Origin of the sequence: Leucobacter luti (genome assembly GCF_004217175.1) — a bacterium.
GTDB lineage: Bacteria > Actinomycetota > Actinomycetes > Actinomycetales > Microbacteriaceae > Leucobacter > Leucobacter luti.
The window spans coordinates 112,847-169,583 of the sequence record NZ_SHKI01000002.1 but is presented as its reverse complement, the minus strand read 5'-3'; the positions used below and the strand labels follow the sequence as shown (position 1 = coordinate 169,583).

Here is a 56,737-nt window from a genome sequence, read left to right as displayed (position 1 = left end):
CTTCAGCCCGCGTGGCGGTGCGCGCCCAGACCACGAGGAAGCCGGTCGCGAACGCGTCGGCGGTGCCGAGCGCGAAGCGCGCGTCCGCGGCGGGGAGCCCGGCCCGTTCAACCTCGGCCACCACGTGCGCGAGGTGCGAGGCCACCGGGTCTTCGTCGTAGGGCGCGAGGGCGAGCAGCTCGAACGAGCGCGGGAAGCGCGTGGCAAGCTGCCGGTACCCGTCGAGCGTCGCGCGCACCACGGCCTGCCAGCTCCCCGCCGCGCGCGCGACGGCGCCGGCGATGTCCATCTCGGCGATGAGCCGCTGCACCACGGCCGCGAGCAGGTCATCTCGACTGCGCACGTGCGTGTAGAGCGTCATCGTGCCGCTGCCGAGCTCGGCGGCGAGCGCGCGCATCGTGAGCTGCTCGATTCCGCGCGCCTCAATGAGCTCGATCGCCGCTTCGGCGATGGTTTCGCGCCGCAGCGCGCCGCGCGGTTTCGCGCTCCCTGCGTCGGGGTGGTTTCGAGCGTCCATACCGAGTAGGGTAACGTACCGTACAACGTACCGTACGCCGTACGGCGCACGATCCGCAATGAAGCCGATCCGATAGGAGCACCGTGGACCTCCACTACCTCACCGCAAGCGAAGCGATCCGTCGCTTTACCACCCGCGAACTCTCCCCCGTCGAGCTGCTCGACGCGGTCGTGTCGCGCACCGCCCACACCGAGCCGCGCGTCGGCGCCGTGACCGAGGAGATGCTCGAGATCGCTCGCGCGGCCGCCCGGGATTCAGAGGCCCGCTACCGCGACGGCACCGCGCGCCCGCTCGAGGGCGTCCCCATCATGCTGAAAGAGGAGCAGCCAATCGCCGGGATGACCGCCGAAGACGGCTCGCTGCTCGAACAAGGGGCGATCGCCACCGTGACGCACCCGATCGTCGACCGCATCCGCGACTCCGGCGCCGTGATCCACGGCCGCACCACCACCCCCGAGTTCTGCTGCGCGCCCGTGACACATTCCACGCTGTGGGGCGTCACGCGCAACCCGCATAACCTCGACATGACCCCCGGCGGCTCGTCCGGCGGCGCCGGCGCTGTGCTCGCGGCCGGCTCCACGATCCTCGCCACCGGCTCAGACATCGGCGGCTCGATCCGAATCCCGTCCTCGTACTGCGGCGTCGTGGGCTTCAAGCCCCCGTTCGGCCGCGTCCCGGGGCTCGCGCCATTCAACAGCGACACGTACTGCGCAGACGGCCCGATGGGACGCAGCGTCGCCGACGTTGCCGCACTGCAGAACGTCATCGTGGGTCCCTGGGCCGGCGACCCGGCCTCGCTGCGCCCGGCCCTGCGCGTCTCGGGGGCGGCCGCCCCGCTCACTGGGACCAGGATCGCGCTGAGCGTCACCCTCGGCGGCTACGCCCCAGACCCCGCCGTCGTCGCGAACACGCGCGCCGCAGCGGACGCGCTGCGCGCGGCGGGCGCCACCGTCGACGAGGTCGATCTCCCCTGGACCCCGGACGAGGTGCTCAGCATCGCCTGGGCGCACTTCGGGCAGGTCATGGGGCCGTTCATCGAGAGCGTCGGCAGCGGTGATCCGGCACTCACCGACAAGCTCATGCCCTACACGCAGGCGTTCATCGCGAGTGCCGCTGGCGCGGGGGGCTACGTCGAGGGACTCGAGGCGGAGGCCGCCTTTTACCAACCGCTGGGCGAGCTCCTCGAACGATACGACGCGCTCCTGTGCCCCACGATCGCCAACACCGGAATGCCCGCCGACGCCGCCTGCACCGACAGCGCCGCCGTGTTCTCCGAGCTCATGACGCTGCCTTTTAACGTGGTGGGCCGGGTGCCCGTGCTCGCGGTCCCGTCGGGGCGCGCCCCCAACGGCGTGCCCACCGGCGTGCAGATCGTGGGGCGCACGTACGACGACGCAACCGTGTTCCGCGTGGGCGCCGCGCTCGAGGCGGAGCTCGCGCTGTGGACCTCGCCCGAGTGGTGGCCCGCACTGTGAGCGGGGGTTCTTCGCGGGGCCCCGCAGCGCGGTCGGCCGGATCAGCGAGTGCGGGCGGGGGCAGCGACTCCGACGCCACCGCAGACTCCCCCGCCGCGGGCCTGCAGCGCGGCTCGCTCGGCACCCTCGACATCGTGTTTTTCGTGGTCGCGGCGGCGGCCCCGCTCGCCGTGGTCGCCGGCGCCGCGCCACTCGCGTTCCGCCTCGGCGGGGTCGGCGCACCGGGCGCGTACCTGTTCTCAGGGCTCGTCTATATCCTGTGCGCCGCCGGCCTCACCGCGTTCGCGAGTCACGTGCGCAACGCTGGCGCGTTCTACGCGTTCGTGGGGCACGGCCTCGGCCGCCCGGCCGCCGCGGGCACGGCGGTCGTGGCGCTCCTGTCGTACGCACTGATCTGCTTCGGGTTCTACGGCTTCTTCGGGTTCTACGCGGCATCTTCGATGCGAGACCTCTTCGGGATCGAGCTGCACTGGTCGATCTACGCCGCCCTGGCGCTCGCCGTGATCGCGGTGCTCGGCTACCGCCAGATCACCGTGGGAGCGCGGATCCTCGGCGTGCTCATGGCCGCGGAGGTCGCGATCCTCGTGGTCATCGCAGTCGCCGTGCTCGCCACAGAGGGCACCAGCAATTTCACGCTCGAACCGTTCGCGCCGAGCCGGGTATTCGACGCGGGCAGCGGCAGCATGTTCGTGCTCGCGCTCGGCGCCTTCCTCGGCTTCGAGAGCACCGCGATCTACTCGGAGGAGGCGAAGAACCCGAAGCGCACGATCCCGCGCGCCACCTATCTCGCGGTGGGGTTCCTCGCCGTGTTCTACGGGTTCATCACTTGGATCGCGGTCGCCGCGCTCGGCCTCGACGGACTCGTCGAAACATCGCTGTCAGACACGTTCCAGGGCATGTACTTCATGCTCGCGGATTCGTATCTGGGCCCGTGGGCGAAGATCGCCATGGACGTGCTCATGGTGACAAGCCTGTTCGCGGCAACGCTCGCGTTCCACAACGCGACCTCGCGCTACCTCTTCGCGCTCGGCCGCGACGGGATCGTGTCGCGGCGCTTCGGGGCCACGCACCCGCGCTTCGCGTCCCCGTTCCGGGCGAGCATCGCGGTGAGCCTCGCGGCGATCGTGCCGATCCTCGTGACGGTGACGCTCTCGGGCGACCCGTACCTGCATTTGCTGCTGTGGACGAACGGCGTGGGCATCGTGGGCATCGTGTTCCTCCAACTGCTGTGCATGATCGCGGTGCTGCGCTACTTCTGGCGGGACCGACGGGGCCACGGTGCCTTCCGCGTGGTGATCGCGCCGGGGCTCGGCGCGATCGGCCTCACTCTCGGGCTGTGGCTCATGCTCAGCAACTTCGATCTGCTCACCGATCTGCAGGGCTGGGCGAACGCGGCGCTCGTGGCTCCCGTGCTGCTGCTCGGTATTGCGGGCGTGGTCTGGGCGGTGTGGCTGCGCCGCCGGCGGCCGGAGGTCTACGCCGGGATCGGCCAGGGCACCCGCACCATCGACGTGGCTACCGCCGCGGGCGAGGCGGCGGCGCACCCCGAGTAGCGCGCGGCGGGGCCCGGAACCGCCGGTCCCCGCCGCGGTTCCCACCCCATCCCCGCTCCCTGGGATTCTCCCCGTTCACCGGCCAACTTCAGGAGTAGGCTCGGGGGTGACATTGGGTACGGCCGCCCGCACTCTGGTCACGATCACAAGTCGCCTCCACGATTCATGCAGCCGCCCCACGGTCGAGCAGTGCTTCAATCCACAAGAATCAGGGAGACACCGTGAAGATCAACGCAGCCGTGGCGACCGCCCCGCAGACCGATCTCGACATTCGCGAGCTCACGCTCGATGCGCCCCGCGCGGACGAGGTCACCGTCCGCATGGTCGCGTCGGGCGTGTGCCACACCGACGCCATCGTGCGCGACCAGTGGTACCCCACCCCGCTCCCCGCGGTGCTCGGGCACGAGGGATCCGGCATCGTTGAGGCGGTGGGCGCCGACGTCACCGACCTCAAGGTGGGCGACAAGGTCGTCCTCGCTCCCGCGTCCTGCGGGGTCTGCGAGAACTGCATCAGCGGCCACCCGCAGTACTGCACCGACTTTTACGCGCTCAACTTCGGCGGCAGCCGCGCCGACGGTAGCAAGATGTTCGACGACAACGGCGCCCCGATCTCGTCGAACTTCTTCGGCCAGTCGTCGTTCGCGTCCGCCACGAACGTGCGAGCCCGCAACGCGGTGAAGGTCTCCGACGACGCACCCCTCGAGCTGCTCGGGCCGCTCGGCTGCGGGATCATGACCGGCTCCGGCTCCGTGCTCAACGTGCTCAAGCCGAGCCCCGGCGAGTCAATCGCCGTGTTCGGCACCGGTGCGGTGGGCCTCGCCGGCATGCTCGGCGCGGTCGCGAGCGGGGCGACCACCATCATCATGGTCGACATCGTGCCGTCGCGCCTCGAGTTCGCGAAGGAGCTCGGCGCTACCCACGTGGTCAACTCGAAGGAGGTCGACGCGGTCGAGGCGATCCGCGAGATCACGGGCGGCGCCGGCGTCAACTACGCGCTCGACACGACCGGGGTGCCCGCCGTGTTCAGCCAGATGACCAAGTCGCTCGCGCTGCGCGGCCACGGCGTGCTCGTGGGCGCTGCGAAGCTCGGCACGGAGGCCCCCTTCGACATCGGCACGCTGCTCACCAGCGGCATCACGATCTCCATGGTCGTCGAGGGCGACGCCGTGCCGCGCGAGTTCATCCCCAAGCTCATCTCGCTGCACGAGCGCGGGCTTTTCCCGTTCGACAAGCTCGTGAAGACGTACGAGTTCGCCGACATCAACCAGGCATTCGCCGACAGCGAGTCCGGGGCCACGATCAAGCCCGTCGTGCTCTACTAGGCGCAGCGGCACCTGCGTGGCGCAGCCCACTCCCGCGCTCACGCGGGAGTGGGCCGCGTTGCCCGCGCTAGACGGCCCGCCACCCGGTCGGTGTCGTGACGAGCACCCGCTCCCCGGCATACCCGGGCTGGGTGGCGATCTCGACCAGGGCCGCCGCGGCGTTTCCGTACGGCAGCGTGGGCAGGCCGGGCACCCGGTCCACGTCGCGCAGCAGCGCGATCCCGGTCTCGGGGAGCGGCTCCGCCTGCTTCAGATTGACCGGGTACGCGATCGCATAGTTCAACCCGGAGGCGATGAGCTGCGCGTCCGCGGCAGCTTTATCCGCGAGGAATCGGCGCAGCGCCAGGCGGTACACCAGGCGGGCGAACCCGGACGCCTTCGCTGCGGTGTCCCCCGCACCAAACACTGAGACCAGCACGAGCCGCCCGGCCCCCGCGGCGCGCGCGGCATCGATCACGGACGGCAGGGTGCGCTGCATGAACGTGGCGTCCTTCGTGGACCCGGTGATTGAGACGACGACCGCATCGGCCCCCGTGGCGGCGGCCGTGAGCGCCACCGTGTCTGTCGCGTCTCCCGCGACGACGGTGAGGCCCGGGCGGGGTGCCACGCGTTCCGGCCGCCGCACGTAGGCGGTCACCTCGTGCCCGGCGCGCAGCGCTTCCGTGACGGTGTGCGAGCCAACGTTGCCCGCGGCTCCCACGATGACGATCTTCATGACGGTGTCCTTTGTTCGATGAGTGTCGGTCTGTTGTGAGTCTGATGAGCCGTTCGACGGCCGGGCGACACCGGGGCCGCTGCCGGTTCAGGCCTCGACGTGCACCGGGGCCGGCCGGCCCTCAGACTCCGGTCGGCGCGGGAGCGCCCTGCGGGTTCACCTCGCCCGGGCGATCCGCCGCCGCGTTGCCTCTCGGCGTACGCGTCGAGCTCACCACGAGCACGGTACCCACCGCGGCGGTGATGGCAAGGCCCAGCGTGCCAGCGTTGAGCCAGCCGGCCCCCTGGAACAGAAGTGCGCGGGCGCCGGTGGCCAGGAACTGCAGCGGATTCCACGGATAGACCCAGTCCTGCCAGAACGCGGGGAGGAACTCGTACGGCAGGTCGGCGGGCCCCAGCCCGAGCAGCAGGGTGAGCACTGGCACCGCCATCCCGATCATGCCGACCCAGTTGATTGCGCCGATCACCACGGTCATCAACGCGAAGGAGGCGATCGTGAGGAAGGCGCCTGCCCCAGCCACGGAGAACGACAGCTCCGGGACGAACCCGGCGAGGATCAGCGCCGCACCGAAGCCCGTGAGCGCGGCCGCGATGGCGGCGACCACGAGCTGAGTGGCGACCGTTCGCCCACGACCCTGCCGACCCAGTGAGAAGGTCGAGCGGATCACGATTCCGCCGGCATAGCTCGCGATGTACACGAGGATCATCATCACCATCGGCAGGAACGTGGCGACGGTGCCAAGCGCGGTGGGGATCTCATTGACCACCGTGGTTTCGATCTCAAACTCTGCGCCGCTCGTCAGAGCTGCCACCGAGCTCCCGAGCTGTGCGGCCACCATCGGGTTCTTGCCCTCGTTGATGATGAGTTGCAGTGGCGGCGGGGTCCCCGCCACCGTTTCGGCCGAGAACTGCTCGGGGATCACGAGCGCCGCGTAGAGCTCCGTGGCGTCCATCGCCTCGTCGAGCTGGTGCTGTGTGTCGAGGGTGCGCCACGCGAGCAGTCCCTCGGCGTCGGCTGACTGCACGGCCTCGGCAACCGCGGTCCCCGCCGCAATTGCGCCGGCTGGCGTATCGACGGCCTGATCGAGGTTGACGATCGCGACCGGGATATCCCGCGGTTCCATGCCGATCATGGGGGCCATGAGGAGCGCGCCGGCGGCGAGCGCGGCGGCGATAGCGATGAACGGGGTGAGCCAGCGCGCGCGAGCTCTGGGTGGGCTGATGGGTGGCGCGGTGTCGCTCATGCGGGGCTCCCTGAGGGTGAGTGTCGGGCTGTGGGCGGGGCGGGGGTGTCCGCGACCGGTGAGTCGGGCGAGTGATCGGTCACCACCCAAGAAGGTACGGCACGTTCCGTATCTTATATGATGATGAGTGTAGGCTCGGCTGTGAACGAGGCGAGGATTCGCGAGAGGAGTCGAGTGGCGAGCACGGCGAGCACCGGCGGTACCGCGGGCGCGGGAGGTGCTGCGCACAGACCCGCGCGCCGGTACGGGGCCGAGCTTGACGAGGCGATCCGTGCGGCCGTGCGCGACGAACTCGCGGCCGGCAACTACGCGGGCGTGACGTTCGAGGGGGTCGCAAAGCGCGCAAAGACCTCAAAGCATGTGATTTACCGCCGCTATCCGTCGCGGGCGCACATGGTCATTGACGCGTGGATCCAACGCCCGCCCGCCGCAGACTCACCCGCCACGAGCAGCGGTGATCTCCGCACCGATCTACTCCGGCTCGGCCGCTCGTTCTCCGACCAGTTCGAGCGGGCGGGCGTTGACACGCTGCGCGGCCTCCTCGGCGAGATCCCCGGCGACCAGGTGCACAGACTCGCCACCGAAACACAGTCGTGGGTCATTGATTCGGTGACCGCGATCCTCGACGCCGCCCGCGAGCGCGGCGACATCGCGCAGGACCCGCTGCCCCCGCACGTGGTGTCTCTCCCCGTCGTACTCGTGCGGCACGAGCTCCTGTTCTCCGGCGGACTCGACAGCCGCACGCTGACAGAGCTCATTGACACTGTGCTGCTCCCCCTCCTCACCGCCGGCACGCGCTAGCCCGCGTGGGGGCGGCCCGCCCGGCAGCCACCCCGCAGCGACGCTGCGCAGCACCACACCCGAATGTGTGGCGCGTCTCACTCTGAGGTGTGCGTAGACACACCCGCTGATCGGACGGGAAGGTGATGGATGCGGGCGCGAGATCCACTCAGCACTGCCCGCGCGAGGAGATCACATGCAAGCCGCACTACTCCGACGCGTGTCCACGAGCCTGCTCGTGGCCGCCCCCGGCATCGTGCTCAGGATCACCGGCGTCGAGCTGCACCCGGTCGCCGAGATGCTCGTCTACGGCGCGGCCGTGGTCGCCGCCGCGTTCCTGCTCGCCTGGGCCGCAGAGGCCGCGCAGAAAGATATCTCGGGGGCGCTCGCGATCGCGTTGCTGGCGCTCATCGCAATCCTGCCCGAGTACGCCGTGGACCTGTACTACGCGTTCAGGTCGGGCTCGGATCCGGAGTACCTGCACTACGCGGCCGCCAACATGACGGGCTCAAACCGGCTGCTGCTCGGCTTCGGCTGGCCGCTCGTGGTGCTCGTTTCGCTCGTGGTCGCGCGCCGCGCACTTCGCCGCGGTGCCAGCGCAAGCGCAGCGGCAGCAACAGGCGCCACGGGCCCCACGAAACCGTCTGCCGGGGCCACGGGCTCGGGCACCCCGCGCGCACCCCGCGCGCTGCGCCTCCCCAAGGAGCACCGGCTCGACATCGGGTTCCTCGCGATCCTCGCACTGCTCGCATTCGCGATCCCGCTCATCGGGAGCATTCCCCTCTGGTTCGGCGCGATCCTGATCCTCGTGTTCGGGCTCTACCTCTGGCGCGCCGGGCTCACCCACGGCGACGAGGAGCCAGATTTCGTGGGTCCGGCCGCGCTCATCGCGGGGATGGATCGGCGCCCCCGCCGCGCCACCATTGTGGCCCTGTTCGTCGTGTCGGCCACCATCATCCTGATGTCGGCGGAGCCGTTCGCGGAGGCGCTCGTGGCGTCCGGGGCGAGCCTCGGGATCGACAGCTACTTCCTTGTGCAGTGGCTCGCGCCGCTCGCGTCCGAGTCCCCCGAGTTCATCATTGCCGTGATGTTCGCGCTGCGCGGCATGGGCCCCGCCGCCATCGGCACGCTCATCGCGTCGAAGGTGAATCAGTGGAGCCTGCTCGTCGGCTCGCTCCCCGTGGCGCACTCGATCGGCGGCGGCCCCACCGCGCTCGCGCTCGACGCCCGGCAGATCGAGGAGTTCACGCTCACCGCCACGCAGACGCTGCTCGGCGTCGCTATGATCCTGGCCCTGCGCTTCAGCTGGTCCTCCGCGATCGGGCTGGCGGCCCTGTTCGCGGTGCAGTTCGTGGTGACCGACACCTCCGGGCGCTACGTGCTGAGCGCGATCCAGGCGGCGCTCGCAATCGCGTTCATCGTGGCCCACCGCCGCGAGCTCCGCGCGACGCTGAGCGCCCCGTTCAGGCGCACGCAGGCGGTCGGGACGCCGGTACCTGAGCCGGCCCGCGGCTCGCGCGGCTAGCATGGGGCAGATGCGCAGCCCCGCCGTGACCCGAATGGTCGAGGACCACCTGATGCTCATTTGGAAGGCGTACGAGTGGCCGGGCGGCGAGCCGTCCACCACCGAGCTCGCCGCCAGACTCCGCGTGACCCCCTCCACCGTGTCCGCGAACCTCAAGAAACTCGCCCGCGACGGGTTCATCGAGTACGAGCCCTACGGCAGCATCGTGCTCACCGATGAGGGGCACCGGATCGCGGTGGCGACCGTGCGGCGGCACCGAATCATCGAGACGTTTCTCGCACAGCAGCTCGGACTGAGCTGGGACCTGGTGCACGACGAGGCGGATCGGCTCGAGCACGCGGTGTCGGATCTGGTACTCGACCGCATGAACGACGCGATTGGCGCGCCAACGGTCGACCCGCACGGAGACCCGATCCCGGCAGCCGACGGCACGATGCCGCCCGACCTGAGCCGCGCGATCACCGAGCTCCCGGTGGGGGCGTCGTGCACCGTCACGCGGGTCTCCGACCGCTCCCCCGAGGTGCTGCGGTTACTCACCGAGCGCGGGGTGACCGTGGGCGCCACGGTCGAGGTGCGGGCGGTCAACCTGCCCGCCGAGATGATCGAGCTGAGCTTCGGAGCGCGCCGGATCGAGCTCAGCCTCGCAGCGGCCGCGGCGATCCGCGTGAGCCCCGGGCCGCCAGAGCCCGCGGCGTCCCCGCCGCCGAGTTCGGATCCGGCTTGGGCCCCAGAGCCTGGTCCGGAGCCTGGTCCGGAGCCTCATCCTGGCTCTGATCCTGATCCTGATCCCGGCCCGGCCTAGTCGAGCGCCGGGTGCGGTGTCCCCGTGCCGGGCCCGCGCGCGGGGAGCACCCGGGGTACCAGTCGCACCAGCGCCACGAGCGTCACCAGCTCGACGAGCGTCTGCGTGACCACCGCGAGCGGCGCGAGCGCGAACGCCGGCGGCAGCGCCAGCGCGAGCGGCAGCACCACCAGCGAGTTGCGGGTCACGCCAGAGAACACGATGGCCCGCGCCCCGGGCACATCAAGCCGCGCCGCGCGAGCCGCGAGCACCCCGACACCCACCATCACGGCAGCGAACGCGATGTAGAGCGGGACCAGCGGGAGCAGGCGCGCCAGGTGACCACCGACGGCGTCGATCTGCGAGCCGACCACCACCGCCAGCGTGACCACCATGAGCGGCACCATCGCGCCGGCCGTCGCTCGCTCAACACCCTGCCCGATCGGCGACGCCCGGCTCCACCACTGCACGAGCGCCGCGGCGCACAGCGGGACCAGGATCAGCCAGATGAACGCCTCGGCGAACGGCCACACCTCGATCCGCCCGGTGGCCTCGGGCCCGGCGAACAGCCACAGGAAGCCGGGCAGGAGCGCGAGCTGCAACAGCATGAGGAGCGGGGTGGCGGCGAGCAGACGGTCGCGCGAGCCGCCAGCCAGGCCGGTGAAGGCGATCACGTAGTCAACGCAGGGCGTGAGCAGCACCAGCAGCACCCCGAGCAGCAGCGCCGCATCCTCGGCGACGAACCGAGAGAGCGCGAACGCGACGAGCGGGGCCGCCACGAAGTTGACGCCGAGCACGGCGGCCATGAACCGGGTGTCGCGGATCGCGCGCCCCAGCCGGGCGAGCGGCACCCCCAAGAACGTGGCGAACAGCAGCAGCGCCAGCACGGGCGTGATGCTCGCGGTGAGGACGGGAGCGAGCTGCGGGGCGCCGAGCCCGGTCACTGCACCCAGCGCGATCCCGGCGAGCGAGAGGCCGAGCTGGTGGCGCTCAAGCCAGGCGGCGCGCGCAGCCCACGAGGATCGGTGTGCCCCCACGCCGCCCCCCTTCCTTCTCCCCTGATCGGGGCGTGCTCCGCCACGGTGCGCTGCGCGCCGGGCCTCCCCCGTGCTGCGCGCTGGCTCGCTCCCGCGCGCTGCGCCCGGGTCTCCCCGCGCGCTGCGCCCGGGTCTCCCCTGCGCGCTGCGCCGAGGCTCCCTGCGCGCTGCGCGCTGACTCTCTCCTTCGAGCGTAGGCAAAAGTCCCCTTCCGCGAGGCGGAAGGGGACTTTTGTGCACACTCGGCGCGGGGCACGCCCTGCGCGGCGCGGGGCGCGGGCCACGCGGCTCGGGGCACGCCCCGCGCGGCGCGGGGCGCGGGCCACGCGGCTCGGGGCACGCCCCGCGCGGCGCGGGGCACGCGCGGGCCACGCGCGGGCGCCTCAGAGCACGCTGTGGAGGAAGCCTTGCGTGCGCTCGTGCTGCGGGTTGTCGATGAGCTCGGCGGGCGGCCCGCTCTCGACCACGACCCCGCCGTCCATGAACACGACCTGATCCGCCACCTCGCGGGCGAAGCCGATCTCGTGGGTCACCACGATCATCGTCATCCCCTCGTTGGCGAGCTCCTTCATCACGTCGAGCACCTCACCCACGAGCTCCGGGTCGAGCGCCGAGGTCGGCTCGTCGAACAGCATGAGCTTCGGCTTCATCGCGAGCGCGCGGGCAATCGCGATGCGCTGCTGCTGGCCGCCCGAGAGCTGCGACGGGTAGTGATCGGCCCAGGCGTCGAGCCCCACCCGACGCAGCAGGGTGTGCGCCTCGGCGATCGCGTCGGCCTTACTGCGCCGCGACACGACCATGGGCGCCTCGATGATGTTCTCGATCGCGGTCTTGTGCGGGAACAGGTTGAAGCGCTGGAACACCATGCCGATCGAGCGGCGCTGCTTCGCGACCTCGCGCGGGTGCATCTCGCGCAGCCGATCGCCGTGGTCCCGGTAGCCGACGACCTCACCGTCGACCGTGATCCGGCCACCGTCGATCGTCTCAAGGTGGTTGATGCAGCGCAGCAGGGTCGACTTGCCGGATCCGGACGGGCCGAGCAGCACCGACACCTGGCCGGCGTGCACGTCCATCGAGATTCCCTTGAGCACCTCAAGGCTGCCGAAGTGCTTGCGCACCCCGCGGAGCTGCACGAGCGCGGTATCGCTGAGCTCAGTCATTGCGCGATCCCTTCTTGTTCTTGCCCTGGAACTGGACGGCGATCGTCCCGGTCATCTCGCGCGCCTTCTGCAGCGGGGAGACGGGCGCGTTGCGCTCGACGCCGCGGCCGAAGTACCGCTCAAGGTAGTACTGCGGGATTGAGAGCAGCGACACGATCACGAGGTACCAGATGCTCACCACGATCAGCAGTTCGACCTGCTTGAGGTTCTGCGCGGAGATCTGCGTGGCGCGCGTGTACACCTCCATCACAGCGATGAGCGAGAGCAGCGAGGTGTTCTTGATCATCGAGATCAGCTCGTTGCCGAGCGGCGGGATGATGACGCGCATCGCCTGCGGCAGCAGGATCCGCACGAACGTGGCGAGCGGGCTCATGCCGAGCGACGCGGCCGCCTCCTTCTGACCGGAGTCGACCGAGAGCATGCCCGAGCGGACGATCTCGGCGGAGTATGCGGCCTCGTTGAGCGTCAGCGCGATGATGCCGGCCACGAACGCCGTGAGCAGCACGTTCGTGTCGACCTCCCAGAACACCACGTCGGTGAACGGGATCCCGAGCGTGATCTTCTCGAAGATGAGGCCGAAGTAGCCCCAGATCACGATCTGCACGAGCAGCGGCGTGCCGCGGAACAGCCAGACGTAGAACGACGCGAACACCACTGCGACGGGGTTTCCGGAGAGGCGCATCGCCGCGAGGATCACCGCGAGCACCGTGGAGATGATCATCGCGATCGCGGTGATCAACAGCGTGGTGCCCACACCCGACACGATCTCGGGGTTGAACAGGTACTCGCCCACGACCGCGTAGTCGATGTTCTTGTTCGTCCAGAGCGCCTGCACGAACCAGGCGGCGAAGAGGAGCAGGGCGATCGCCCAGATCCACCGCCCCGGCCGCCGGAGCGGAAGAGCCTCGATGTCGAAGCTCCGATCCTGCTCCGGCGCCGTCACAGTTGAGTGAGTCATGAGTGTGGCTTAGCCTTCCGTCGACGCGCCGTTGACGATTGCCTCGTCGGTGGCGTAGTTGCCGAGGTTATGGGTATCGAGGATGTCCTGGTAGACGCCCTCTTCGATGAGTGCCTGCAGCGCGAGGCGCAGCGCCTCGGTGAGCTCAGTGTTCTCCTTGAGCGTGCCGATCCCCGTGTAGACGGGGTTGATGCCGGCGGGGAACTCGGGATCGTTCACGACCTCGAAGTCCTTGCCGTCGCCCGCCGTGGCGACCGTGTACGCGGCGACCGGGGCGTCAACTGGATACGCGACCACGCGGCCGGCCTTCAGCGCGGTCTGGGGATCCTGCGCGGTGGGGAGCTGCTGGATCGTCAGCTCACCCTTGCCGTCCGCCTCGCAGGTCTTGGCGAGATCCTCGAGCAGGCCGAGCTGCGCGCTCGCCTTCTGCACGGCGACGGGGTGGCCGCAGAGATCGTCCAGGCCGGTGATGCCCTCGGGGTTGCCGGCCTTGACCACGATCGTGAAGCCCGCGTAGATCTCCTCGATGAAGTTGAGGGTCTCCTCGCGCTCCACGGTGTCGTTCATGCCCGACATGATGATGTCGAATTTCTTCGCCTGCAGCGACGGGATCACGGTCTCGAACGCCTGGTGGGAGATCTCGATGTCGACGCCGAGCTTCTCCCCCAGGGCCTGCGCCAGATCGGGATCGAGCCCGGTCTGCTTCTCGCCCTCGAGGAGGATGAACGGCGGGTACGGGATGCCGGCGGCGGCGCGGATCACGCCGGAGTCGCGGATCGCCTCGGGGAGCGCGGCGGCCGCGGCCTCGTCGACGCCGGAGGTGACCGCCGCGGCGGGCGCGTCATCGGTCTTCGCTTCGGTCTCGCCGCCGCCGCTGGAGCAGGCGGTGAGGCCGAGCATTGCGGCGAGCGCCGCCGCGGTCGAGATCTGCACGAGCTTCTTCATGGTGGTTCCTCTTCCTTGGGGAATAGTGAGTGGTGGTGTGGGTGAACTGATGGGTCAGCGGCGTCGGATCACGACGACCACGATTCCTCGCTCGGGCCGACGTGGTGCCCGAGGAACTCGGCGTAGGTCTGGCGGCGCACGGCGAGGCGACTCTCGCCGTTGCGGCAGAACACCACCGCGGGCTTGAGCGCTCCGTTGTAGTTGTTCGAGAGCGTGTAGCCGTAGGCTCCGGTGGCGGCGAGGACGATGGTATCGCCCGTGGCGGGCGCGGCGAGCTCCGCCCGGTCAACGAGCAGGTCGCCTGACTCGCACTGGCGCCCCACGAGCTGGGCCACGGTGTCTGGCTGCGCGCTCGCGCGGTCCGCCACGATGGGCGTGAACTCCATGTTCATGAGCGCCACGTTGAGCTGGTCGGCGAGGCCGCCGTCGACGGCGACGAACGTGGCGCCCGTGCGCTTCACGTTGTTGACGCGGTACGCGGTCATGCCCGCTCGGGCGACCAGCGAGCGGCCCGGCTCGATGATGAGGCGGCTGCCCGCGGGGAGCACGCGCTTCGCGGCCGCGGTGATGCCGTCGAGGTACTCGTCGAGGGTGGGCGCGTTGTGCCGCACGTTGTAGTTGACGCCGAGTCCGCCGCCGATGTTGTAGACGGGGAACTCGCCGAGCTCGCGCACCGCCTCGACCGCCCGCTCGAACGGCTCAACCTCGAGCACCTGCGAGCCGATGTGGAGGTGGAGCCCCACCACATTGATGAACGGGTGCTCGGCCAGCCGCGCGATCAGCGCCTTCGCCTGCGGGATCGGCAGCCCAAACTTTGACGTGGCCCCGCCGGTGGAGATCGCCTTCGGAACGCGCGGGTCCACGCCCGGGATGATCCGGATCAGCACGTCCTGCGGGCGGGTGAGCAGCGCGTCGAGGCGCTCAACGTCGGCCTCGCCGTCGAGCACGATCGCTCCGATCCCCGCGTCGACCGCGAGCACGAGCTCCTCGTGGCTCTTCGCGTTGCCGTGCAGGTGGATGAGCTCGGGCGGTGCGCCCGACTCGAGCGCGAGCAGCAGTTCGCCTGCGCCGGCGACGTCGATCGCGAGTCCCTCGGAGGCGGCGATCGCGTAGGCGGCGAGCACGGGGAACGACTTTGAGGCGAACGCGACCTGGCTGTTGGGCCAGCGCGCGGCGAGGCCCTCGCGGTAGGCGCGCATCCGATCGCGCAGACCCTGCTCGTCGACGACGTACAGCGGGGTGCCGAATTCCTCCGTGAGGGCCGGGAGCGAGCAGCCGCCGACCTCGAGGACGCCGTCAGCGCGCACCGCCGCGTTCGGTGGGAAGATCCGCTCAAACCGGGGATCGTAGAACCCGCTTGCTGCCACGTCGTAACTCCTTCGTTGTTGTCCCTACCGACTGTAGAAAGCGAACGACCCCGATCACTTGTCGAACTCGCTAATCTTTAGTGGTGTCATCATCGATTCCGCGCACGGGTGCGTTGCTCCCCATCTCAAACGGGCTCCCGATCCAGAACCTCATCGAGCAGATGGGGCGGGGAGTGCTCACCGTGCTCCACGCCGCGCCGCGGCCGACGTCGCTGCTCGGGGTGACCTACTACGACACCGACATCGGCGAACAGCAGCTCGCGGGGCAACTCGTGATGCTCACCGCGCACGCCGAGCTGGGACCCGACCGGCTCGACGCGCTGTGCGCACAGCTGCGGACGGCGCAGGCAAGCGGGATCGTGGCGCGGGCGGCGCAGGGCCCCGAGGGCGCAGGCCTCGTCGCCGCGTGCGCGCAGCACGATCTGCAGCTCCTCGGGCTTACCTCCGCGGTGGGGTGGCGCGAGTTCGACGCGCTCGTGAGCCGGCTCCTCGGCGAGCACGGCGCCGGGTTGCAGCTCGGCACCAACTCCGGCGACCGACTGTTCTCGCTCGCGAACTCGGTGGCGCAGGCGTTCGGCGGATCCGTCGCGATCGAGGATCACCGCCGCAACATCCTCGCGTACTCGGCGCTGCCCGGGCAGGCGATCGACAGCCTGCGCGCAAACGGGATCCTCACCCGCCGCACCCCCGACGGGCCGCTCAACGAGGTGCGCTACCGGCAGGTGTTCGCCGCCGACGGGATCTCGCGCTTCCCCACCGAGAACCAGTTCGCGCCGCGCGCCGCCCTCCCCCTGCGCGCCGGCAGCATCCCGCTCGGATCCATCTGGGTGATCGACCCGAACGGCGACGACCTCGACACCCCACTTTCCCCCGAGAAGCGGGAGGTGCTGCAGAGCGCGGCGGAGCTCGCATCCGGCTACATCGTGGACGCGTGGCGCTTCGACCACGGCGACGAGCGCTCGAAGGAGACCGCGCTGCGGCGCCTGTTCTCTGGCACCCCGCACGAGAACGACGCCACCGTGCTGGGCATGCGCCCCGACAAGAACTACCTGGTGCTGGCGATCGACAGCGGCGCGGTGCTCGAGGGCGACCTCAGCGAGATCCGCACCGCCGCCTCACGACACCTGTCCGTCTACTTCCCGGGCAGCGTGTGCAGCGTCATGGAGGGAAAGGTCGTCGCGCTCGTCCCCAGCGCTGCGACCGAGCCAGTGGCGCGCTCGCTGGAGCGGCTCCTCCCCGAGCTCGTGCGCCTCACCGGCAGCGCGTGCAACTGTGGGCTGAGCGCGCCGCGCCGGCCCAGCCCGTCGCTCTCGGAGGACTACGAGCGCGCGGTGCGCGTCGCCGAGTGCGCGCGCGAGATGCGGATCGCGGTCGCGACGCCCGACGCGGTGCAGCCGCAGCTCATCCTCCGGGAGTGCGCCGACGCGCTCCGCGGCAGCGACCTCCAGCTTCCCGAGGCGGCGAGCCTGCTCGCCGAGGGCGAGGAGGAGACCCGGGTCACGCTGCTCGCCTGGCTGGAGGAGCGCGGTAGTGCGCCCCGCGTCGCCGAGCGCCTGAACGTGCACGAGCAGACCGTGCGCTACCGGGTGCGGCAGGCCACGAGCCGGCTCGGACTCGACCTCGACGACCCGGACCGCCGCCTCGCCCTTTGGCTGCAGCTGCGCCTCGCTGACGCCCCGTGAGGGTTGGGGCGGGTTTGGTGCGCGGGCTTGGCGCGCGGGTTCGTCGCGCGGGCGTGGTGCGCCCTGCTCCCCCTCGCCGAGTGGAGGTAAAAGCCCCCTTCCCTGACCGCGAAGGGGGCTCTTGCCTCCACTCGAAGGGCTCAGGCCCAGGGGTTCAGAGCTCAGAGCTCAGTGGTTCCAGAAGCCCTCGTGGTCGATCGCGGCTTCGTCTTCGATGAGGGGGCCCACCACCTGAATCTCTCGTTGTCCGCGTGCGACCACCTCGCGGCACGGCAGCGCGAACGTCGGGTTTTCCGGGTCGTCGCCGGTGAGGGACAGCAGCCGCTCCTCGCTGAGCGCGTAGACGATCTTGTCGATCCCCGTCCAGTACGCGGCCCCGGTGCACATGGCGCACGGCTCTGCGCTCGTGAACAGGGTGGAGCCGATCATCCCCTCAGCACCGAGCTCTCGGAAGGCCGCCGCAGCCGCTGCGAGCTCCGCGTGCTGGGTGGGATCCCCCTCCGGCGGGACGGAGTTGTTGCCGCGCTCCGCGACGATGTTCCCCGCGGCGTCCGTCACCAGCGCCCCAAAGGGATGCCTGCCGGCCTGACGAGCCTCGTGCCCGATCTCAATCGCGCGGCGCAGCAACCGCAATTCGTCCCCGCTCAGGGGCTGGGCCAGTGCGTTGGTCATGACGAACTCCTTACGCTCGAGGCACGACCATCGTACCCGCGGCGGCCGCACCGTGCGGGGTGCCCCGCCCGGTCTCGCCCCTGCTTCGCCCCGCCTGCCCGGTCTCGCCCCTGCCCCGCCCCGCCCCGCCCCGCCAGTCTTCCCCTCGCCTCACCTCCCCGCCACGCCCCGCCCCGCCCGCCAGTCTTCCCCTCGCCTCACCTCCCCGCCCCGCCCCGCCCCGCCCCGAGTGGAGCCAAAAGTCCCCTTCGGACCACGCGAGAAGGAGGTTTTCCTACACTCGGCTGGGGCTGGTGCGGGGCAACGGGCGAGGCCGACGCAGGGCAGGGCAGGACAGGACAGGACAGGACAGGACAGGACCGACGCAGGGACGAGCAAGGGGCGGGTGCGGGCGGGCCGCAGCGGCTACACCGCGGGAGGCCGGGCGCCACGCCCCCCCCCCGCCCGGCCTCGCTCCTGCGTCGCCTCGCCCCGCCCGCCTTCGCCCCGCCGCACCTCACCTCCCCCGAGTGGAGCCAAATGTCCCCTTCAGGCCAGGCGAAGGGGAGTTTTCTCTACATTCGGCAGGGGTTGGTGCGGGGCAAAGCAAGGCAACGCAGGGGCAGGGCAGGGGCAGGGCGGGCAAGGCGCAGTCGCGCGAGGCACCGGGCGCCGCGTGGGCGGCGCCACCCCAGGCACGCCGAGTGGAGCCAAACACCCACTTCAGCCCCCGCGAAGGGGGCTTTTGTGAACACTCGGCGGGGCGCAGGGGCGGGAGTGAGTGGGCGCGAGGCACGGCGCAGGCAGCGCCTGCGGTGCGCGCAGCACGCGCGACACGGGCACGGGCGCACGCGCAGCGCGCCCGCGCGCCCGCGCGCCCGCGCGGGGCCTCACACGGCGCGGTCGTACTCCTCGCGCGCGGCGATCACGCCCGACATGTGCGTGCGCGCCCAGGCGTCGAGCGCGCCCAGCGGCTCGCGAAGCGTGCGGCCCGCGTGCGTGAGCTCGTACTCGACCCGCGGCGGGACCTGCGGATACAGCGTGCGGTCAACGAGGCCGTCGCGCTCGAGCCCGCGCAGCGTCTGCGTGAGCATCTTCTGCGACACCCCGTCAACGCGGCGCGCGAGCTCGCCGAAGCGCAGCGGCCCCTCGGCGAGCGCCCCGATCACGAGCACCGTCCAGCGATCCCCGATTCGGTCGAGCAGCCGCCGCGTGGGGCAGTCGCGGTTGAACGGATCCCAGTGCGGCTCGGTCATGCGGCGCACCCTCCTCGGCACCTCGGCGAACGTTAGTTACCGAAAAGTGCCTACTTTCGGAAACATACTTACTCTCCTATCGTAAGTATTGGGGGCGCCAAACGGAAGCCCCGCAGATGAGAGGACAGAACACATGGCACGCATCACCGTCGTTGGCGGCACCGGATACGCCGGCGAGAACATCGTGCGCGAGGCGGCCGCCCGCGGACACCAGGTCACTGCTGTGGCCCGCTCGGTGCCGGAGGCGCCCGTCGACGGAGTGACCTACGTGGCCGCCGACGTGCTCGATGCTGCGGCGCTGGCCGGGCTGACCGGGGACGCCGAGGTCGTGGTGGGCGCGCTCTCCCCGCGCGGCGCGCTCGAGGGCAACGTGATCGGCGTGATGCGGACGCTCGCCGCCGCAGCGCAGCGTGCCGGGGCGCGGATCGGCGTGGTCGGCGGTGCCGGATCGCTGCGCGTCTCGCCCGACGGCCCCACCGTCGCGTCGACCGCCGAGTTCCCGGACGCGTTCAAGGCCGAGGCGGCCGAGATGGCGGAGGTACTGGCGGAGCTGCGCGCAGCCGACGCCGAGCTCGACTGGTTCTACGTGAGCCCCGCGGGCGGATTCGGCGCGTGGGCCCCGGGCGAGCACACCGGCACGTTCCGCATCGGCGGCGACGTGCTCCTCACCGACGAGGCGGGCAACTCCGAGATCTCGGGCGCCGACCTGGCGCACGCGATCGTCGACGAAATCGAGCGGCCGGCGCACCGGCGCCAGCGCTTCACCGTCGCGTACTGATCCGGCGCGGCTCCGGATCGCACCGATCCGGAGCCGGCCCAGCGCGCCACCGCTCGGGGCTGCCCCGAGCACGCCACGTGTGGCCGCGCTACGCGCCGGGGGCGACCAGCCGGATCCGGTTGCCCCACGGGTCGGCGGCGACGATCCCCTGCGCCACCGTCTCCGTGGTGACGCCCGCTGCGGCGAGGCGATCCGCCACAGCCGCGACACTCGCCTCGTCCGGGAGCGAGATCGTTACCGAGCCGAGCCCCACCTCGGTACTCCGGGGCCCCGCGCCGGCGCTCATCCAGGTGTTCGTGGCGAGGTGGTGGTGGTAGCCGCCCGCCGAGTAGAACAGCGCGCCGTCGGCCTCCGACACCACGCCGAAGCCCAGGGTGTCCGCGTAGAACTCGCGCGCCTCGTCGAGGTCGCCCACCTTCAAGTGCACGTGCCCCACGGTCGCGGTGCCGCGCGCCTCGTCGCCCAGGTGGTCGTCGATGAACTGATTCGGGTCGAGCGCCTCGCTCCCCATGGTCACCTTGCCGTCGACCCACACCCACTCCGAGCTCGGTCGGTCGACATACAGCTCGACGCCGTTGTTCTCCGGGTCACCGAAGTAGAAGGCCTGGCTCACCGCGTGATCCGCCGCATCCTGATAGCTGTTGGGCGCCGACTGGGCGACGCGCAGCAGAGTCTGAGCGAGCGTGGCTTCATCGGGGAACAGGATCGCCGTGTGGTACAGCCCGGCGTCTTCCGGCTGCGGCAGCGGCTCCTCGGAGCGCACGAGGCGGATCAGGGCTTCGTCACCGAACCCGAGCAGCACCTCGCCGTCGCTTTCGTCGAGCACCGACATGCCGACGCCGTCCTCGTAGAACCCCCGCACACCCGGTAGATCGCGCACCCGCAGCTCGTTCACGCCCATGGTGGTTTCCGCGGGGAGCCCGTCGGCGCGCTCGGTGGGTGCGCCCTCGGGGCCGCGGATCTCCCCCGCGACCGCCCCGCTCGCCGCCTCCGTGGAGTTTGCGCGGCTGGCGAACCACCAGATCGCACCGACCGCGAGGACGACGATAACCGCCCCGCCGATGATCGCCGCGCGCATGCGCGAGCGGCGCCGGGTTGTCTGAGTTCCTGATGGCATTCTGCTGGTTCCTTCGTGGGTGACGTGGGTGGGTGCGTTCGTGCGTGCGAGCGGCCAGCGCGGGCCACATGAGGCCCGCGGCGGGGATGCCCGGGTTAGGGCACTCGGCCCGCGAGCGCATCGCGCTCGGGCGTCTCGCCGCCGCGTTCGGCGAGGAGATCCTGCATCAGCTGAATCTCGCTGCGCTGGGCGGCAATCATGCTGCTGGCGAGATCGGTGACGACCCGCAGGTCACTGCGCGCGACGACCGCCTCGGCCATCTCGACGCCGCCCTCGTGGTGGGCGATCATCAGTTCAAGGAACCGGCGCTCGGCCGCCTCCCCGGTGAGCGAGCGCAGCTCCTCAAGCTGCTCGCGCGTCGCCATCCCCGGCATCGTGGTCGGAACCTCGGCCGGATCAACATCGGCCTCGTGGGCGGCGTGCGTGCCGCCTTCGCCCGGCACTGGCCGGTGCATCCAGGTCATCGCCGGCTCGGGTGACGCCTGCGGCAGGCCCCACACGGCGAGCCAGCCAAACATCTGGCCGGACTGCCGCGCCTGCGAGGTCAGGATGTCGTACGCGAGCAGCCGGATCGCCGGATCGTCGGTCTGATCTCGCACGATCAGGGACATCTCGACCGCCTGGTCGTGGTGCGTCTGCATGTCGCGCGCGAAGCCGGCCTCGGCGCTCCGGGTGCTCGGCACGGTCTCGGGCGTCGCGGTGACGCGACCGATCATGAGCGATCCCGCCACGAGCACGAGCGCGAGCATCGTCGCGACGAAGACGGTGAGGCCGATGCCACGCCCGCCGCGCGCCTCAGCCACTAGGCGACTCTGCCGATGCCCTCGACCGCGCCGGAGCACGAGGCGCCGGGCTCGGGGGCGTCGGCCGACTTCCAGTAGCGGTCGATGAACTGGCCCAGGCGCGGATCGCTCGGCGAGTCGAGCTCGATCTGCGCACCCCACGCGGAGGCGACGAACGGCGCCGGCAGGTCGGGGTACGGGGAGACGATCGTGTAGAGCTCCGGGATGCTGCGGCGCAGCTCGGCGATGTCCTCCTCGGAGGCGGTCTCCGGGTTGTAGGTCACCCAGACCGCGCCGTGCTCAAGCGAGTGCACGGCGTTCTCGTTCGGCTGCGGCTCGGAGTAGACGCCGCAGTTGAGCCAGGCCTGGAAGTGGTTGCCGCCCGCGGGCGGGTTCATGTCGTACTCGGCCTCGTAGTCGACCGGGGCCGGGCCCACGTGGGTGGCCGGCAGGTTCGGGTACTCCTGCAGATCGGCGATCGCGATATCTTGCGGGCGCTCCTGCGGGGTCGCCGTCGTCGCCACGAACGTGATGACGAGCGCGAGCACCGCCGCCCCGCCGACCGCGCCGCTAATGATCCCGATCCGGCGCCGGCGCTGCTTCGCGGCTTGCTCGCGCTGGTACGCCTGGACCTTCTCCGCGCGCCGGTCTGCGCGCTCCTGCTTGACTGTCTTTCGCCCAGTGGGTTCCACCACGATACGTCCCCGCCCTAGAATTGATTGTTGCGACAATCATTTCGGACGTCCCTGGGAGTTTCTTGACCCGGCCCCGGGTCAGAGGCCCGTTCGAGCCGAGCAGCATGCGGCTCGCGGGACGCGGGGGCGGCAGCGCGAGCGGACGCGCCGGGGGCACACCGGGGCAGGCAGAGGCGCGGGCGCGGGCGGCAGCCGCGAGCGCGGGCGCACGAGCGCACGCGGCGGCCCCGAGCGCGGGCCGGCGCACACCGGCGCGCGGAATCAGGCCTGGCGCTCGGAGAGCCGCTCGCCGATTTTCGCCGAGATCGCGCCCAGCGCATCGAGCTCGTCCGGGGTGAGCGCGTCGATCACGAGGCTGCGCACCAGCTCGATGTGCTTCGGGATCGCGCGAATAAACTGCCGCCGCCCCAGCGAGGTGAGGTGGGCGTTCGTCGCCCGTCGATCCTCGGCGCAGGGCAGCCGCTCGATCAGCCCGCGCTTCTCCATCCGGGTGCACACGTGCGAGAGGCGCGGCAGCGTCGCCGCGGTCTGCTCGGCGAGCTGCGACATCCGCAGCGTCGAGTCCGGGGCGACGTACAGCGAGGACAGCACCGTGAACTCAAAGTGCGTGAGCTGCGAATCGCGCAGCAGCTGCGCGTCGAGCACGTGCGGGAGCAACTGCGAGACCGTCACCAGGCCAAGCCAGGCCTGCGACTCCTGCTCGGTCATTCGCGGAGCGGTGTATGTCATTCCCCCATTTCATCACCTTTGCCGGGAAACGCGAGCATGCGCGACGCCCGGGAGCGGGCGGGGCGCCGGCCACCCGCCCGGAAGCCGCGGGCGGGTGGCCCGCGGCCGCGGCACCCTCTCCGCAGCCCAACCCTGGCCCGCAGCCCGCCCACGCGCCACCCGACTAGCGCGCCAGGAGCTCCTCACCGCTGGCGGCCGGGAGCGAGAGCGACACGGAAGTGCCCCACGGATCGTCGACGGCGATCGTGTTCCCGTCGTCGGCGAAGGCGATCCCCCGCCCCCGCAGCCGCGCGGCGACCGCGTCGAGGTCCTCGCGGCCCGGCAGCGTGATCGCCACATTGCCGAGCCCCAGCCCCGCCGCGCGCGGGCCGGCGCCCCGGCTGTTCCAGGTGTTCATCGCGACGTGGTGGTGGTACCCGCCCGCCGAGGCGAAGAGGGCGCCCGGGTGAGCGCTCGCGGTGGCCTCGAAGCCGAGCGCATCGACGTAGAAGTCGCGCGCGCGGGCCACGTCGCCCACCTGCAGGTGCACGTGACCGATCCCGCCCGACTGCCGCTCCACCGCCGCGAGCACACCCTCGTCGAGGTGCTCCGAGAGGTAGCCATTTGGATCGAGATAGAGGGTATCCATGAGGATCTGCCCGTTCTCGTAGCGCCAAGTGTCGCGGGGCCGGTCCGTGTAGAGCTCGATACCGTTGCCCTCGGGATCGGTGAAGTAGAACGCCTCGCTGACCAGGTGATCGCTCGACCCGGCGAAGCGGCTGCGCTGATCCTGCGCCGTGCGGTACACGGTGGCGGCGAGGCTCGCGGCATCGTCAAACAGGAAGGCGGTGTGGAAGAGGCCCGCGTCGCGCGGGTTCACCTCGGGGAGCCCCGGGGTGTGGATGAGGCGCACCATCGGGGTGTCACCGCGGCCGAGCACGCGGTGCACCTCGGTGCGATCGGCGCGCTCGGCGATGGGGACGAGCGCGAGCGCGTTCTCGTAGTAGCTGCTCATCTGATCGAGATCGCCAACCCGGAGCGTCACCGCGTCCATCGCAAGATCTGCGGAGAGCACGCGATCGTCGACCGTCCCCGTTTGCTGCTGTGTGTCCATCCCGCCACCGGGCCTTTCTTAGAGTGTGTGTAGGTGGCGGCCGCACGGTGCGGCCGCCACCTGGTGTACTGCGATGCCCGCGCTGCCGGATCGGCGCCGGGCTCGCACGGGGCCCTAGTTGGCGACGGCGAAGCCACCCGTCCAGGAGATCTTCTCGGCCGCGGCGAGCGTAAGCTGCAGGAAGCCGAGCGCCTCGAGCTCGTGAGCCCGCTTCAGCGAGCCGGCATCGATCGCGCGCAGCCCGCCCGCGATCACCGCGGCGGCCAGCGCGGCCTTCGCATCGCCGTCGTCGCCGGCAATGAGCACGGTGGTGCCCGAGCCGCCGACCGTGCCGGACGCGAGGGTCGCCGCAAAGTTGGTGTTGAATGCCTTCAGCACGATCGAGTCCGGCAGCGCGCGCTGGATCTCGTACGCCGCGGAGCTCCCCTCGGGGACCACGAGCGAGTCGAAGGTCTCAAAGTTGAGCGGGTTCGTGATGTCGACGACGGTCTTGCCGGCGAGCTGGTCGGCGTACGCGCCGAGGATCTCGGCGACCGCGGGGTACGGCACCGCGAGCACCACGACGTCGCCGGTGATTGTGGCGCCGGCGCCCTGCTCGTGGGAGATGTGATCGACCGCGGCACCACCCGCGGCGAGTACGCCGCCGATCGCGTTCGCCATGTTGCCGGTCCCGAAAATCGTGTACGTAGCCATGATCCTGATCTCCATTCTCGCCCAGCGTTGGGGCATTGGTTGTAGCGTTAACTAAATCATAGACCCACTTTGGTTGTAGCTGCAACTAATTTGCTAGAATTGCCGCATGACCACTCCGCTGACCCACCCCGAGCGCGTGGCGGTGGCGCGCCTGCACGCGCTCCTTGAGCTCCTCCCCACCGCACTCGACCAGCGGCTCGCCCCGCTCGGAGTCACCTCGTTCGAGCACACCGTGCTCGAGACGCTCGCTGAAAGCCCGGAGCAGCGCGCCCGCATGAGCCTGCTCGCGCGGCGCACCAACGCCACCCGGCCGCGCCTGTCTCGGGTCGCGGCGTCGCTTGAGCGACGCGGCCTCATTGAGCGCGCTCCGTGCGAGCTCGACGGCCGGGCCACCAACGCGATCCTTACCGCGCGCGGCGGCGAGACGCTGGCCCGCTCGCGCGACGCGTACGCGGCGGCGGTGCGCGAGCTGGTCCTCACCGGCCTCACCGGGCTTCCCGGCGACGGCGTCGCGCAGCTGGCAACCACCAGCTACGCGATCCTCACCAGCCTCGACGAGCGCGCGGCGGCGGATGCGGGCGCAGCGGCGGGCACCGGCCAGGGGGCCTGCGCCGCCGATCCCGCACCCGCGGCCTGCGCGGCGGACCCCGCCCCTACCCCCAAAGCGGTGCCCGGGACCTCCCCCGCCGCGGCCTGCGCGGCGGACCCAGTCGCGGTGCCCGCGGCCCCTACAGTTCGGTGACCACGCCGCCCGCCACGTGCCAGCGGCGGTCGAGCCGCACGGTGCTCAGCATGCGGCGATCGTGGGTGACGAGCAGCAGCGCGCCCTCGTAGCTTTCGAGGGCCTGCTCAAGCTGCTCGATCGCGGGCAGGTCGAGGTGGTTGGTGGGCTCGTCGAGCACGAGCACGTTGACGCCGCGGGCCTGCAGCAGGGCGAGGCCCGCGCGGGTGCGCTCCCCCGGCGACAGCTCGCCGCACGGGCGCAGCACGTGATCCGCCCTGAGCCCAAACTTTGCGAGCAGCGTGCGCACCTCGCCCGACGCGAGCTCGGGCACGAGCACCTCGAACGCGGCGGCGAGCGGCTCCGAGCCCCCGAACAGGGAACGCGCCTGGTCGATCTCGCCGATCGACACCGAGGAGCCGAGCGCGGCGGATCCGGAATCCGGCGCCTGACGCCCCAGCAGCGTGCGCAGCAACGTCGACTTCCCGGCCCCGTTGGGCCCGGTGATCCCCACTCGCTCACCGGCGTTCAGCTGCAGGGAGACCGGCCCGAGCGTGAAGTCGCCCTGCCGCACCACCGCGGCGTTGAGCGTCGCAACGACGGCGCTCGACCGCGGCGCCGCCCCGATCGTGAACTCGAGCTGCCACTCCTTGCGCGGCTCGTCAACCTCGTCGAGCCGCTTGATCCGGCTCTCCATCTGCCGCACCTTCTGCGCCTGCTTTTCGCTCGACTCGGAGGCGGCCCGGCGACGGATCTTGTCGTTGTCCGGGGCCTTCTTGAGCGCGTTGCGCGTCCCCTGGCTCGACCACTCGCGCTGCGTGCGGGCACGGGCCACCAGATCGGCCTTCTTGCTCGCGAACTCCTCGTAGTCGTCGCGCTTGTGCTGGCGCACGATCGCGCGCTCCTCCAGGTACGCGTCGTAGCCGCCACCGAAGACACGGTTGCTGTGCTGAGCCAGGTCGAGCTCGAGCACGCGGGTGACGCAGCGGGCGAGGAACTCGCGGTCGTGACTCACGAGGACCACGCCGCCGCGCAGCCCCTGAACGAAGCGCTCGAGACGCTCAAGGCCGTCGAGATCGAGGTCGTTGGTCGGCTCGTCGAGCAGCACCGTGTCGAAGCGCGAGAGCAGCAGGGCGGCGAGGCCGACGCGAGCGGCCTGCCCGCCAGACAGGGCGGTCATCAGCGAATCCTCGGTGACACCGGCGGCGGCCTCCGGGGTCGCTCCAGCGCCGCGCGCTGCGCCGGCCGCCGCGGGGCCGACGGCGTCGGTCGCGGCGGCCGTTCCCAGGCCCAGCTCGGCGAGCACCGCGGGGAGGCGCTCCTCGAGGTCGGCCGCGCCGCTCGCGAGCCAGCGGTCGAGTGCGGCGGAGTACACGTCGGCGGGATCCGGATCCCCCGGCCCGGCCGCCGCCGGATCGCCGAGCGCCGCGGCCGCGGCGTCCATCTCGGCCGTGGCCCGCGCGCAGCCGGTGCGCCGGGCGACGTACCCGGCGACCGTCTCGCCCTCGATCCGCTCGTGCTCCTGGGGCAGCCAGCCGACGAACGCGTCACTGGGCGCGAGATGGATCGCGCCCGCCTGGGGCTGGAGCTCGCCGGCGAGGATGCGCAGGAACGTGGATTTTCCCGCTCCGTTCACGCCCACCACGCCCACCACATCGCCGGGCGCGACGGTGAGATCGAGGTCTTCGAAGAGCGTGCGGTGCGCGTACCCGCCCGCGATCGCCTGGGCGACGAGGGTTGCAGTCATGCCTTAAGCGTAGGGCGCGCGGGGCGCCGCCGCGCACGCGAGGCCCAGCCGCCGCGCACGCGAGGCCCAGCCGCCGCGCACCTCAGACCCCGCGCTCCTCCGCGATCGAGTTGCCGCCATCGACCACCAGCAGCTGCCCGGTCACGTACGAGGCGCCCGGGCTCGCGAGGAACGCGACCGCTTCGGCCACCTCGGCCGCGGTCCCCGAGCGGCCCGCCGGCGTGGCCTGCCCCATCGCGTTCTCGTGCGCTGTGGCGGAGCCGGTGGCGATCCACCCCGGCGCGACCGCGTTGACGGTGATCCCGTGCCCGGCGGTCTCCACCGCGACCGCCCGCGTGAGCCCCACGAGGCCGGCCTTCGCCGCGTGGTACCCCACATCGCCGCGGTACGCCTGCACCGGCCCGGACAGTGACGCGACGGTGACGATCCGCCCGCCGCCGAGCTCGCGCATCCCGGGAATCGCGCGCTGCACCATGCGGAAGGCGCTCGTGAGATTGCGGTCGAGCGCGTCGGCCCACTGCGACGCGGTGATCTCGTCGATCGGCGCCGGCTGCTCGGGATCGCTCACCGAGGTCATGCCCGCGTTGTTGACGAGCACCCCGACCGCGCCAAACTCACGCTCGGCCACGGCGAAGATCTCCTCGGCCCCGGAGTCGAGTGTGAGATCGGCGACCACGCCGCGGGCCTCAACCCCCAGCTCGGCGAGCTCGCGCACCCGGTCGTGGATGCGGTCGCTCGTGGCTGAAACCACGATGCGCAGGCCGCGCCCGCCGAGCAGTCGCGCGGTCGCGAAGCCGATCCCGGTCGCGCTCCCCGCGCCCGTGATGATCGCCGTGTGAGTGTGTGCCATCGCTGCGTATCCTTCGGTGGGGAACGGTTCCTGGGCCTACCGTAGCGCGCCGCTACTCCGCCGGTGGGCGGCGGCGCTGCTGCTTAGTCTGCGAGCGCTGCCCCTTCGCGGCGAGGCGCCGCTGGTTCGAACCGCGCGTGGGCTTCGTCGCGCGGCGGCGCGGGCCGTCTGGGGCGAGCGCCGAGCGCAGCACGTTGCCGAGCTTCTCAAGCGCGATCTCGCGGTTGCGCAGCTGCGAGCGCATCTCGGAGGCGGACACCACCACCGAACCGCCCACCAGTCGCCCGGCGAGGCGCTCGGTGAGTCGCGCGCGCTGCGCGTCGCTGAGCACGGCGGAGTCGGCGAGGTTCCAGCTGAGTTCGACCCGGCTGTCTGAGGTGTTGACGTGCTGCCCGCCGGGGCCGGAGGAACGCGAGAACCGCCACCCCAGCTCCGCGGCGGGGATGGTCAGCGCGCGGCTCACCTCCAGATCCATGCGACAAGCCTCCCACAGTCGGGGCGCTCCGGGACGGCGGGGTGGACGGGTGGGGGCGGGACGGGTGAGACGGGCGGGTGAGCACCGCGGCCGGGCCGAGCGTCCGCCCGGCCACTCGCGCGCCAGGCCGAGCGGTTGCCCGTGCACACGGCCGCCCGTGCACACGGCAGCCCGGCAGCCCTGCCGCCCGCGCGGTCCCGCTCAGACGGCGACGGGCTCGCGCTGCGGCATTGCCGCCCGCGGGATGCGCGCGGTGACCGCAATCATCAGCGCGCTCGCGAGCACGCCGAGCACCCCCATCACGGCGGCGAGCGCGGGTGTGCCGCCGAGGTCGAAGACCTGCGCGGCGACGGTGGGGCCGAGCGCGACGCCGAGCACGTAGACGGCGTTGACGGCCACGCTTGCGGACCCGTCCGCGCGCATCGCCGCCGCAATCCCGAAGATGACCGGCAGACAGAGCCCGAAGGCGAAGCCCCACACGATGTAGCCGCCGGAGAACGCTGCAACGTTTGGCAGCACCAGGATCAGGATCTTCCCGAGCAGGCTGAGCGCCAGCGCGAGGGTGAGCGCGCCAACGCGACCGAGCCAGCGAGACACGGCGGGGGCCACGAGCGCGCCGACGAGCCCGGCGAGGATCGCGATCGCGTACAGGTTGAGCACGAGTGCGGATCCGGACTCGCCGAAGAAGCCGATGCCGATCACCTCAGAGATCCCGATCACCCCGTCGTCGGTGACCGCGAGGATGCCCATGCCCGCGGCGAGCAGCCACGCCTGGCGGCCGGCACGGGCGGCGCTCACTGGCTGACCGTCCGTGTCGGCCACGCGCGGCGCGCTGGGGAGCCACCGTGCGGTGAGGAGCACGACGACGCCCGGGAGGCCGATCAGCAGCAGGATCGTCTCGATCGAGGTGCCGATGATGGGCACGAGGAAGTAGGCGACGGCCACGATGAGCCGGTTGAAGATCATGGCGATGTTGGTGGAGCGCTCGGGCTGCGGGGTGGCGGAGATCGACGCGGACGCCGCGGCGAGCGCCAGGCCCGAGCCGACGCCGGCGACGAGCAGCAGCGCCCCGATCACGGCGGGCGTGGGGAACGCGATCCCGATCCCGCACACGACGATCAGGAGGATCGCCCCGAGCATCGCGAGCGGCACGCGGAAGCCGCGCCGCACGAACGGGCGAACCGCGAGCACGGTTGCCGAGTTGAGGAGCGTCATCCCGGTTGCGAGCAGCCCGGCGAGGGTGACGTCCATGCCGAAGTCGTTGACCAGGCGCCCGATCACGCCGGGGATCAGGTTGGCGGGGAGAAATGCATAGACCCAGACGATGATGATGCTCGAGAGCGGCTTTGTGCCCGCGGCGGGCCTGAATTTCGGGGTGGTCATCGATACTCCTCGGTGAGTCGGTGGCGGTGGTGGGTGTGTTGCGGGAGCGGGGATCAGACTCGCGGGGCCCGCAGGATTCGATCCGCGGCGTCGGTGCCGGTGCGGATCGCCCCCTCGAGCGTCCCGGGGAAGTCGACGCTGACGTCTCCCCCGACGATCTGCAGCGCGGGGGTGGCCGCGGCGAGCGCGGCGGGCAGCGCCGCGTTGCGGGCTGGGTCCCCCGGGCGGGGAACGAACCAGGTGCCCCGCGCCCACGGTTCGGCAATCCAGTCGTGGCGCACGTGCTCGCGCACGGTCGCGCCCGGGAGGTACGCCTGGACTGCATCGTGCAGTTCGGCCGGCGTGGGGAGCCCCTTGGCGCTCGGCGCGAGGGCGACGGCGAGCATTCCGCCGTCGGGAAGGCGAGCCTCCGAGCGGAAGTAGCCGAAGCTCCCCTCCGACGCGAAGACGCGGAAATGCTCGGCGACGCCGTCGAGCACGAACCAGTCCTTTCGCGACGCACCGGGGTGCGGCGCGGCGGCGAGCTCGGTGAACGCGGCCGGCAGCGGGAGGTCGATCCGGATCCCGCCGAGCGTGTTGCGCGGCACGGCGAGGATCACGTCGGCGGCCTCCCAGATCGAGCCGCTCGCGGTGCGCACCCGGAGGCGGGCCTCGGAATCGGGGTGGTCCGCTGGGGCCGCCCACACCTCGGTGGCCGCGTGTCCCAGCAGGATCCGGGCCCCGGACCGCTCGGCGAGGGCGGTGACGAGCGCGCGCGTGGTCCCGGCGATCTGCGTGGCGTAGTGGTCCGGGTTGTTGAGGTCGTCCTCGTCGATGAGCAGGTGCGTCGCGTCGATCGCGTCGAGCGGGGCCCCGGCGAGGTAGCGCTGCGTGGCGGCATGCCAATCGCGGGCGAACGGCGATGCCGGCACCGCGGCGAGGGCCTCTGCCGCGGTGAGCGCCCGTGGGCTCCGCTCGATCGCGTCGCGCAGCGCCGCGATGGCCGCGCGAAGCTGGGCCGCCTCCGCCCCGGCTGCGCGGTCGCGGGCCACGACGCCCTCCGCAAGGTGCGTGACCGGGGCCGCCACCTTCGGGGACTCGGTGGTGGCGATCCCCAGTTCGGTGAGCAGGGCGAAGCTGCGCTCGAAGCTCGGGAGCAGCCAGGTGCCGCCCATATCGATCGCGCGGCCGGCGGCGGGCCACTGCATCCCGTAGCTGCGGCCGCCCACGCGATCCGCGCCGTCGAGCACCGTCACCGCGCGGCCGGAGTCCCGCATCCGGTCCGCGGCGGCGAGCCCCGCGAGCCCCGCCCCAATGATCAAGACGTCCGTGTGATCGGTTGGCTGCTGCTGCATTGCATGCTCCCTCGCGTGCTCGACCCCGTTGTGCGGCTGCCGGATCCCGGCCTGATCAATATATCTTCAATCTGTAGATAATCAAGGTCACGCGAAGATTTTCTGGTGCCGAACAGCGCCCGGCGGTCAGGCAGACGGGTCACACGCGTGCTGGATCAGCTCGCCGACCCGCTCGCTGAGGCGAGCCCGCAGCCCCTCCGGCGTCGCACTCGTGCTCCCCGCGATCGCGCGCGCGAGCGCCGTCGCGCCGTGCTCTTCAAGCACCGCCGGGTCGAGGATCGACTGCAGCGACGAGTACTCGAACACCGCCATGAAGATCGCGTACTCAACGTCGAGCATCAGCGTGAGCGCGCGCTGATCCGGCAGATCCTCGGCGATCGCCCGCCGCAGAAACGTCTCGTACATGGCGATCGTCGCCGGGTCGTTGATCGGGTGCTGGAAGAACTCCCAGATGTTCTTCGCGAGCGGGGTAAACACCTCCGCGTAGCGGATCGCAAACGCGGTGACGCCCGCGACGAACGGCACATCCGGGGCCAAACAGTCGAGGTTGATCCGCGAGATGCACACCGCGCGGGCGGCATCGACAATGTCCGAGACCCCCCGAACGTGGTGGTACAGCGTCTGCGAGCGGACGTCCAGCCGCGCCGCGACGTTCGTGATCGTCAGCTTGTGCGCGTCCGACTCCCGCAGAATTTCGATGGCCGCGGCCCCGATCATGGCGCGGTCGGTGACGGGGCGGTCGGCGCGCGGCCGTCCCGGAGCGCGCCGCTCGGGCCCGCTCACGGCGCCACCGCTCCGCGTCGGCGACCAGCGGGCGCGCACGACGGGCCTGCCGCCACGAGATTCGCTGTCACGCCCCCAGAGTAGTGGATGCGGAATCCGCCCGGGCGGGCGGGCACCGCGGGGCGGGCAGCCGCGGACCCGGCCGCTCGCGCGCCCGGCCGCGCGGCCGCCGCTACTCCTCCGCCGCGAGCGGCAGCGCCCGATCGCTCACGAACGCGCGAGCGCTGCCGTCGACCGGGTCGGCGAAGCGCAGCTCGCTCGCGAGGAGCTGGAGCGGGGTGCTGAAGTCGTCGATGGCCACGTCCTGCACCACGGGGTAGAGCGGATCGCCCACGATCGGGATCCCGAGCCCCCACAGGTGCATGCGCAGCTGATGGGTCTTGCCCGTGCGCGGGGTGAGCCGGTAGATTCCGCGCGGCGGCCCGTCGCCCAGCGCGCGCTCCTCGGCCGCGCTCAGCGGCCGTTCGAGCTCGACGAGCGATTCGGCGTTCGGCTCGGCGGCCGAATCGACCGCCGCTTGCAGCACGCCGCGCGTCTTGGTGAGGTGGTTGCGCACGATCGTCGGCAGGTCCAGATCAGCCCGGAGCGCCGCGACCGCGCGGTACGTCTTGGTCACCTCGCCGTGCATGAACATCGACTGGTACGCGCCCCGCCAGCGCCGCTCCGTCGCCATGATCAGCAGGCCGGAGGTGATCCGGTCGAGCCGATGCATCGGGGTGAGCTCGGGCAGCCCGAGCTCGTCGCGCATGCGCACCACCACGCTCTCGCGCACGTGCTTGCCGCGCGGGATCGAAGACAGGAACGGGGGCTTGTCGATCACCACGATCCGCTCGTCACGGTGCACCACGCGCACCGCGCCGGGCACCGGGGGCTCCTCGCGCAGCTCTCGGTGGAACCACACGAAGGTGTGCGGCCGGTACGGATCGGTGGCGAGCACCGGCGCCCCCGACTCCGTGACGAAGCGCCCGGCGGCAAGAAACGCGTCGACGTCGACGTGCGCTCCCACGCGGGTGATCAGCCAGTCGCGCATCAACGCCCAGGGCCGGGGCGCCCCCTTGTCTTTGTCCTCCGTGCACAGCCAGGCGGCGTCGAGTCCGTGGCGCGGCGGCAGCGGGGAACGGGGAGGCACCCGACGAGCCTACCCCGCGGCGCGGTCCGGCCCCGGCGTGGCGGTTGAGTGGCTATGGATACGTAGAACAGGATGTCAGCATGGGGTATTCAGGTCGGGTCTTAGTGATGGCCGCGGCGGTGGCGCTCTCAGCCGGACTGGGTGGTTGCGCGGCCGAGCCAACAAACCCCACCGACGCTGTTTCAGCGTCCGGTGAGCAAGAAGCTACGTCTGAGGAGAACACCGCAAGAGAGGTGGAATCTGCGCGGCAAGACGCCGGCGCCGAACCGGTCAACGCTCCGATCGTGTTCCCCGAGTGTGATTCAGCGAACCCACTCGCAGCCGCAGAGAGCACGGAGTTCTACGAATCAATCGACACCGACGTGTCCCATCTCACCGGCTCCACGGACCTCGAGACGTTCCAGCGCCTCACGGGGCCCGCCGCGCAACTCGCTATGGAACAGGCGACCAACCTCCGCGGTTGTGGTTGGCCACTGTATCTGGCGGGCCATCGCGTCGAGCAGTACACGTCCCACTTGCCGTCCGCTGCAGAAGAGGCCTTCGTGGGGAGTCTCCGCGATTCGGACTATGTTGAGTCCGCGATCGGGCGCACGAAGGTGTTCACGCACGTCGTTGACGACCCTCAGAGGTACCGGATGACTGGATCCACCACGATTCAGCACATGTTCTTCGACGGCGTCTGGATCTCAATCTTCGAGACGGGAAAATCTGACTATTCCCAATCAGCGCTCGACGCGGTGCTGGCACTCAACCCGTCCCTCGCGCCGTAGCCCACCCACCGCGGCCTAGTGGGTCACGATCGCCTTCGCCGCGATGATCACCATGCCGAACGATGCCGTGGCAACCGCGCCCGCGAGGCGCACCCAGAGCACTGCACCCTTGCGCGCGTAAGCGCGGTAGCCGAGCAGCGCGAGCACCGACACGCACACCCACAGGGCCGCCCAGGTGGCCGCAACGTCGCCGATCACGCCGAGCGCCCCGAGCAGCAGCGCGGCGGCCGGGGGCAGGGTGGAGACGATCAGCCCGTGCGACTTGTGCATCGCCTCCGAGATCGACTCGCGCACGGTCGCCGGGCCGCCCGCGGGCGTGGCCGTGCCGTGCGTCGCGACCGCACCGGCGTAGACGTGCGCGAGCCAGAACACCACGACCGTGACCCCGGTGAACAGCAGCGACTTCCAGGCCGGCGCCCCGGCGCTGCCCGACGCGGCGATGAGGCCGGAGACCAGGATGAGCCCGTAGACGCCCTCCTCGGTTGCGAGAGCGCGGGTGAGGGACGCCTGTGGATTCATGCTCATAATTCTAGGAGAGTGCGACGCGGTGCCTGTGCACGGAGCCGCCGCCGGATCAGCGCTGGCGCGTGATCGCGGCGACCGTGTAGCTCTGGTCGAGCACCTCGGGCGCCGGCTCGTACATGCGCAGCACCGGCCTGAACGCCCCGGCGGGTGCTGGCAGCCAGTTTGCGCGGGCGCGGGGATCCGCGGGCTCCGCGTGACTCATCGTGATCACGAGCGATCCGTCCGCCTCGTATTCGAGCCCGGGCGTGCGGTCGCCGATCGAGAACCGTCCGGCCGGGTTGGGCACGAGGTAGTAATCGGGCACGTCGTACATGGTCAGCGACCAGAACGCGCCGACGGGCGGTGTGGGTGCCAGGTGCAGCGTGTAGCTGTTGCGGCCGTCGAGCGGCTCGCCCTGGTCGTCAACGTAGGTCGCGATGTACGCGGCCTCGAACGCTTGGTTGCCCCACAGCCCACCGAGCGCGGCCCCGGCGCGCTGCACGATGCGGCGCTGCGGGTCCGTGATCTTAAACGCGGGATCGTCGATCGAGCCCACCTCGAAGTAGTCGAGGTTGTAGTCGAACGAGTGGTAGGCCAGGTTCCAGCCGTTCACGAGCGCGTTGCCGGCACCCGAGGTGAGGATGTGCTCGAGCGCGGCCTTCCCCGCGGCGTACCCTGAGTCGCGGCCGGCCTCGTCGCTCGCGTCGAGCGCGGCGAGCGTGCCCGCGAGCAGTGCCTCGTCGCGCGGCGCCGGCGGGAACTCCCGGCTCCACAGCCGGTACTTGGCCCAGAACTCACCGGCCTCGGTCGCAGTCGCCCCGGACGCGGACTCGGCCGCGGGCAACCCGAGCGGCGCGGCACCCGGATCCTGCGGGGTCAGCGTGGTCGCGTCCTGCAGCGCGTGCACGGCCGCGAGGTCGGCGTCGCCGTCGACGGCCCAGCGCCCCACGATCGACGCGACGCGGGTCGGCACGCGAACGACGGTCGCTCCCGCGGGCGCGGCCCCGCCCCAGTCGCTCGGCACGAGCAGGTACTCCCCCGCATCGCTGCCGGTGGCGCGGTGCCCGATGTAGGCGAAGTTGTCGGTCCAGGCGTTCACGAACTGCAGCACGAAGTAGCGGCCGTGCGTGGCCGGCACCCTGAGCAGGATCGGGCCGACGCTCATGTCGAGCTGCGCCATCGAGTAGACCGTGTCGTTGTTGATGGTGACGAACTTGTCTTCGGGGCCCGCGAGGGTGCGCGCGTGGCTGAACGCGTTCCACGGCGCGGCCGGGTTCTTCCCCACACCGGTCGAGACGTAGCGGGCGACCTGATCGAGGTTGAACACCAGCGGGAACCCGTACAGGTAGGCGGTGGTGAGATCCTGCGGTGCGGCGGACATGTGACTCCTTGAAGTGATGGTTGCGGACGCAGCGAGTGGGCGGCTAGAACGCGCCGAGACCCTTGCCGATGACGTTTGCCCCGAGAATCGCGAGGAGCACGGTCATGATGACGGAGTTGTTGACGGTGAGCCAGGCGCGGATCCCGGCGAGCGCCTTCGCCGCGGTCTGGGGCGCGAACAGCGCGAAGAGCACGGGGACGAGCACGCTGAGCGCGGCGATGACGCTGAACACGAGGATCGTGGCGATCAGCGCGCCGGCGTCGAGGCCACCGTGCCCGATCTCGGTGCCGGCCGCGGCTGCGACCAGCAGGTTCTTCGGGTTCACCGCCGCCAGTGCGAACGCGAGGCCCGCGGCGGGGAGCGCCCGCATCTGGTCGATCTTCGACATCCACGCCGGCAGCTCCGGGGTCTCGCCCGGGGCGGGGCGGGAGCGCCACTGGCGCCAGCCAAGGAGCAGCAGGCCGAGGCCGAGCACGATCTGGATGGTGCCGAGGATGGGCCGCGAGTCGCCGGATCCGCCAGCGGGGATGACGCCGGCGAGCAGGGTAAACACGGTCGTGGCCACCACGATCCCCACAAACCAGCCGACGAGGAACGCCAACCCCATGCGCGTCGAGCGCGGGGACATCAGCATGAGGATCACGGCGATGATCGGGATCGGACTGACGGCGATAGCCGTCGCGTTGGTGAGAGTGGCGCCGATAATTTCAAGCACGGGGATCGATCCTTTGTGATCGTAACGCGGTGGTGGGTCGCTCAGGACCCGAGAAGCTGCTGCTTTGCCTGCTCGAACTCCGCGGCCGAGAGCAGACCCTGCTGCTGGAGCGCTGCGAGCTGCTGCAGCTGGGCGACGAGGTCGGTGCCGGCGGGCGCTGGGGCGACGGCCGGCGCGGGGGCCGCGGCGGCTGGCGCGGGGGCGGGGGCCGGGGCGGGGACCGGGGCCGCCTGCGCCTGCGCGGCGACGGCACGCTCGTGCTGCCGGCGCGCGACGGCTCCGCTCACTGCGGTGGCGGTTCCGGCGACCACCGCGGTGCGGGCCGCCATCCCGAGGAGTCCGGGGCGTCCGACACGACCAATGAATGCCACTACGCACGCTCCTTCGGGTCTGCGCCCTCGGGCGCGTGTGCCGGTGACCCGGCGGGAGCTGCGGCGAGCGCCGCAGCAACGAGATCGTTCACGGCCGGGGCCGGGATCAGCGCGACGTGGGCTACGCGGCCGCCGGCCTGCGCGAGTGCGGCGGAGAGCGCGGTGGCCCACCGCATCTCGAGCGCGGCGAGCGCGACGCCCTGCCCCGGCGCGAGGCCCGCTGCCGCGTCCTCGATATCGTCCTGACCGATGAGCCCCTCGGCGACGAGCCCGGAGCTCGCCCCGAGCCGCGCGTCGAGTGCCGCAAGGTCGGTGAGCTCGGTCACCCGGAGCCCACCGTCGGCGAGCCGGCCGACGACGACCAGGTCGACGAGGCGCACCTGGCCACCGGCGTCGAGGGAGTTGAGAGCGGCGAGCACGCTCGGGTCCGCCTCGGTGCCGTCGAACTCGACGATGAAGAGCTCGATGGGGCCGAGCGCGAACGGTGCGGGAGTCACGGCGGTCACGCGGCGTCGATCGCGGGGAAGGTCCAGGATCCGTCAAGGATCTCTGGGCGGGGGCGGTACAGCCGCACGAGGTAGTTCCACCCCTCGGGGAGTGGCAGGTGGTTGGGCGCCGCGGGGTCGCCGCCGAAGCGCACGGTGATCGACCCGTCGGCGTCGCGCACCCCCGTCACGCTGTTCACGCTGTAGGCGCCCAGCTCGTTTGGCTCGAAGAAGCCGTCAGCGTTGTAGAGCGAAATTGACCAGAAGCCATCGACCGGGACGTCGCCGACGGTGAGGGTGTACTCGCCGACCGGCAGGCGCGGCTCGACCTTGATGTACGACGCCTCAGACTCGGGAAGTCCGCCCCAGCCCACGGCTGCGCCGAGCAGGTGGCGCACCGGGTCGACGTCCTCGCGGCGCCCAAAGCACCGCTCCATGCCGCTCAGTCCGCGGGCGAGCACGAGCACCGCGTCGCGGGTCTCGGTGAACGAGGCCTCGTCGACGGGCGCGGGCGCGAACTGGCCCCCGGCTCCGGAGCTGAGGCCGAGCTGATCCTGCAGCCGGTTCACCTCGGCCACATCGGCCGGGTCCTCGGGGTTCACGAGGATGCGCGCCGCGGCGCACACGAAGTCGCTGCCGAGCTCTTCGGCGGTCAGCTCGTACGTGCCTGCCTCGTGGAGCACCCGGTTGATGTAGTGGTCCTGATTAACGAGCATGATCGAGATGTAGCGGCCGCCCGCCTCCGGAATCGTGATCGTGGCCCCCTGGCTCACGTCCACAATCGCGGCACTGTACAGCGTGTCGCGGTTCATGCGGATCACGGTCTGCTGATCGATCGGGGTGGGAACGCGGTAGTGGTTCCACACGTTTGACGATCCGGCAGCCGCGGCGATCCCGGCGAACATGCGCTCGCTCTCGAATCGCGCGAAGTTTTCGAACGTCACCGTGACGGGAGAAGTGTGCATGCCGCCATCATGGCCCGCGGCGGCGGCCGGCGCATCATCCACGATTGGTGATCTCCGCGGGTGTGCGGCGCGGCGGACGCAAGACGCCGCGCACGCGGCGCCGGTATGCGGCGGGTCAGCGCGGGCCGCGACCCCGCCGGGCCCCGTCGCGCTAGTGCCGCAGCTTGACCGCGTCGCGCCGGTTGGTGACCCCGAGCTTGCGGTAGATCGCCCGCTGGTGTGTGCGCACGGTGTTGACCGACACGAACAGGGCGGCCGCGATCTCGCCGGCCGTCATCGGGGTGCGCAGGTAGCCGAGCACTTCGCGCTCGCGCTCCGACAGCGCTGCGCCGAAGGCGCCCTCCGAGCCGTGCTCAAGCTCCGCGAGGCGCGCCGCGATGAACTCGGCGTGCTGCGACCCGGACACCGCGTGCGCGGCGAGCAGCTCGCGCAACCTCGGGTCGGCCGACACGAACGGCTGCAGCACCTCTTCCCGCGCGGCGATCCCGAGGGCACGCTCGATCCGCCGGTGTGCGCGGTTCGCGTCGCCCGCCCGGTGCGCGATCAGCGCGGCGCAGGTCTCGGCGGCCACGGCCACGTAGGAAACCGAGCGCTCACCCGGGGTGAGCCCGGCGAGGAAGTCCATTGCGAGCGCCGTGTCGCCCGCGGCCCGCGCGAGTTCCGCGGCGATAATCCGCACGATCGGCACGTTTGCCTCACCGCGCAGCGGTGCGAGCGTCTCGATGACCCGCGCCGGCTGGTCCTGCGCGGCAAGCAACGACGCGCGCGCGATGGCCCCGTACACCGGCCACGGCATGCCGTGCGTCTCGGTGCGTCCGATCCCGCCAAGCTGCGCCTCCGCGTCGAGGATGTCGCGCGGGTTCTTGCGCGCCGCCGCGATGACCGCGAGGAACACGCGCCCCAGCGCGGCATAGGACACGTCGTGCCCGCCGTGGCCGATCAGCTCGCGGAACGCGGCGGCCGACTCGTCGTAGCGCCCGCGCCAGAACGCGCAGAACCCGACCGCGAACAGGCCGATCCCCCCGTCGTAGTGCGCCCAGTCGTCGGCGGGGTCGTCGTGAGCGAGCGTGGAGCCGAGCAGCTGGTCCGCGTCGGTGAGCCGGCCGGCGAAGCTGAGCGCGAACAGCAGGTTTGAGGCCGCCCGCTTCTCCAGGATCGGCCGGCGCAGTAGCCGCGCCTCGTTCATCGCGGTCTGCAGCAGGCGCGTGGCCCCCACCGGGTTGCGCCGCAGCCGCAGCAGGGTCCAACCGACGAGGAACACCCGGTAGGCGTGCATCGTCGTCTCTGACTCCCCGGCCGCGAGGAGCCGTTCGGCGTCCTCGGTGGCGCGGGCGAGGCTCTCGTGATCGTCGAGCAGGAAGAGGCGCGCGAAGGCGTAGGTCGCCGCAAACTCGGGGTCGCCCTCCCCCAGCGCGACCGCGCGCGCTGCGAGCATGCGCGCGCCCGGCCGGTCGCCCACGAGGTTGAGGCAGCAGGCGCGGATCGCCAGCACCTCGGGGCTCTCCGCGAATTCGGCGGGCAGCGACAGGCAGCTCTGTTGCAGCGCGTGCGCGCCTGATTCGAGCATCAGGCGGATCCACGAGGAGCGCACGATCGAGAGGGTCAGTTCGGCGTCGTCGACGAGCGCGGCGTGGAGCAGCGCCTCGGCGGGAAAGCGGGCGGCGAGCGCCCGCGCCGCGATCGCGTTGAGCGCGGCGGCGCGCTCCGCACCGGTGCGCGCAACGATGCGGCGGCAGGCGTCGGCGAACGCGTCGTGCCAGCGGTACACGGTGCGCTCCGTGCCGCCGGCGCCGTCGGTGATCCGCTCGAGGAACAGCCCGGACGAAACGCACTCTTCGAGCAGCGCGGCAGCGCCGTCCATGCCGCTCAGCGCCGCGGCGAGGCCGCGGTCGAGGCGGTTGCAGGTGGTCGCGGCGAGCACGAACTCGCGAGTGCGCGGCGCCAGCGCCGGCAGCACGTTTGTGTCGATGAAGTCGACGAACAGGCCGTCGCGCCACGCGGCCTCCGGGGCGCCGTTGAGCGCGCTGAGCTGGCGCATCTGGAAGGCGATCGGCCAGCCGTCCGTTGCCGCGCGTCGTGCCTCGGCCGCCGCTGGATCGAGCTCCTCGCCACGCAGCACCGCGTCCTGCATCACCTCGGCCGTTGAGAGCGAGAGCTCCACCGAGGTGACGAGCGATCCAGGCCGCGCCACGATCCGCTTCGCGAACCACGGCAGCAGTTCTGGGCGCCCGGCGACCGCGAAGCGCGTCCCGCTCGCCGCGAGCCCGAGCAGCAGCTCGACAATCTCCCCGAGCACCGGCCCGGCGTGATGGGCATCGTCGATCACGATGGTGGGCGGCACTGGCAGCGCCGCGACCGCCGCCGCGATCCGCCCGTACAGTTCGCGCGCGTCAACGGCCTGGTGGATCGGCGCGGCGGCGCGCACCTCGACCTGGGTGGCCCGCGACGTCAGAGAACCGCTGAGCCGCTCGATCGCGGAGACGAGGCCGAGCAGGATCAGCCGCTCGTCGTTCAGCTCGTGCCGGGTGAGGGTGAGCCAGGCGACCGGCGCCGCGCTGTCCTGCGCGAACGCGCTCAGCAGCACGGTCTTGCCGTACCCGGAGGGGGCCGAGACCACCACGAGCGCCGAGCTCTCAAGGCTCTCGCCGAGCCGCGCGGAGAGCCGCGGCCGCGCGGCGATACCGGGGATCGGCTGCGGCGGCGTGGTCAAAAACCAGGATGAGCGCAGCCAGGACTCGGGCCCCCTGGTTTCCATTGCCACAGAGTATCAGCGTGGCCAGCCCCGTCATCACTTCTTGATGACTTCATGACGAAGTGCTTCCGCTGCGGCTTCTGATCAGGCACTCTGGGGGCCGCGCCGTGTGCGCGCCGCCCGGTCCCGCGGCGGCGTCGCCCCGCGGCCGGTCGAGAAATGGACGTGAGATGAAGGCGCTCCCCGCGGGGCTTCGCAACTACCTCGCTCGGTTCGGTTCGCGGCGCACCGTGCTCCCCGATCTCCGCGCCGGGCTCGTGCTCGGCGTCGAGAGCGTGCCAGACGGGCTCGCCGCCGGCATGCTCGCCGGGCTCAATCCCCTGCACGGGCTCTACGCCTACCTCGTGGGAACGCTCGGCGGCTCGCTCGCCACCGGCTCGGTGTTCATGTCGGTGCAGGCGACCGGGGCAATGGCGGTCGTGGTCGCGGACGTCTCCGGCAGCACGCCCGGCGGCCTCACCCCCGCGGGACTCGCGATGCTCGGCATCATGGCCGGCCTCATCATGCTCGCGCTGGGCCTCGCCCGGCTCGGCTCGCTCGTGCGGTTCATCCCCACCGCGGTGCTCGTCGGCTTCGTCAACGCGGTCGCCATCAACATCGTGCTCGGCCAGCTCGACAACGCCACGGGGAGCCAGGCTGAGGGCGCCAATCGCGTGCTGCGCGCGGTCGACTCGTTCCTCAACATCGCGCACTGGAGCCTGCCCACCGTGCTGGTCTCAGCCGTGACGCTCGCGCTGATCCTGCTCCTCGAGCGCACCCGGCTCGGCGCCCTCGCGATGGTGGCCGCCGTGGCGGTCGGTTCCGCGCTCGCCGTGGCGCTCGGGCTGTTCCCGGGCCTCGATCCGGTCGCCAAGATCTCAGACCTCACGAGTGTGCCCAGTGCGCTCCCCGGCTTCGTCGCGCCGGATCTCACCCAGCTGTGGAGCCTGATCGTCCCCGCCTGCTCGCTCGCGCTCGTGGGGCTCGTGCAGGGCGCTGCCATCAGCGGCTCCGTGCCAAACCCAAACGGTCGCTACGGCGATGCGTCCGCCGATTTCCGAGGCCAGGGCATCGCGAACATCGCCAGTGGGTTCCTCCAGGGGATGCCCGTCGGCGGCTCGATGTCGGCGACCGCGCTCGTGCGAGCGGCCGGAGCAAAATCGGCGCTGGCGAACCTCAGCGCCGCCGTGGTCATGGCCCTCACGATCCTGCTGGCGGCACCGCTGATTGGGCTCGTCGCGATGCCCGCGCTCGCGGCCCTGCTGATCCTGATCGGGGTGCGCACCTTCAAGCTGCACCAGGTGCTGCTGGTGTGGAAGACCGGGCCGATCCAGGCCACGGTGCTCGCGGTCACCTTCGTGCTCACGCTCCTGATCCCGCTCCAGTACGCGGCCCTCACCGGGGTGGGTCTCGCCGTGATCCTGTTCGTGGTGCGGCAGTCGAACCGGGTGGTGCTGAAGCACTGGGTGTTCGACGACGAGCGCCCGCTGCCGCGGGAGGTGCCCGCCCCCGAGACGCTGCCCGTGGGCGAGACCGTCGTGCTCGTGCCATACGGCAGCCTGTTCTTCGCGGCCGCCCCCGTGATCGAGCGTCAGCTCCCCGGGGTGCCCGCCGCCGCGCACGGCACGGCCGTGGTGTTCCGGCTGCGCGGCAAGGACCAGATCGGCAGCACCTTCCTGCGCGTGCTGGAGACTTACTCGACCGCGCTCCGCGCCGCCGGCGGCACGCTCATCTTGGCCGGCGTGAGCGACTCCGTCAACGGCCAGCTCCGCGCCACGGGGGCGCTCGACCGGCTCGGCGCCGCACACGTCTTCCCCGAGTACGAGCGGCTCGGCGACTCGGTCACCCGGGCGCGGGAGTTCGCGGCGGAGTGGCGCGCGGCGCAGGCTGAGTCGCCGCCCACCGCATAATCCGCTACGGATGATTTTCGCCGGATCCGCGCCTCCGCGCGAGCCGATCCGGGCAGGGTAGTGAGGTGCACGAACAGATCGCCGGACCGGCTGGGCCGAGTCGGCGCAATCCAGGGGGAAACATGAACACGACTCATCGCGGCCTCGCCGCCGCTGCGCTCGTTGGCGCGCTCAGCCTGGCGGGCCTCACGGGGTGCGCCGCGTCCGGCCCGTCGGAGCAGGAGAACGCGGCCGCCGCGTGCACCGCGCTCGCCGACTACGACGCGACGCTCACCGCCGCCGCCGCGGACCTCTCGGAGGCCACCACCGTGGGCGAGCTGCGCGACATCCGGGAGACCGTGGCCGCGGCGCACGAGGCCGCCGACGAGGCGCTGGGCGCGGTCGCCGACGACCGGGCCGAGGCGCTGCAGGGCGCCTGGTCGACGTTCTCCGAGCAGCTGCAGTCGGTCGACGACGACGCCTCGCTGGCGGACGCGCGCGACTCGCTCGTCGAGGACGCTCGCGCCCTCGCCGGCGCCCGCGAGACCGCGGAGTCCGGCCTCAACTGCGGCTAGCGCCGCGGCGCCCGGGCGCCACGGGTGCCCGGGTACCACGGGTGCCCACGCCCCCCCCGGGCACCCGCCCGCCCGCAACGCCGTCTGGGTCGCGGCCCTGCCGCGCCGACCGGGGGCGGCAATCTGACTGTGCGGTGGCGCTGTGCCCCGCCCGACGCAAGCAAAGGAACCACTGTGAGCCTGTTCGAATCAATCTGGGATGTCCTCGTACTGCTGTTCTGGGCATTCGTGTTCATCTCGGCACTGATCGCGGTCGTGATGGTGATCGTTGACCTGTTCCGCGATCGGAAGCTGAACGGCTGGGCCAAGGCGGCGTGGATCCTGTTCCTCGTGCTGGTGCCCCTGCTCACCTCGCTGGTCTACCTCATCGCCCGCGGCCAGGGCATGGCCGAGCGCGTGGACGAGGACGCTAAGGAGAGCAAGGACGCGACCGACGCGTACATCCGCGAGGTCGCGGGCGCGAGCCCGGCCGACGAGATCGCAAAGGCGAAGGCGCTGCTCGACTCCGGCGCGATCACTGCCGAGGAGTTCGCGGCGCTGAAGGGGCGCGTGCTCAGCGCCGCCTAAGCGCGGCCATGAACATGCCGGAGGCCCGGACCCAGCTGGGTCCGGGCCTCCGGCATTCACGCGCTCGGGCTAGGCCTCGATCTGAGCCAGCACCTGCGCCGTGAATGCGGCACTCTGCGCGAGCACCTCATCGATCCCCCGGGCATCACCGAAGACGTGCGCCTCGTGTTCCACCACAACCGGACCGTCGAACCCCAGCCCGCGAAGAATTCGGAGCGCTCCTACGAAGTCAACGTTCCCACTGCCAAGCCCCGGGAATGTGAAGTTCTCTGGGGTGCCCTGCGCGTCTTTCAGCGCAAACAGGATCGTCCGGTCGCCAAGTCGACGCGACGCGTCACTCACATCGTGTGTGGTGACCTCAAGATGCGACGGATCGAGACTGATGCCCAGGCCCGGCACCTCGCTGAGCACCCCGAGCGCAGCGTCCGTCGTGGCAACGAGCTGCCGCACGATCGGTTCGAGCCCCACCGCGACGCCGAGCGCTTCAGCTCCCTCGACCACGCGACGCAGCGAGTCGATGAATGCCGGCAGCTCGCCGGGGGTACCCGCGACCCCGAGCAGGGAGTCACCGGGCTCGTCCCCCGGAATCACGTGGATCAGGGGGGCGCCCAGGTCTACGGAGATCCGCGCAAGGTCGAGCGTCCACGCCACCGCAGCTGCTCGCCGGGCGGGGTCCGGGTGTGCAAGACCCTCGCGGTGCGCGGCAATGGAGGTGATCGACTCGGTTGCGGCGAGGCGTTCAATCACTGAATGCGGGGTGTCCGGGGTCAGATGCGGTTCTGCCCAGGGAAGCCGCTCGGCGTTCAACTCGACGCCGTCGAACCCGGCGTCCCGAATCCGCTGGACCGCTTCGATGACCGGAACTCCGGTGAGAAATCCGGTGTGAAAACTGGTGCGCATGATCCTGCTTCTCTCCTCGGGGTGGTTATTCGTAGGAAGGGATCGGCTCTTCAGGGTCGGCGAGCGGCAGGCTCACCCAGCCGTGAGTGCGCACGGAGCGGTAGGCGGCGGTGACCACTTCCTGCGCCTTCACCCCGTCGATCCCCGTCGGAGCGATCGCGTCATCGACCCCCGTGCGAATCGACGCTTCAAATGCGCGCCACTCGGACACATACGGGTTGGTGCGCGGCGGGGTGAACTCAAGCCAGGTTCCGGGCTGATACTCATTCCACCAGGCTGTTGGCCAGTAGGCTTCGGTAATCTCGCGCGGCAGCTCCTCACGCGGCAGCTTGCTTGAGATTGCGAGTGGCACGCTGGCGAACGGATTGATCGTCTCCGTTGACAGGTGAATCGTGCCGTCGGGCCCGTACAGGTCAGTTGAACCAGCGACCTGGGGGGAGAATCGATCTGAGTTAATGACGCCGGTCGCGCCGCTCGCGAAACGCACAAGCAAGAACACGTTGTCGTCCGCGGGGTGGGGAATGACCCGGTGGTCCATCGTGGCGCACACCTCAATGATCTCGCCCAGCAGATAGCGGGCGATGTCGATGCGGTGCACACCGAGATCGAGAATTGCGGCGCCGCCCGACTGCTGGAGGTTGTAGCGGTACCCGGTTGCGGCTGGATAGACGTCCCACGCCTCGGAGTACACCGACCGGAACCCCTGTACATCGCCAATCACCCCGGCTTCGAGCGATCGCTTCGCGATCTGCGTCGGTTCCCAGAACCGCTGATTAAAACCGACCTGCAGGCGAACTCCAGCCCGTTCGCACGCCTCCTGAATTGCGATCGCATCAACCAGGTTGTGGGCGACGGGCTTCTCGCAGAATACGTGGATTTTCGCGGCGGCCGCGTCCTCAATGACCTGGCGGTGCAGGTGGTTCGGGATCGCAACCAGCACCACGTCGAGATCGGCCTGAGAGAACATGTCTCGGTAGTCCGAGTATCCCTGGGCACCGTACTCGTGGGCGAGCTCCTGCGCACGCTCAAGGTTCGGGTCTGCGACCCCGGCGATTTCGAGTCCATCGACCGCCGCGATCGACGGCAAGTGCGAGAGCCGGGCGATTGCTCCGGCGCCGACGGCGCCGACCCTGAGGGGTCGCGCAGCTGTGGTGGATGCAGTCATTTCGAGTCTTTCCTGTTCGCTAGTGGATGGAGCCGATTCGCGCCGGCGAAATGCCGACGCACAGTTACTTGATGATGCCGATCTTTGACCGGTCAAGGGAGATGAACACCGCGATCGCGAGCACGATCCCCTTCACGATCGTCTGCTCCGCGTCCCCGACACCGATGAGGACCAACCCGTTCGAGAGCATTGAAATGATGAGCGCACCGACCACGGTGCCGCTGATGCGCCCGAGTCCCCCGGTGAGCGGCGTACCGCCAATCACCACCGCAGCGATCACATCGAGCTCGAACGACTGCCCGGCGATCGGTGAGCCCGTGCCCAGCCGCGCAGCCAAGATCGACCCGCCGATTCCCGCGAGGAGCCCCGAGAGGACGAACACCCAGACTTTCACCTGGCGTGTGGGGACACCGGCGAGTGCCGCCACACGTTCATTGCCACCGATCGCGCGTACGCGCCGGCCGAACACCGTGAACTGGAACAGGAACCCGGCGATCAGGGTGATCACAATTCCCGCGATGATGATTCCCGGCATCACACCGAGCCACGGCAGGAGCCCCTCCGTCGGCATCGGCTTCGACGATCCACCACTGATCAAGATGGTCAGCCCGCGCGCAACCTGCAGCATCCCGAGGGTGACGATGAACGAGGGGATGCGGGCGAACGCGAAGACTACGCCATTGATGAGGCCGGCAAGCGCCCCCACCGCCGCACCCACCACGAGTCCGAGCGCGCCGTGCTCAAAACCGACCAGTGCAGTGACCACGCCGGAGAGCCCCACCACCGAGCCCACTGAAAGGTCAATCGACCCGGAGGTGATCACAAAGGTCATTCCATAGGCGACGATTGCGAGCACGACCGACTGCTGCAGCACAACAAGCAGATTCGATGGCGCGATGAAGGTCTGGCCCTTCAGAACAGTGAACAGTAGAAATAGGACGATCAGCGCCGCATATGGCACCAGCATCTGGACGGTGCCCCGCAGAGACCGCTGCCGGCGCGCGGCGGGAGAGGTCACCACGGGGGCTGTGTACGGGTTGGGAGAGGTCATATCATTGCCCTAATCAAGTCGTGCTCCTCGGGTACGGGAGCGGTGTAGTCAGCGGTCACCTGGCCGGTTCTCATGATCAGTACGCGGTCGGCAAGTCGGCGGAGTTCAGGGAGCTCATCGGAGACCACAACCACGGCCTTCCCCTCGGCTCGTGCCTGATCGAGCAGGTCATATATCTCCCCCTTGGCACCGACGTCTACGCCCCGAGTGGGGTTATTCAGTAGCAGGACCGGCACATCCCGCTGTAGCCAGCGAGCAAGCAACACCTTTTGCCGGTTGCCTCCCGAGAGGTTGCGCACCTGCGTGCTCGCCGCGGGTGTCTTGATGTTCAGGCGATCGATGAGGCCGCGCACCGAGGCGATTCCCGCCTGCGGCGCGATAGTGCCCGCGGCGCTGTAGCGGTCGAGGCTGCCGAGCACGATGTTCTCGTGCACCGACGAGAAGAGCAGCAGCCCTTCCTCGTCTCGGTCCTTCGGCACGTAGGCAAGTCCGGACGCAATGCGCGCGCGAACGGTGTCCCCGCGCACCGGTGCGCCCGACACCGAGATCGCCTCGTAGCTCGCGCGGTCAGCCCCCGCGAGTGCACGAATCACCTTGTCAGCACCGCAGCCGACGAGGCCACCGATTCCGAGGACCTCGCCCGGGCACACGCTGAAGCTCATCGGGGAGCAGCCGTCCGCGGTGAGTTCGACGACGTCGAGCACCGGGAGACCGCGGTCGCCACGATCCGGATCGGCCTCCCGCACGGCAAGGACCCCGAGATCGCGCCCCACCATCGACCGCGAGATCTCGGCCTCGTCGGTGTCCGAGACCATCGTTTCAGTCACAAACGCCCCGTCTTTGAGAATCGCGATCTTGTTGCAGTGCTCGATAATCTCGTCGAGTCTGTGCGTGACGAAGATCACTGCACCGCCGGCGGCCGCAAAGCGTCGTATCTCGTCGAACAGCACAATCGCGCCGTCACGTGACAAAACATTCGACGTCTCGTCGACGAGCAGGACCTTGGGGTTCGCCGCGAGCGCTCGCGCGAGCTCAATCATCTTGCGGTGTTCGATGGGGAGGCCCGATACAACGCTGTGCAGCGGATAGTCGACCCCGATCGCGTGCAGCGCCTCCCTGGCGAGCCGGTCACGCCGGCCAGGGAAGATCGCACCGGCGACCGTGTACTCTCCCTCTCGCCCGAGCAGCACGTTCTCGGCAATGGTGAGCGTCGGAGAAAGGAGCGTCTCCTGCGGAATCAGTGCGACGCCCTGGTTCAAAGCGTCAAACGGCCCAGTAGGTGCGAAGGCGGCGCCGTCGAAGCGCATGTGACCGCTGTCGAGCTTCAACGATCCGCTGATCGCCCCCAACAGCGTGGACTTGCCCGCCCCGTTTTCTCCGGCGAGCCCGAGGACGTCTCCGGCCTCCAAGCGAATAGCGGAGTCTGCGTCCCAGCGCAGCGCTCGCACGCTGCCGTAGGACTTGCAGAGTCCCTCGAGTTCAAAGAGCTTCGACGACACCGTCTTGCTTCCTTCCCGCAGTGCGCCGCTTAGCGCAGCGTGATCTCGAACGAGCCGGTGGCGTCAGGGTTCGTGATCTGACTCAGCTCGGTGAAGTCGTACTCCGGCGGGTTGTCGATGTACTGTTCTTTGAACTCCGCGACGTTGTCCGCGTTGACCTCGAGCAGATCAAGCTTCACGATCGGTGTCTTCGGGTCCTTGCCGCCGAGCTTGTCGTAGAGCATCACCAGGCCGAAACCGCCCTGGAGCCAGTGCCCACCAAAGCTGACGTAGTAGTCGCCCTTCTCGATGGCGGTGATCGCCTCGGGCGTCAGATCCATCCCGCCAAAGCGGTACTCGTCTGCGCGATCCGCGTTCTGCGCCGCCTTAATCGCGCCCTGGCAGAGGTTGTCGTTGTAGCACCAGACGCCATTCGCAGTGCCGCTCGGGTGCGCCTGCAGCAGGCTCTCGAAGGCCGACAGTCCGTTCTCCTGCGCCTCACCGTCGCCGGCCTGGTACTGCACCAGCGTCCCACCGTTTTCGATGGCTTTCTCAAGGCCCGCTTTGCGCCCCTCAGTGACTGAGGAGCCCGGAACGCCGCCCAGCGCGAGGATCTTGTCAGATCCGGCATCGATCAGTGCGCGAGCAATGTTCTCGCCCGCGAGCTCGTCGTTCGGTCCGATGAACGCGGTGTACGGCGGCTTCCCTTCCGTACCCGGCTCGAAGTCTGGGTATCGATCCGTCACTACCACCTCAACATCCGCGTCGGCGGCAGTCTGGAGCAGCTGGCTCGCCACCGCGGTCGAGGTCGGCGTGATAATCAAGCCGTCGACGCCCTGGCTGATCAGGTTCTGGACGTCCGCGAGCTGCTTCTGCTCGTCTCCGTTGGCGGCAACGGTGTTGAGCTCGACACCGAGCTGTTCCGCGCCCTCCTCCACAAAGTCCATGTAGGCAGCCCAGAACGGACTGTTCGACGTGGGGTACGAGACACCAACGGTGTAGCTCTCACCCGCACCCTCAGCTGAGTCGTCCTTCGGCGCGTCGAGCAGTCCGCCGCCACTGCACGCGGTGAGCGCGGCGGCGAGGCCGAGCGCTGCCGCGGCAGCTCCAAATGTGCGAATTCGTTTCATGATCTGCGATCTCCTTTGATTGCAGGCAGGACTGAGCCTCGCCCGGGTGGACGATGCGAAGTCCCGCCGAGGGAACTATGCGAACGCGGTTGCGATCTTCTGGGGGTTACCTCGCCGCGGTTGAACCCTCCGGCTCGGCAAGATTGATGGTGTCGTGGCGCTCGAGCGGACCGCCCAAGCGCTCGGTAACACTGCGTGCCGCCGCGAGCAATTGCTCAGCGGCGACGGGGATTCGCTCCAGCCCCATCCGGTGGATCGGACTGGAGACACCGATGCACCCGACAACGGTGCCGTCGATTCCGAAGACCGGGGCTGCGATGCACCGCACCCCTGGGTTGTACTCTTCGTCGTCAAGGGCGTAGCCCTGGGCCGCGACCGTCGTCAGGTCACGGTTGAGCTCGTCCATCGAAGTGATGGTGCGAATGGTGAACCGCTCAAGCGGCAGGGTCAGCCACGACTCACGGTCGGCTTCGGGGACGTATGCGAGCACTGCCTTCCCGGTCGCGGTTGCGTGCATCGGCGGCCGCGCCCCGACCTCGGTGTCGACCGACACTCGGAACGGGGCCTTCCGCTGCAGCACGTAGACCGGTCCGCCGGTGGTCATCTGCGAAACATGCACCGACTCCCCCGTCTGCTCAAGCAGCTCGTCGCACGCGTCCTCGGACGCCGCACGCAGGTCCAGGCGCCGCAGCACGGATCCCGCCACAGAGACCAGCTTCGCAGAGGGACGATAGCGCTTGGTCAGCTCGCTCTGCTGCACATATCCGCGCTGCATGAGTACCCGGAGAAGCCGGTGAGCGTTGCCCTTGTCCATCGACAGGGCCGCCGCGAGGTCGCTAACGCCGAGACCAGTGCTGCTCGACGCCAACGCCTCAAGGACGTCAAGACCGGATTCGAGGGCACCGCTGCGGGTCCGTGAGTCGTTCATGAAACCTAACGTAATCGCGCGTTGTTCATTTGTCAAAGAGATTGTCAAATTTGCGAAAACTCGCCACCTAGTGGCGCCACCGGCCCGAGAGGCGACGCGAAAACACCCTCACCTCCGAGAATCGTTGCCATTTGAACAACGTCGTTGTAATCTCATCACATGGTGATTGAAGAGCGCGCGATTCGCGCACGAGCAATAGTCAAGGCGGGATCTGTCGAGCAGGCGCTCGCCAGTGGCACTCTCCCGAACACGGTCAGCGTGACCCTCGCAGAGGCCGTGGTGATCGGTCTGCTCAAGCAGGACGTCAAAATATTCGTCGGGATCTTTGGCCACGGCTCCACCGATCTGGGTGAGGTCATGCGGGTATACGAGCGCGAGGGCGCGCTCCGTACGCACGCGGTTCGGAACGAGGTCGAGGCCGCTCACATTGCAACAGCGTTGCGCTGGAGCACCGGGGAGAAGGCCGCGGTCTTTACCTCGATCGGCCCCGGCGCAGTGCAAGCGTTGGCGGGCAGCCTCGCGGCGAGCAGTGACGGCGTTGGCGTGTGGCATATCTACGCTGACGAAACCACCGAGGCCGAGGGGCCAAACATGCAGCAAATCCCAGACGCGGGGCAAGAGGCGTTCCTCCGGCTCGCGTCCGCAATGGGGCCTGCCTACACGCTGCACACCCCATGGGCGCTCCCCGAAGCACTCCGACGCGGAATGAACGCGGTGGACCACCCACACCGCGCCAGGCCGTTCTTCCTCCTCCTGCCGATCAACACGCAACCACAGCTGCTCACCATGACGCTCGGAGCGCTCCCCTCCGGCCCGCCCCCGGCGCTGGGGGCCGCGGCGGACAACGGCGCGTACGAGCAGGCCGCACGCGCGTTGATCGACGCCGAGCGGGTCGTCGTGCGCGTGGGCGGAGGAGCCCGCGGGGCCGGGCCCGAGATCCAGGAAATCCTCGACCTCGTGGACGGCTTCGCGGTGACTTCGCCCATCGCCTCAGGAACGCTTCCATACGAGCACCCGCGTAATCTCACGGTGGGCGGGTCAAAGGGCTCAATCAGCGGCAATTTCGCGATGGAACAGGGTGATGTTCTCCTCGCGATTGGAACTCGCGGTGTCTGCCAATCGGACATGTCACGAACGGGGTATCCGAGAGTGACTCGAGTGGTCAACGTGAACACGGACCCGGCAGACGCGGTCCATTACAATCACGCGATCCCGCTGTTGGGCGACGCGCGAGCCACGCTCCGCGGCCTCATCGACGCGGTGAAGCAGCTCGGGGCTGCCCCGCACGACCTCTCAAGCCCGTGGGCAGTCGCGTGCATGGATGCTTGGGAGCAGTGGGTCGCATTCAAGGAGGCACGCTACCGCACCCCAGTGCTCGAGGATGAGGTGTGGCAACGGCCAGTCCTCACCCAGCCGGCCGCACTCAAGGCCGTCAACGATTGGGCCCGCTCGCACGACGACGCCGTACTCTTCTACGACGCGGGCGACGTGCAGGCGAACGGCTTTCAGGTCGCCGAGGACGATCGCGTGGGGCGCACCATCACCGAGACCGGGGCGAGCTACATGGGTTTCTCAACCAGCGCGATTGTCGCAACCGGAATCGCGAGCTCCCCGTTCTTCGGCGTCTCGCTCACCGGGGACGGCAGCTTCACGATGAACCCCCAAGCACTCATCGACGGCGTGCAGCACGGCGCGCGCGGCGTCATCGTTGTGTTCGACAATCGCCGGCAGGGCGCGATCTCCTCGCTCCAGCTCGATCAATACGGCATCGACTATGCGACCAACGATCAGGTCGAGGTCGACTACCGCGCATGGGCCGCCGCCGTTGGCGGCGTTCAGGCGCTCCACGGCGGCACGAGCACCGCGGAATTCACCGCCGCCCTCGACGCGGCGTACGACTACGACGGCCTCTCACTCATCCATGTTCCCGTGTACTTCGGCTCCGACCCGCTCGGCGGGTTTGGATCGTTTGGACGTTGGAACGTGGGTCCGTGGGTCGCCAAGACCGAAGCCCTCCGACACGAACTGGAGATCTAACCCATGCACGCATTCCCCACGATCATCCCCGGCCGGCTCTTCATCGACGGCGAGTGGCGCACCGGAGCGACCGGCGCGACCACGGAGGTCTTCAACCCCGCCACGGAGATCGCAATCGGCACCATTGAGCAGGCGTCACCGGAGGACGTGGCGGATGGCTTTGCCGCGGCCGAACGCGGGCTCGCTGTGTGGCGAAACACGGACGCCTGGACCCGATCCGCAACCATCCGACGGGTCGCAGACATTCTGCGAGAGTGGGCCCCCGAGGCGTCCCGACTGATGACCGACGAACAGGGCAAGCCGGTGCGCGAGGCCGAAGCAGAGTGGCTTGCAACCGCGGATCAGTTCGATTGGTACGCGGACGAGGCACGACGCATTTACGGTCGCACCGTCGACGGTCACTCGACGGCGAATCGCATCATCGTGCGGCGCGAACCCGTCGGCGTCGTCGCAGCCTTTGCCGCGTGGAACTTTCCGGCGCTCCTGCCGGCGCGCAAGATCGCGCCGGCGCTTGCCGCGGGCTGTTCAGTGATCCTGCGGCCCACGGAGGAGGCGCCCTTCTCGTCGCTCCTGATTGTTCGGGCGTGCGAGCTCGCCGGGGTCCCGGCCGGAGTCATCACGGCCCTCACCGGTCCAGCCTCTCGGATCAGTGAGCAGCTCATCAATTCGGGGATCGTGCGCAAGCTCTCGCTCACCGGCTCAGGAGCCGTGGGCCGCACGCTGCTGCACCTGGCAGCCGACAATCTGGTGGCGGTGTCAATGGAGCTTGGCGGCCACGCGCCAGTGCTCGTGTTTGAGGATGCAGATGTCGAAGCCGCGGCCCGCGCGTGCGTTGCCTCGAAGTTCAGAAACACCGGGCAGGTGTGCGCGTCACCATCACGCTTCATCGTCCAGGACACCGTGGCCCAGAGGTTCACCGAAGCGTTCATCGCGGCCACGCGCGAGCTGCAGCTGGGCGACGGGCACGACCCCGAGACCACGGTCGGCCCGCTGAGCAATCGTCGTCAGATCGCGCAGACCGAGGCGCTGGTCGCCGACGCGGTCTCCGCCGGGGCGACGGTCGCGCTCGGGGGTCAGCGCGACCCACGCTTCGAGCACGGGTATTTCTTTGAACCGACCGTTCTCGTGAATGTCCCACCCCACAGCAAGATCCTCAGCGACGAGCCGTTCGCTCCGGTGGCGCCAATCGTGACGTTCGACTCGTTTGAGCAGGCAATCGAGATCGCAAACTCCACGGTCTTCGGCCTCGCGAGCTACGTCTGGACCACCAATCTCAGCACCGCGTTTCTCGCTTCGGAGCGGATCGAAGCCGGCATGGTCGGTGTCAACACAATGGCGGTGGCCACCGCGGAGGCCCCGTTCGGTGGCGTCAAGGAATCCGGGTTTGGCCGCGAGGGCGGCTCCGAGGGAATACTCGATTACACGGTCGCGAAGGCGACCATTCTCACTCTGTAAGGATCGACGATGAGCAACGAAGACATCACCACGCCCGAGGGGTCACGCATCCAAGGCGTGGACGGGAACCTCACCAACTACGGCGATGTGGGGTTCAGCAAGTTCATTCGACGCGCGTTCCTCAACTCGGCCGGGCTCGACCCAGACGACATTGATCGTCCCGTCATTGGCATCGTGAACACGACGTCCGATTACACCACCTGTCACCGCGAGATGCCGCAGATGATCGACGCAGTCAAGCGCGGTGTGCTCGAGGCCGGCGGCATCCCGTTCGTGTTCCCGGTGATGTCACTCGGAGAGATCCTCACGAACCCCACCACCATGCTCTTCCGCAACCTGATGGCCATGGAGGTCGAGGAGCAAATCAAGTCCCAGCCGATGGACGCAGTAGTGCTGCTCGGCGGTTGCGACAAAACAGTTCCCGCCGAGCTCATGGCGGCTGCGTCCGCGGATATCCCCGCAATCCAGCTCGTGGTCGGACCGATGACCGTCGGAAACTACAAGGGTGAGCGGCTGGGCGCGTGCACTGATTGCCGACGCATGTGGACCGAGTTCCGAGGCGGCAGCGTCAGCGAGAAGCAAATCTGGGAGATCAACGCCGAGCTCGCGCCCTCAGCCGGCACCTGCATGGTGATGGGAACAGCGTCGACCATGGCGTGTGTCGTCGAGGCGCTGGGGATGTCCCTCCCATTCTCTGGCACCGCACCATCGGTGTCATCGGAACGGCTCCGCATCTCGGTGAAGACGGGGCGACAGGCGGTTGAGCTTGCCCGGTCCGGGCGCAAGCCGTCGGAGATCATGACCGAGGATGCGTTCAAGAACGCAATCATGGTGCTCGCCGCGATCGCTGGTTCCACGAACGCGATCATCCACCTCACCGCGATCGCTCGTCGTCTCGGACTGAACATCAACCTCGATGATTTCCATGACATTGCGCAGCAGATCCCCGTGCTGGTCAACTGCAAGCCCGCCGGCTCAAACTATCTCCCGGATATGCACCGCGACGGCGGCATGCCCGCACTCCTCAAGGAGCTCGAAAGCGTGTTGCATCTTGACGCGCTCACCGTCACGGGCAAGACGCTGGGCGAGCAGCTCGCTGACGCGGAAGGTCCCCAGGAGTGGCAGGACACCATCCGCCGCACCGGCAAGCCGTTGAAGGGCCCCGGAGCGCTCGTGACGCTCCGCGGTTCGCTCGCCCCGGACGGCGCCGTCATTAAGGCGGCCGCGGCTTCCCCGCATCTCATGGTGCACGAGGGGATCGCTCACGTGTTCGACTCGCTCGAAGAGGTGGAGGACACGCTCGACGACCCAGCACTCGGGCTCACCCCCGAGCACGTGCTCGTCATGCGAAACATTGGCCCGGTTGCTGCCGGCATGCCCGAGGCCGGGTCGATCCCGATTCCGAAGTACCTCGCGCAGCAGGGCATTCGTGACATGGTCCGGATCTCGGATGGCCGCATGTCTGGGACCGCGTACGGCACGATCGTGCTGCACGTCTCCCCGGAGGCGGCGCTCGGCGGGCCGCTGGCGCTTGTGCGTACCGGGGACCGCATCAAACTCGACGTCCCCAATCGCACGGTCGATCTCCTGGTGGACGAGGCCGAGCTCGAGCTTCGGCGCGCGGACCTCGTGTTGCCAGAACCTCCGAAGCGGGGATGGCGGCGGCTGTACGCGACTAGCGTGGTGCAGGCTTCCGAGGGGGCAGACCTCGATTTTCTCCACGGCAAGGAGTAGACCGGCGCCCTGAAGGCCGCGCGGGCGGCGGGCGGCGGGCGGCGGGCAGGCCGCGCGGGCGGCGGGCATGCCGCCCGGCCCCGCGCGGCCCCGCCCGCCTAGCCCGCGTCGGCCGGTAGGCCCACCTTCGGCTTTGCCCAGGAGCGGCCGCTCGTGTCCTTCAGGATGTCGTACTCCACGTCGACGTGCGGCTCGATCGCGCTGTACTTGTCGTTCGGGGCGCCGATCACCAGCTGGAACCCGAGCCCCCGCCAGGCGCCGATCGCCCGCTTCGTGAAGTGCGCGTCAGCCTTAATGAGCGCCTCGTCGAGGAACACCGGCGCGTAGCGCGGGCGCTCGGCGTCGGCGTCCCCCAGCTGGTAGCGGAGGGCGGCGCCCACGATGAAGGCGATCAGCTCCTGCGACTCGCCACCCGACTTCTCGCCGATGTGGTCGTAGAGCGCCGCGTGCTGCTTCGTGTCGGCGTGCACCTTCTCGGCGCTCACGCGCACGTGGTTGCGCACGTCCACGAGGCTGGCGAAGTCCGGGGCGGTGCGGCGGATCCGGTTGATGAACTTCTTCATCCGCTCGTACGCCTGCTCGCGATCCGCGTCGGTCGTCGCCGCCCCGATGAGGCCGCGCACCTCGCGC

53 protein-coding genes (2 of these 53 cut by a window edge) are annotated in these 56,737 nt (G+C 70.0%); 16 read left to right on the top strand and 37 right to left on the bottom strand.

What is annotated here, in order from left to right; translation table 11 throughout:
• Nucleotides 1–517: the 5' portion of a TetR/AcrR family transcriptional regulator gene (locus EV139_RS00780; RefSeq protein ID WP_130452422.1), read on the bottom strand. It extends 137 nt beyond the left edge of the window; the window shows 517 of its 654 coding nt (coding positions 1–517); the start codon lies at nt 515–517; its stop codon lies beyond the left edge, outside the window.
• 83 nt (nt 518–600) lie between these two features.
• On the opposite strand from EV139_RS00780, the gene EV139_RS00775 reads away from it, so the two are divergent.
• The 3 genes from EV139_RS00775 (at nt 601) to EV139_RS00765 (ending at nt 4,867) form a co-directional block, all read left to right on the top strand.
• Nucleotides 601–1,992, top strand: coding sequence for an amidase (locus EV139_RS00775; RefSeq protein ID WP_130452421.1), 1,392 nt, complete (start codon nt 601–603; stop codon nt 1,990–1,992).
• Nucleotides 1,989–3,545 carry an APC family permease gene (locus EV139_RS00770; RefSeq protein WP_157992957.1) on the top strand — a complete coding sequence of 519 codons (1,557 nt, stop codon included), beginning with the start codon at nt 1,989–1,991 and terminating at the stop codon, nt 3,543–3,545. The genes EV139_RS00775 and EV139_RS00770 overlap by 4 nt, the downstream gene beginning before the upstream one ends.
• A gap of 221 nt (nt 3,546–3,766) precedes the next feature.
• A complete protein-coding gene (locus tag EV139_RS00765) occupies nt 3,767–4,867 on the top strand; it encodes an NAD(P)-dependent alcohol dehydrogenase (RefSeq protein ID WP_130452419.1) in 1,101 nt (366 codons plus the stop codon).
• 67 nt (nt 4,868–4,934) lie between these two features.
• On the opposite strand, the gene EV139_RS00760 is transcribed toward EV139_RS00765, so the two are convergent.
• Complete coding sequence (locus EV139_RS00760; protein WP_130452418.1) at nt 4,935–5,582, bottom strand: NAD(P)-dependent oxidoreductase; 648 nt, start codon at nt 5,580–5,582, stop codon at nt 4,935–4,937.
• Nucleotides 5,583–5,703: 121 nt separating this feature from the next.
• Nucleotides 5,704–6,825, bottom strand: a complete 1,122-nt coding sequence (locus EV139_RS00755; RefSeq protein WP_130452417.1) for an ABC transporter permease — start codon at nt 6,823–6,825, stop codon at nt 5,704–5,706.
• A gap of 174 nt (nt 6,826–6,999) precedes the next feature.
• On the opposite strand from EV139_RS00755, the gene EV139_RS00750 reads away from it, so the two are divergent.
• The 3 genes from EV139_RS00750 to EV139_RS00740 all read left to right on the top strand — a co-directional run bounded on the left by EV139_RS00750 (nt 7,000) and on the right by EV139_RS00740 (nt 9,932).
• Nucleotides 7,000–7,626, top strand: a complete 627-nt coding sequence (locus EV139_RS00750; RefSeq protein WP_198677398.1) for a TetR/AcrR family transcriptional regulator — start codon at nt 7,000–7,002, stop codon at nt 7,624–7,626.
• 175 nt (nt 7,627–7,801) lie between these two features.
• Nucleotides 7,802–9,130: a sodium:proton exchanger gene (locus tag EV139_RS00745; protein ID WP_130452415.1), complete on the top strand. Its 1,329-nt coding sequence runs from the start codon at nt 7,802–7,804 to the stop codon at nt 9,128–9,130.
• 10 nt (nt 9,131–9,140) lie between these two features.
• A complete protein-coding gene (locus EV139_RS00740; RefSeq protein WP_130452414.1) occupies nt 9,141–9,932 on the top strand; it encodes a metal-dependent transcriptional regulator in 792 nt (263 codons plus the stop codon).
• Here EV139_RS00740 and EV139_RS00735 read toward each other — a convergent pair.
• The 5 genes from EV139_RS00735 to lysA all read right to left on the bottom strand — a co-directional run bounded on the left by EV139_RS00735 (nt 9,929) and on the right by lysA (nt 15,378).
• Nucleotides 9,929–10,948 (bottom strand): arsenic resistance protein, encoded by a 1,020-nt coding sequence (locus EV139_RS00735; protein ID WP_130452413.1) that lies wholly within the window; start codon nt 10,946–10,948, stop codon nt 9,929–9,931. The two genes, EV139_RS00740 and EV139_RS00735, sit on opposite strands and share 4 nt — an antisense overlap.
• A gap of 383 nt (nt 10,949–11,331) precedes the next feature.
• Nucleotides 11,332–12,108 carry an amino acid ABC transporter ATP-binding protein gene (locus tag EV139_RS00730; RefSeq protein WP_130452412.1) on the bottom strand — a complete coding sequence of 259 codons (777 nt, stop codon included), beginning with the start codon at nt 12,106–12,108 and terminating at the stop codon, nt 11,332–11,334.
• Nucleotides 12,101–13,066 carry an amino acid ABC transporter permease gene (locus EV139_RS00725; RefSeq protein ID WP_130452411.1) on the bottom strand — a complete coding sequence of 322 codons (966 nt, stop codon included), beginning with the start codon at nt 13,064–13,066 and terminating at the stop codon, nt 12,101–12,103. The genes EV139_RS00730 and EV139_RS00725 overlap by 8 nt, the downstream gene beginning before the upstream one ends.
• A gap of 9 nt (nt 13,067–13,075) precedes the next feature.
• On the bottom strand, nt 13,076–14,011 hold the full coding sequence (locus tag EV139_RS00720) for an ABC transporter substrate-binding protein (RefSeq protein ID WP_130452410.1): 936 nt from the start codon (nt 14,009–14,011) through the stop codon (nt 13,076–13,078).
• A gap of 68 nt (nt 14,012–14,079) precedes the next feature.
• Nucleotides 14,080–15,378, bottom strand: coding sequence for a diaminopimelate decarboxylase (gene lysA, locus EV139_RS00715; protein ID WP_130452409.1), 1,299 nt, complete (start codon nt 15,376–15,378; stop codon nt 14,080–14,082).
• A gap of 83 nt (nt 15,379–15,461) precedes the next feature.
• Here lysA and EV139_RS00710 point away from each other — a divergent pair, with 83 nt between their 5' ends.
• Nucleotides 15,462–17,060: a PucR family transcriptional regulator gene (locus EV139_RS00710; protein ID WP_130452408.1), complete on the top strand. Its 1,599-nt coding sequence runs from the start codon at nt 15,462–15,464 to the stop codon at nt 17,058–17,060.
• Nucleotides 17,061–17,228: 168 nt separating this feature from the next.
• Here EV139_RS00710 and EV139_RS00705 read toward each other — a convergent pair whose 3' ends face one another.
• Together EV139_RS00705 and EV139_RS00700 are read right to left on the bottom strand one after the other, a co-directional pair.
• Nucleotides 17,229–17,732, bottom strand: a complete 504-nt coding sequence (locus EV139_RS00705) for a nucleoside deaminase (protein WP_130452407.1) — start codon at nt 17,730–17,732, stop codon at nt 17,229–17,231.
• Nucleotides 17,733–18,601: 869 nt separating this feature from the next.
• Nucleotides 18,602–18,967: a winged helix-turn-helix transcriptional regulator gene (locus tag EV139_RS00700; protein ID WP_130452406.1), complete on the bottom strand. Its 366-nt coding sequence runs from the start codon at nt 18,965–18,967 to the stop codon at nt 18,602–18,604.
• A 133-nt stretch (nt 18,968–19,100) separates the two neighbouring features.
• Here EV139_RS00700 and EV139_RS00695 point away from each other — a divergent pair, with 133 nt between their 5' ends.
• On the top strand, nt 19,101–19,745 hold the full coding sequence (locus tag EV139_RS00695) for an NAD(P)-dependent oxidoreductase (protein WP_130452405.1): 645 nt from the start codon (nt 19,101–19,103) through the stop codon (nt 19,743–19,745).
• 88 nt (nt 19,746–19,833) lie between these two features.
• Here EV139_RS00695 and EV139_RS00690 read toward each other — a convergent pair whose 3' ends face one another.
• The 6 genes from EV139_RS00690 to EV139_RS00665 form a co-directional block, all read right to left on the bottom strand.
• A complete protein-coding gene (locus EV139_RS00690; RefSeq protein WP_130452404.1) occupies nt 19,834–20,862 on the bottom strand; it encodes a VOC family protein in 1,029 nt (342 codons plus the stop codon).
• 95 nt (nt 20,863–20,957) lie between these two features.
• Nucleotides 20,958–21,665, bottom strand: coding sequence for a DUF305 domain-containing protein (locus tag EV139_RS00685; RefSeq protein ID WP_241988928.1), 708 nt, complete (start codon nt 21,663–21,665; stop codon nt 20,958–20,960).
• Nucleotides 21,665–22,339: a DUF3105 domain-containing protein gene (locus EV139_RS00680; RefSeq protein WP_198677397.1), complete on the bottom strand. Its 675-nt coding sequence runs from the start codon at nt 22,337–22,339 to the stop codon at nt 21,665–21,667. The genes EV139_RS00685 and EV139_RS00680 overlap by 1 nt, the downstream gene beginning before the upstream one ends.
• 261 nt (nt 22,340–22,600) lie before the next feature.
• A complete protein-coding gene (locus EV139_RS00675; protein WP_237465655.1) occupies nt 22,601–23,068 on the bottom strand; it encodes a MarR family winged helix-turn-helix transcriptional regulator in 468 nt (155 codons plus the stop codon).
• 163 nt (nt 23,069–23,231) lie between these two features.
• A complete protein-coding gene (locus EV139_RS00670) occupies nt 23,232–24,161 on the bottom strand; it encodes a VOC family protein (RefSeq protein WP_130452403.1) in 930 nt (309 codons plus the stop codon).
• Nucleotides 24,162–24,275: 114 nt separating this feature from the next.
• Nucleotides 24,276–24,854, bottom strand: a complete 579-nt coding sequence (locus tag EV139_RS00665; RefSeq protein WP_130452402.1) for an NADPH-dependent F420 reductase — start codon at nt 24,852–24,854, stop codon at nt 24,276–24,278.
• Nucleotides 24,855–24,960: 106 nt separating this feature from the next.
• On the opposite strand from EV139_RS00665, the gene EV139_RS00660 reads away from it, so the two are divergent.
• Nucleotides 24,961–25,596 carry a MarR family winged helix-turn-helix transcriptional regulator gene (locus EV139_RS00660; protein WP_130452401.1) on the top strand — a complete coding sequence of 212 codons (636 nt, stop codon included), beginning with the start codon at nt 24,961–24,963 and terminating at the stop codon, nt 25,594–25,596.
• Here the strand turns inward: EV139_RS00660 and EV139_RS00655 are convergent.
• The 7 genes from EV139_RS00655 to EV139_RS00625 form a co-directional block, all read right to left on the bottom strand.
• Entirely contained in the window at nt 25,583–27,322 is a 1,740-nt protein-coding gene (locus tag EV139_RS00655; RefSeq protein ID WP_130452400.1) for an ABC-F family ATP-binding cassette domain-containing protein, read from the bottom strand. The two genes, EV139_RS00660 and EV139_RS00655, sit on opposite strands and share 14 nt — an antisense overlap.
• Nucleotides 27,323–27,404: 82 nt before the next feature.
• A complete protein-coding gene (locus EV139_RS00650; protein ID WP_130452399.1) occupies nt 27,405–28,172 on the bottom strand; it encodes an SDR family NAD(P)-dependent oxidoreductase in 768 nt (255 codons plus the stop codon).
• Nucleotides 28,173–28,224: 52 nt separating this feature from the next.
• Nucleotides 28,225–28,647 carry an alternative ribosome rescue aminoacyl-tRNA hydrolase ArfB gene (gene arfB / locus EV139_RS00645; RefSeq protein WP_130452398.1) on the bottom strand — a complete coding sequence of 141 codons (423 nt, stop codon included), beginning with the start codon at nt 28,645–28,647 and terminating at the stop codon, nt 28,225–28,227.
• Nucleotides 28,648–28,848: 201 nt separating this feature from the next.
• Complete coding sequence (locus tag EV139_RS00640) at nt 28,849–30,030, bottom strand: MFS transporter (protein ID WP_130452397.1); 1,182 nt, start codon at nt 30,028–30,030, stop codon at nt 28,849–28,851.
• 53 nt (nt 30,031–30,083) lie between these two features.
• Nucleotides 30,084–31,364: a flavin monoamine oxidase family protein gene (locus EV139_RS00635; protein WP_130452396.1), complete on the bottom strand. Its 1,281-nt coding sequence runs from the start codon at nt 31,362–31,364 to the stop codon at nt 30,084–30,086.
• A gap of 126 nt (nt 31,365–31,490) precedes the next feature.
• Nucleotides 31,491–32,147, bottom strand: coding sequence for a TetR/AcrR family transcriptional regulator (locus EV139_RS00630; RefSeq protein ID WP_130452395.1), 657 nt, complete (start codon nt 32,145–32,147; stop codon nt 31,491–31,493).
• Nucleotides 32,148–32,319: 172 nt separating this feature from the next.
• On the bottom strand, nt 32,320–33,276 hold the full coding sequence (locus EV139_RS00625; RefSeq protein ID WP_130452394.1) for a pseudouridine synthase: 957 nt from the start codon (nt 33,274–33,276) through the stop codon (nt 32,320–32,322).
• 80 nt (nt 33,277–33,356) lie between these two features.
• Between EV139_RS00625 and EV139_RS00620 the strand changes: the two genes are divergently transcribed.
• Nucleotides 33,357–34,046: a hypothetical protein gene (locus EV139_RS00620; RefSeq protein ID WP_130452393.1), complete on the top strand. Its 690-nt coding sequence runs from the start codon at nt 33,357–33,359 to the stop codon at nt 34,044–34,046.
• A gap of 15 nt (nt 34,047–34,061) precedes the next feature.
• Here the strand turns inward: EV139_RS00620 and EV139_RS00615 are convergent, their stop codons facing one another.
• The 7 genes from EV139_RS00615 to EV139_RS00585 form a co-directional block, all read right to left on the bottom strand.
• Nucleotides 34,062–34,565, bottom strand: coding sequence for a hypothetical protein (locus tag EV139_RS00615; protein ID WP_237465658.1), 504 nt, complete (start codon nt 34,563–34,565; stop codon nt 34,062–34,064).
• A gap of 55 nt (nt 34,566–34,620) precedes the next feature.
• Nucleotides 34,621–35,931: a DUF1254 domain-containing protein gene (locus tag EV139_RS00610; protein ID WP_130452391.1), complete on the bottom strand. Its 1,311-nt coding sequence runs from the start codon at nt 35,929–35,931 to the stop codon at nt 34,621–34,623.
• 43 nt (nt 35,932–35,974) lie between these two features.
• Nucleotides 35,975–36,646, bottom strand: coding sequence for a GAP family protein (locus EV139_RS00605; RefSeq protein WP_130452390.1), 672 nt, complete (start codon nt 36,644–36,646; stop codon nt 35,975–35,977).
• Nucleotides 36,647–36,687: 41 nt separating this feature from the next.
• Nucleotides 36,688–37,017 carry an SHOCT domain-containing protein gene (locus EV139_RS00600; protein WP_241988927.1) on the bottom strand — a complete coding sequence of 110 codons (330 nt, stop codon included), beginning with the start codon at nt 37,015–37,017 and terminating at the stop codon, nt 36,688–36,690.
• On the bottom strand, nt 37,017–37,523 hold the full coding sequence (locus EV139_RS00595) for a DUF6325 family protein (RefSeq protein ID WP_130452389.1): 507 nt from the start codon (nt 37,521–37,523) through the stop codon (nt 37,017–37,019). The genes EV139_RS00600 and EV139_RS00595 overlap by 1 nt, the downstream gene beginning before the upstream one ends.
• Nucleotides 37,520–38,467: a DUF1214 domain-containing protein gene (locus tag EV139_RS00590; protein WP_237465660.1), complete on the bottom strand. Its 948-nt coding sequence runs from the start codon at nt 38,465–38,467 to the stop codon at nt 37,520–37,522. The genes EV139_RS00595 and EV139_RS00590 overlap by 4 nt, the downstream gene beginning before the upstream one ends.
• 151 nt (nt 38,468–38,618) lie before the next feature.
• Entirely contained in the window at nt 38,619–41,222 is a 2,604-nt protein-coding gene (locus EV139_RS00585; RefSeq protein ID WP_130452388.1) for a helix-turn-helix transcriptional regulator, read from the bottom strand.
• Between the two features lie 167 nt (nt 41,223–41,389).
• Here EV139_RS00585 and EV139_RS00580 point away from each other — a divergent pair, with 167 nt between their 5' ends.
• From EV139_RS00580 to EV139_RS00570, 3 genes are all read left to right on the top strand, one after another.
• Nucleotides 41,390–43,108, top strand: coding sequence for a SulP family inorganic anion transporter (locus tag EV139_RS00580; protein ID WP_130452387.1), 1,719 nt, complete (start codon nt 41,390–41,392; stop codon nt 43,106–43,108).
• A 122-nt stretch (nt 43,109–43,230) separates the two neighbouring features.
• Complete coding sequence (locus tag EV139_RS00575) at nt 43,231–43,662, top strand: hypothetical protein (RefSeq protein ID WP_130452386.1); 432 nt, start codon at nt 43,231–43,233, stop codon at nt 43,660–43,662.
• 174 nt (nt 43,663–43,836) lie between these two features.
• Entirely contained in the window at nt 43,837–44,229 is a 393-nt protein-coding gene (locus tag EV139_RS00570) for an SHOCT domain-containing protein (RefSeq protein ID WP_241988926.1), read from the top strand.
• Between the two features lie 69 nt (nt 44,230–44,298).
• Here the strand turns inward: EV139_RS00570 and EV139_RS00565 are convergent, their stop codons facing one another.
• The 6 genes from EV139_RS00565 to EV139_RS00540 form a co-directional block, all read right to left on the bottom strand.
• Complete coding sequence (locus EV139_RS00565) at nt 44,299–45,129, bottom strand: sugar phosphate isomerase/epimerase family protein (RefSeq protein ID WP_130452385.1); 831 nt, start codon at nt 45,127–45,129, stop codon at nt 44,299–44,301.
• A gap of 25 nt (nt 45,130–45,154) precedes the next feature.
• Complete coding sequence (locus tag EV139_RS00560; RefSeq protein ID WP_130452384.1) at nt 45,155–46,294, bottom strand: Gfo/Idh/MocA family protein; 1,140 nt, start codon at nt 46,292–46,294, stop codon at nt 45,155–45,157.
• Nucleotides 46,295–46,358: 64 nt separating this feature from the next.
• Nucleotides 46,359–47,345 (bottom strand): ABC transporter permease, encoded by a 987-nt coding sequence (locus EV139_RS00555; RefSeq protein ID WP_130452383.1) that lies wholly within the window; start codon nt 47,343–47,345, stop codon nt 46,359–46,361.
• On the bottom strand, nt 47,342–48,844 hold the full coding sequence (locus EV139_RS00550; protein WP_130452382.1) for a sugar ABC transporter ATP-binding protein: 1,503 nt from the start codon (nt 48,842–48,844) through the stop codon (nt 47,342–47,344). The genes EV139_RS00555 and EV139_RS00550 overlap by 4 nt, the downstream gene beginning before the upstream one ends.
• Before the next feature lie 29 nt (nt 48,845–48,873).
• Nucleotides 48,874–49,953 carry a substrate-binding domain-containing protein gene (locus EV139_RS00545; RefSeq protein WP_130452381.1) on the bottom strand — a complete coding sequence of 360 codons (1,080 nt, stop codon included), beginning with the start codon at nt 49,951–49,953 and terminating at the stop codon, nt 48,874–48,876.
• A gap of 106 nt (nt 49,954–50,059) precedes the next feature.
• Complete coding sequence (locus EV139_RS00540; RefSeq protein WP_130452380.1) at nt 50,060–50,881, bottom strand: IclR family transcriptional regulator; 822 nt, start codon at nt 50,879–50,881, stop codon at nt 50,060–50,062.
• A 159-nt stretch (nt 50,882–51,040) separates the two neighbouring features.
• Between EV139_RS00540 and EV139_RS00535 the strand changes: the two genes are divergently transcribed.
• Genes EV139_RS00535 through EV139_RS00525 form a run of 3 tightly spaced genes read left to right on the top strand, consistent with a single transcriptional unit; the run spans nt 51,041 to nt 56,107 of the window.
• Complete coding sequence (locus EV139_RS00535) at nt 51,041–52,918, top strand: thiamine pyrophosphate-dependent enzyme (protein ID WP_130452379.1); 1,878 nt, start codon at nt 51,041–51,043, stop codon at nt 52,916–52,918.
• 3 nt (nt 52,919–52,921) lie between these two features.
• Nucleotides 52,922–54,373, top strand: a complete 1,452-nt coding sequence (locus EV139_RS00530; RefSeq protein WP_130452378.1) for an NAD-dependent succinate-semialdehyde dehydrogenase — start codon at nt 52,922–52,924, stop codon at nt 54,371–54,373.
• A 9-nt stretch (nt 54,374–54,382) separates the two neighbouring features.
• On the top strand, nt 54,383–56,107 hold the full coding sequence (locus tag EV139_RS00525) for a dihydroxy-acid dehydratase (RefSeq protein WP_130452377.1): 1,725 nt from the start codon (nt 54,383–54,385) through the stop codon (nt 56,105–56,107).
• 98 nt (nt 56,108–56,205) lie between these two features.
• On the opposite strand, the gene EV139_RS00520 is transcribed toward EV139_RS00525, so the two are convergent.
• Nucleotides 56,206–56,737, bottom strand: the end of a protein-coding gene (locus EV139_RS00520; protein ID WP_130452376.1) for an ATP-binding protein. Its footprint extends 2,828 nt past the window's final position; 532 of the gene's 3,360 nt are visible here — the last part of the coding sequence; the start codon falls outside the window, past its right edge — the gene reads right to left on this strand; its stop codon occupies nt 56,206–56,208.

Excerpts from the sequence above, each read along its gene's own strand:
- EV139_RS00525 (WP_130452377.1), top strand. The coding sequence starts at position 54,383 with ATGAGCAACGAAGACATCACCACGCCCGAGGGGTCACGCATCCAAGGC.
- EV139_RS00705 (WP_130452407.1), bottom strand. The coding sequence starts at position 17,732 with ATGACCAACGCACTGGCCCAGCCCCTGAGCGGGGACGAATTGCGGTTG.
- EV139_RS00665 (WP_130452402.1), bottom strand. The coding sequence starts at position 24,854 with ATGGCTACGTACACGATTTTCGGGACCGGCAACATGGCGAACGCGATC.
- EV139_RS00580 (WP_130452387.1), top strand. The coding sequence starts at position 41,390 with ATGAAGGCGCTCCCCGCGGGGCTTCGCAACTACCTCGCTCGGTTCGGT.
- EV139_RS00740 (WP_130452414.1), top strand. The coding sequence starts at position 9,141 with ATGCGCAGCCCCGCCGTGACCCGAATGGTCGAGGACCACCTGATGCTC.
- EV139_RS00700 (WP_130452406.1), bottom strand. The coding sequence starts at position 18,967 with ATGACCGAGCCGCACTGGGATCCGTTCAACCGCGACTGCCCCACGCGG.
- EV139_RS00670 (WP_130452403.1), bottom strand. The coding sequence starts at position 24,161 with ATGGACACACAGCAGCAAACGGGGACGGTCGACGATCGCGTGCTCTCC.
- EV139_RS00585 (WP_130452388.1), bottom strand. The coding sequence starts at position 41,222 with ATGGAAACCAGGGGGCCCGAGTCCTGGCTGCGCTCATCCTGGTTTTTG.
- EV139_RS00640 (WP_130452397.1), bottom strand. The coding sequence starts at position 30,030 with ATGACCACCCCGAAATTCAGGCCCGCCGCGGGCACAAAGCCGCTCTCG.
- EV139_RS00590 (WP_237465660.1), bottom strand. The coding sequence starts at position 38,467 with ATGCACACTTCTCCCGTCACGGTGACGTTCGAAAACTTCGCGCGATTC.
- arfB (WP_130452398.1), bottom strand. The coding sequence starts at position 28,647 with ATGGATCTGGAGGTGAGCCGCGCGCTGACCATCCCCGCCGCGGAGCTG.
- EV139_RS00560 (WP_130452384.1), bottom strand. The coding sequence starts at position 46,294 with ATGACTGCATCCACCACAGCTGCGCGACCCCTCAGGGTCGGCGCCGTC.
- EV139_RS00565 (WP_130452385.1), bottom strand. The coding sequence starts at position 45,129 with ATGCGCACCAGTTTTCACACCGGATTTCTCACCGGAGTTCCGGTCATC.
- EV139_RS00690 (WP_130452404.1), bottom strand. The coding sequence starts at position 20,862 with ATGCCATCAGGAACTCAGACAACCCGGCGCCGCTCGCGCATGCGCGCG.
- EV139_RS00535 (WP_130452379.1), top strand. The coding sequence starts at position 51,041 with ATGGTGATTGAAGAGCGCGCGATTCGCGCACGAGCAATAGTCAAGGCG.
- EV139_RS00610 (WP_130452391.1), bottom strand. The coding sequence starts at position 35,931 with ATGTCCGCCGCACCGCAGGATCTCACCACCGCCTACCTGTACGGGTTC.
- EV139_RS00545 (WP_130452381.1), bottom strand. The coding sequence starts at position 49,953 with ATGAAACGAATTCGCACATTTGGAGCTGCCGCGGCAGCGCTCGGCCTC.
- EV139_RS00745 (WP_130452415.1), top strand. The coding sequence starts at position 7,802 with ATGCAAGCCGCACTACTCCGACGCGTGTCCACGAGCCTGCTCGTGGCC.
- EV139_RS00540 (WP_130452380.1), bottom strand. The coding sequence starts at position 50,881 with ATGAACGACTCACGGACCCGCAGCGGTGCCCTCGAATCCGGTCTTGAC.
- EV139_RS00755 (WP_130452417.1), bottom strand. The coding sequence starts at position 6,825 with ATGAGCGACACCGCGCCACCCATCAGCCCACCCAGAGCTCGCGCGCGC.
- EV139_RS00635 (WP_130452396.1), bottom strand. The coding sequence starts at position 31,364 with ATGCAGCAGCAGCCAACCGATCACACGGACGTCTTGATCATTGGGGCG.
- EV139_RS00725 (WP_130452411.1), bottom strand. The coding sequence starts at position 13,066 with ATGACTCACTCAACTGTGACGGCGCCGGAGCAGGATCGGAGCTTCGAC.
- EV139_RS00720 (WP_130452410.1), bottom strand. The coding sequence starts at position 14,011 with ATGAAGAAGCTCGTGCAGATCTCGACCGCGGCGGCGCTCGCCGCAATG.
- EV139_RS00695 (WP_130452405.1), top strand. The coding sequence starts at position 19,101 with ATGGCACGCATCACCGTCGTTGGCGGCACCGGATACGCCGGCGAGAAC.
- EV139_RS00575 (WP_130452386.1), top strand. The coding sequence starts at position 43,231 with ATGAACACGACTCATCGCGGCCTCGCCGCCGCTGCGCTCGTTGGCGCG.
- EV139_RS00660 (WP_130452401.1), top strand. The coding sequence starts at position 24,961 with ATGACCACTCCGCTGACCCACCCCGAGCGCGTGGCGGTGGCGCGCCTG.
- EV139_RS00730 (WP_130452412.1), bottom strand. The coding sequence starts at position 12,108 with ATGACTGAGCTCAGCGATACCGCGCTCGTGCAGCTCCGCGGGGTGCGC.
- EV139_RS00655 (WP_130452400.1), bottom strand. The coding sequence starts at position 27,322 with ATGACTGCAACCCTCGTCGCCCAGGCGATCGCGGGCGGGTACGCGCAC.
- EV139_RS00650 (WP_130452399.1), bottom strand. The coding sequence starts at position 28,172 with ATGGCACACACTCACACGGCGATCATCACGGGCGCGGGGAGCGCGACC.
- EV139_RS00530 (WP_130452378.1), top strand. The coding sequence starts at position 52,922 with ATGCACGCATTCCCCACGATCATCCCCGGCCGGCTCTTCATCGACGGC.
- EV139_RS00555 (WP_130452383.1), bottom strand. The coding sequence starts at position 47,345 with ATGACCTCTCCCAACCCGTACACAGCCCCCGTGGTGACCTCTCCCGCC.
- EV139_RS00760 (WP_130452418.1), bottom strand. The coding sequence starts at position 5,582 with ATGAAGATCGTCATCGTGGGAGCCGCGGGCAACGTTGGCTCGCACACC.
- EV139_RS00675 (WP_237465655.1), bottom strand. The coding sequence starts at position 23,068 with ATGACATACACCGCTCCGCGAATGACCGAGCAGGAGTCGCAGGCCTGG.
- EV139_RS00620 (WP_130452393.1), top strand. The coding sequence starts at position 33,357 with ATGGGGTATTCAGGTCGGGTCTTAGTGATGGCCGCGGCGGTGGCGCTC.
- EV139_RS00615 (WP_237465658.1), bottom strand. The coding sequence starts at position 34,565 with ATGAATCCACAGGCGTCCCTCACCCGCGCTCTCGCAACCGAGGAGGGC.